The 57,671-nt window shown below is 62.1% G+C and carries 39 protein-coding genes and 2 pseudogenes (2 of these 41 running past the window's edge); 14 read left to right on the top strand and 27 right to left on the bottom strand.

Translation table 11 applies throughout. From position 1 onward, the window contains the following. The 3 genes from NQL71_RS04515 to NQL71_RS04505 form a co-directional block, all read left to right on the top strand. Positions 1 to 507, top strand: partial view of a 2-aminoethylphosphonate--pyruvate transaminase gene (locus tag NQL71_RS04515; RefSeq protein WP_077185931.1) — the 3' end only. The gene continues 603 nt to the left of window position 1, outside the view; 507 of the gene's 1,110 nt are visible here — the last part of the coding sequence; its start codon lies beyond the left edge, outside the window; its stop codon occupies positions 505 to 507. Positions 508 to 563: 56 nt separating this feature from the next. Next, the gene (gene phnX, locus NQL71_RS04510) at positions 564 to 1,391 is read left to right on the top strand and encodes a phosphonoacetaldehyde hydrolase (RefSeq protein WP_046817137.1); all 828 of its coding nucleotides are present in this window, start codon (positions 564 to 566) and stop codon (positions 1,389 to 1,391) included. Between the two features lie 192 nt (positions 1,392 to 1,583). Beyond that, on the top strand, positions 1,584 to 2,150 hold the full coding sequence (locus NQL71_RS04505) for a cytochrome b (protein ID WP_046817136.1): 567 nt from the start codon (positions 1,584 to 1,586) through the stop codon (positions 2,148 to 2,150). A gap of 118 nt (positions 2,151 to 2,268) precedes the next feature. On the opposite strand, the gene NQL71_RS04500 is transcribed toward NQL71_RS04505, so the two are convergent. The 6 genes and pseudogenes from NQL71_RS04500 to NQL71_RS04475 all read right to left on the bottom strand — a co-directional run bounded on the left by NQL71_RS04500 (position 2,269) and on the right by NQL71_RS04475 (position 22,749). Next, positions 2,269 to 3,195, bottom strand: a complete 927-nt coding sequence (locus NQL71_RS04500; protein WP_274642324.1) for a 1-aminocyclopropane-1-carboxylate deaminase/D-cysteine desulfhydrase — start codon at positions 3,193 to 3,195, stop codon at positions 2,269 to 2,271. A gap of 150 nt (positions 3,196 to 3,345) precedes the next feature. After that, positions 3,346 to 5,385, bottom strand: a complete 2,040-nt coding sequence (locus NQL71_RS04495) for an NADPH-dependent 2,4-dienoyl-CoA reductase (RefSeq protein ID WP_077185934.1) — start codon at positions 5,383 to 5,385, stop codon at positions 3,346 to 3,348. A gap of 140 nt (positions 5,386 to 5,525) precedes the next feature. Next, complete coding sequence (locus NQL71_RS04490) at positions 5,526 to 7,262, bottom strand: PAS domain-containing hybrid sensor histidine kinase/response regulator (RefSeq protein ID WP_046817133.1); 1,737 nt, start codon at positions 7,260 to 7,262, stop codon at positions 5,526 to 5,528. Between the two features lie 10 nt (positions 7,263 to 7,272). Then, positions 7,273 to 7,713, bottom strand: a pseudogene (locus tag NQL71_RS04485) (iron-containing alcohol dehydrogenase); the annotation flags it as partial. A gap of 636 nt (positions 7,714 to 8,349) precedes the next feature. Next, positions 8,350 to 11,139, bottom strand: coding sequence for a multicopper oxidase domain-containing protein (locus NQL71_RS04480; protein ID WP_274642323.1), 2,790 nt, complete (start codon positions 11,137 to 11,139; stop codon positions 8,350 to 8,352). A gap of 678 nt (positions 11,140 to 11,817) precedes the next feature. Then, positions 11,818 to 22,749: a peroxidase family protein gene (locus NQL71_RS04475; protein WP_274642322.1), complete on the bottom strand. Its 10,932-nt coding sequence runs from the start codon at positions 22,747 to 22,749 to the stop codon at positions 11,818 to 11,820. A gap of 682 nt (positions 22,750 to 23,431) precedes the next feature. Here NQL71_RS04475 and NQL71_RS04470 point away from each other — a divergent pair. Genes NQL71_RS04470 through NQL71_RS04460 form a run of 3 tightly spaced genes read left to right on the top strand, consistent with a single transcriptional unit; the run spans position 23,432 to position 27,845 of the window. Further along, positions 23,432 to 25,168: a type I secretion system permease/ATPase gene (locus tag NQL71_RS04470; RefSeq protein WP_046817123.1), complete on the top strand. Its 1,737-nt coding sequence runs from the start codon at positions 23,432 to 23,434 to the stop codon at positions 25,166 to 25,168. A gap of 6 nt (positions 25,169 to 25,174) precedes the next feature. Then, the gene (locus NQL71_RS04465; RefSeq protein WP_046817122.1) at positions 25,175 to 26,515 is read left to right on the top strand and encodes an HlyD family type I secretion periplasmic adaptor subunit; all 1,341 of its coding nucleotides are present in this window, start codon (positions 25,175 to 25,177) and stop codon (positions 26,513 to 26,515) included. 1 nt (position 26,516) lies between these two features. Next, positions 26,517 to 27,845: a TolC family outer membrane protein gene (locus NQL71_RS04460; protein WP_077185937.1), complete on the top strand. Its 1,329-nt coding sequence runs from the start codon at positions 26,517 to 26,519 to the stop codon at positions 27,843 to 27,845. Between the two features lie 85 nt (positions 27,846 to 27,930). Here the strand turns inward: NQL71_RS04460 and NQL71_RS04455 are convergent. The 14 genes and pseudogenes from NQL71_RS04455 to pedF all read right to left on the bottom strand — a co-directional run. Next, positions 27,931 to 28,435: pseudogene (locus NQL71_RS04455) on the bottom strand (DUF4113 domain-containing protein); the annotation flags it as partial. Beyond that, the gene (locus tag NQL71_RS04450; RefSeq protein ID WP_274642347.1) at positions 28,387 to 28,593 is read right to left on the bottom strand and encodes a hypothetical protein; all 207 of its coding nucleotides are present in this window, start codon (positions 28,591 to 28,593) and stop codon (positions 28,387 to 28,389) included. The pseudogene NQL71_RS04455 and the gene NQL71_RS04450, both read right to left, overlap by 49 nt. Beyond that, entirely contained in the window at positions 28,577 to 29,740 is a 1,164-nt protein-coding gene (gene ercA / locus NQL71_RS04445) for an alcohol dehydrogenase-like regulatory protein ErcA (protein ID WP_046817120.1), read from the bottom strand. The genes NQL71_RS04450 and ercA overlap by 17 nt, the downstream gene beginning before the upstream one ends. 121 nt (positions 29,741 to 29,861) lie before the next feature. After that, entirely contained in the window at positions 29,862 to 31,004 is a 1,143-nt protein-coding gene (pqqE, locus tag NQL71_RS04440) for a pyrroloquinoline quinone biosynthesis protein PqqE (protein WP_274642321.1), read from the bottom strand. Beyond that, complete coding sequence (gene pqqD, locus NQL71_RS04435) at positions 30,982 to 31,254, bottom strand: pyrroloquinoline quinone biosynthesis peptide chaperone PqqD (protein WP_046817118.1); 273 nt, start codon at positions 31,252 to 31,254, stop codon at positions 30,982 to 30,984. Before pqqD ends, pqqE begins: the two co-directional genes overlap by 23 nt. Next, entirely contained in the window at positions 31,251 to 32,003 is a 753-nt protein-coding gene (gene pqqC, locus NQL71_RS04430; RefSeq protein WP_046817117.1) for a pyrroloquinoline-quinone synthase PqqC, read from the bottom strand. Before pqqC ends, pqqD begins: the two co-directional genes overlap by 4 nt. Positions 32,004 to 32,123: 120 nt before the next feature. Then, a complete protein-coding gene (gene pqqB, locus NQL71_RS04425; RefSeq protein WP_077185939.1) occupies positions 32,124 to 33,038 on the bottom strand; it encodes a pyrroloquinoline quinone biosynthesis protein PqqB in 915 nt (304 codons plus the stop codon). 55 nt (positions 33,039 to 33,093) lie between these two features. Then, on the bottom strand, positions 33,094 to 33,165 hold the full coding sequence (pqqA, locus tag NQL71_RS04420) for a pyrroloquinoline quinone precursor peptide PqqA (protein WP_003253598.1): 72 nt from the start codon (positions 33,163 to 33,165) through the stop codon (positions 33,094 to 33,096). A 249-nt stretch (positions 33,166 to 33,414) separates the two neighbouring features. After that, complete coding sequence (gene exaC, locus NQL71_RS04415; protein ID WP_046817115.1) at positions 33,415 to 34,935, bottom strand: acetaldehyde dehydrogenase ExaC; 1,521 nt, start codon at positions 34,933 to 34,935, stop codon at positions 33,415 to 33,417. A 216-nt stretch (positions 34,936 to 35,151) separates the two neighbouring features. Next, on the bottom strand, positions 35,152 to 36,927 hold the full coding sequence (locus NQL71_RS04410) for a PQQ-dependent methanol/ethanol family dehydrogenase (RefSeq protein ID WP_274642320.1): 1,776 nt from the start codon (positions 36,925 to 36,927) through the stop codon (positions 35,152 to 35,154). Positions 36,928 to 37,183: 256 nt separating this feature from the next. Next, the gene (locus tag NQL71_RS04405) at positions 37,184 to 38,122 is read right to left on the bottom strand and encodes a quinoprotein relay system zinc metallohydrolase 1 (RefSeq protein ID WP_077185941.1); all 939 of its coding nucleotides are present in this window, start codon (positions 38,120 to 38,122) and stop codon (positions 37,184 to 37,186) included. 16 nt (positions 38,123 to 38,138) lie between these two features. Continuing rightward, the gene (locus NQL71_RS04400; protein ID WP_046817112.1) at positions 38,139 to 38,906 is read right to left on the bottom strand and encodes a quinoprotein dehydrogenase-associated SoxYZ-like carrier; all 768 of its coding nucleotides are present in this window, start codon (positions 38,904 to 38,906) and stop codon (positions 38,139 to 38,141) included. A gap of 9 nt (positions 38,907 to 38,915) precedes the next feature. Further along, on the bottom strand, positions 38,916 to 39,791 hold the full coding sequence (locus NQL71_RS04395) for a substrate-binding periplasmic protein (protein WP_046817111.1): 876 nt from the start codon (positions 39,789 to 39,791) through the stop codon (positions 38,916 to 38,918). Positions 39,792 to 39,794: 3 nt separating this feature from the next. Next, the gene (gene pedF, locus NQL71_RS04390) at positions 39,795 to 40,256 is read right to left on the bottom strand and encodes a cytochrome c-550 PedF (protein ID WP_046817110.1); all 462 of its coding nucleotides are present in this window, start codon (positions 40,254 to 40,256) and stop codon (positions 39,795 to 39,797) included. A gap of 254 nt (positions 40,257 to 40,510) precedes the next feature. Here pedF and exaA point away from each other — a divergent pair, with 254 nt between their 5' ends. Together exaA and NQL71_RS04380 are read left to right on the top strand one after the other, a co-directional pair. Beyond that, positions 40,511 to 42,400, top strand: coding sequence for a quinoprotein ethanol dehydrogenase (gene exaA, locus NQL71_RS04385; protein ID WP_274642319.1), 1,890 nt, complete (start codon positions 40,511 to 40,513; stop codon positions 42,398 to 42,400). 116 nt (positions 42,401 to 42,516) lie between these two features. After that, positions 42,517 to 43,158 (top strand): pentapeptide repeat-containing protein, encoded by a 642-nt coding sequence (locus NQL71_RS04380; protein WP_166620306.1) that lies wholly within the window; start codon positions 42,517 to 42,519, stop codon positions 43,156 to 43,158. Positions 43,159 to 43,297: 139 nt separating this feature from the next. Here NQL71_RS04380 and NQL71_RS04375 read toward each other — a convergent pair whose 3' ends face one another. From NQL71_RS04375 to NQL71_RS04365, 3 genes are read right to left on the bottom strand one after another with little or no spacing between them, the layout of a single operon-like run. After that, positions 43,298 to 43,936 (bottom strand): response regulator, encoded by a 639-nt coding sequence (locus NQL71_RS04375; RefSeq protein WP_046817107.1) that lies wholly within the window; start codon positions 43,934 to 43,936, stop codon positions 43,298 to 43,300. Further along, positions 43,933 to 45,195 (bottom strand): HAMP domain-containing sensor histidine kinase, encoded by a 1,263-nt coding sequence (locus NQL71_RS04370; RefSeq protein WP_274642318.1) that lies wholly within the window; start codon positions 45,193 to 45,195, stop codon positions 43,933 to 43,935. The genes NQL71_RS04375 and NQL71_RS04370 overlap by 4 nt, the downstream gene beginning before the upstream one ends. Positions 45,196 to 45,197: 2 nt before the next feature. Beyond that, positions 45,198 to 45,320, bottom strand: coding sequence for a hypothetical protein (locus tag NQL71_RS04365; protein WP_256721671.1), 123 nt, complete (start codon positions 45,318 to 45,320; stop codon positions 45,198 to 45,200). 157 nt (positions 45,321 to 45,477) lie between these two features. Here NQL71_RS04365 and pedA1 point away from each other — a divergent pair, with 157 nt between their 5' ends. The 6 genes from pedA1 to NQL71_RS04335 all read left to right on the top strand — a co-directional run bounded on the left by pedA1 (position 45,478) and on the right by NQL71_RS04335 (position 50,685). After that, positions 45,478 to 46,662 carry a lanthanide ABC transporter ABC transporter substrate-binding protein PedA1 gene (gene pedA1 / locus NQL71_RS04360; protein ID WP_166620304.1) on the top strand — a complete coding sequence of 395 codons (1,185 nt, stop codon included), beginning with the start codon at positions 45,478 to 45,480 and terminating at the stop codon, positions 46,660 to 46,662. A 28-nt stretch (positions 46,663 to 46,690) separates the two neighbouring features. Continuing rightward, on the top strand, positions 46,691 to 47,650 hold the full coding sequence (locus tag NQL71_RS04355) for a YVTN family beta-propeller repeat protein (protein ID WP_166620303.1): 960 nt from the start codon (positions 46,691 to 46,693) through the stop codon (positions 47,648 to 47,650). After that, positions 47,647 to 48,378 carry a lanthanide ABC transporter ATP-binding protein PedB/LutE gene (gene pedB, locus NQL71_RS04350; protein WP_046817103.1) on the top strand — a complete coding sequence of 244 codons (732 nt, stop codon included), beginning with the start codon at positions 47,647 to 47,649 and terminating at the stop codon, positions 48,376 to 48,378. The genes NQL71_RS04355 and pedB overlap by 4 nt, the downstream gene beginning before the upstream one ends. Then, entirely contained in the window at positions 48,375 to 49,166 is a 792-nt protein-coding gene (gene pedC / locus NQL71_RS04345; RefSeq protein WP_077185946.1) for a lanthanide ABC transporter permease protein PedC, read from the top strand. Before pedB ends, pedC begins: the two co-directional genes overlap by 4 nt. Before the next feature lie 239 nt (positions 49,167 to 49,405). Next, a complete protein-coding gene (locus NQL71_RS04340; protein WP_046817101.1) occupies positions 49,406 to 49,963 on the top strand; it encodes a PQQ-dependent catabolism-associated CXXCW motif protein in 558 nt (185 codons plus the stop codon). Between the two features lie 56 nt (positions 49,964 to 50,019). Continuing rightward, complete coding sequence (locus tag NQL71_RS04335) at positions 50,020 to 50,685, top strand: response regulator transcription factor (RefSeq protein ID WP_046817100.1); 666 nt, start codon at positions 50,020 to 50,022, stop codon at positions 50,683 to 50,685. Positions 50,686 to 50,817: 132 nt separating this feature from the next. On the opposite strand, the gene nahK is transcribed toward NQL71_RS04335, so the two are convergent. The 4 genes from nahK to NQL71_RS04315 form a co-directional block, all read right to left on the bottom strand. After that, the gene (nahK, locus tag NQL71_RS04330; protein WP_274642345.1) at positions 50,818 to 53,412 is read right to left on the bottom strand and encodes a hybrid sensor histidine kinase/response regulator NahK/ErcS'; all 2,595 of its coding nucleotides are present in this window, start codon (positions 53,410 to 53,412) and stop codon (positions 50,818 to 50,820) included. Next, a complete protein-coding gene (nosP, locus tag NQL71_RS04325) occupies positions 53,381 to 54,544 on the bottom strand; it encodes a nitric oxide-sensing protein NosP (protein ID WP_046817098.1) in 1,164 nt (387 codons plus the stop codon). The genes nahK and nosP overlap by 32 nt, the downstream gene beginning before the upstream one ends. Positions 54,545 to 54,792: 248 nt before the next feature. Beyond that, a complete protein-coding gene (locus NQL71_RS04320) occupies positions 54,793 to 55,977 on the bottom strand; it encodes a porin (protein ID WP_046817097.1) in 1,185 nt (394 codons plus the stop codon). A 239-nt stretch (positions 55,978 to 56,216) separates the two neighbouring features. Beyond that, positions 56,217 to 57,671, bottom strand: the 3' portion of a protein-coding gene (locus tag NQL71_RS04315; RefSeq protein WP_274642317.1) for a TonB-dependent siderophore receptor. The gene runs 1,026 nt beyond the window's last position; 1,455 of the gene's 2,481 nt are visible here — the last part of the coding sequence; its start codon lies off the right edge, out of view — the gene reads right to left on this strand; the stop codon is at positions 56,217 to 56,219.

Genomic DNA, 57,671 nt, shown 5'->3' with positions numbered 1-57,671 from the left:
GGTTTCGTGTTCGCCCGCAAGGAATCCCTGGCCAACGCCGCCGGCAACTCGCACTCCCTGGCGATGGACCTGCACGACCAGCACAGCTACATGGCCAAGACCGGGCAATGGCGCTTCACCCCGCCAACCCACGTGGTCGCCGCGCTGCACGAAGCCCTGGTGCAATACAACGAAGAAGGCGGCCTGCCCGCCCGGCACCGGCGCTATGCCGCCAACTGCCAAGCCCTGATGGAAGAGATGGCCGGGCTGGGCCTGCGCAGCTTCCTGCCGGCGGCCATCCAGGCACCGATCATCGCCACCTTCCACGCGCCGAAAGATCCGCGTTACCAGTTCAAGGAATTCTACGAGCGGGTCAAGGCCAAGGGTTACATCCTCTACCCCGGCAAGCTGACCCAGGTCGAGACGTTCCGTGTGGGCTGCATTGGCCATGTGCAACCTGCAGAAATGCGCGAAGCCGTCGCGGCCATCGGCGAAGTGTTGCGCGAGATGGAAGTGCTGGAGATCTAACCCGCACCACAGTTGAAGCAGCCCCCAATTAGCCAGTTGCCAAAGGATTTCCAGACATGAACTACACCAACCCAACCCAACTGCAAGCCGCCATCCTCGACTGGGCCGGCACCGTGGTCGACTTCGGCTCGTTCGCACCGACGCAGATTTTCGTCGAGGCCTTCGCCGAATTCGACGTCCAGGTCTCCATCGAAGAAGCCCGTGGCCCGATGGGCATGGGCAAGTGGGACCACATCCGCACCCTGTGCGACCAGCCGCAAGTCGCCGAGCGTTATCGCAAGGTGTTCGGTCGCACGCCGACCGACGATGACGTCACCGCCATCTACCAGCGTTTCATGCCGCTGCAGATCGAGAAAATCGCCGAACACTCGGCGCTGATTCCCGGCGCCCTGGACACCATTGCCGGCTTGCGCGAACAGGGGATCAAGATCGGTTCCTGCTCCGGTTATCCGAAACAGGTCATGGACAAAGTCGTCGAACTGGCCGCCACCAACGGTTATGTGGCCGACCACGTGGTTGCCACCGACGAAGTGCCGAACGGCCGCCCATGGCCGGCCCAGGCATTGGCTAACGTGATCGCGCTGGGCATCGACGACGTCGCCGCGTGTGTGAAGATCGACGACACCGTGCCGGGCATCCTCGAAGGTCGTCGTGCTGGCATGTGGACCGTCGCGCTGATCTGCTCGGGCAACGCGCTGGGCCTGGACTACGAAGGCTACCGCGCCCTGGGCAGCGATCAACTGGCCAGCGAGCGCAAGCGCATCCACGCCCTGTTCGAAGGCTCGCGCCCGCACTACATGATCGACACCATCACCGATCTGCCGCAGGTGATTGCCGACATCAACCAGCGCCTGGCCAAAGGCGAGATGCCGCAAACCAGCTGATCCCAGAATTCGCATACCCCACTGTAGGAGCGAGCTCGCTCCTACAGTGGGGTATGCGTTTTGCTGTCAATTACCTGAACAGAGCAACCAGCGTCATTGAGTCACAGGCAAGTGCGGTGAAACAGGATTACAGTTAAAGCGCGCCGTCGATCAAGAACGGTGGCTTCAAACCGGACCTGTGAGGAACACCGTATGCCGTGGAAAAACTCCGACTCGCGCTACAGCACCGTCTCGATCGCGCTGCACTGGTTGATGCTGGTCCTGCTGGCGCTGGTCTACGCCTGCATCGAACTGCGCGGTCTGTTTCCCAAGGGCAGCGGTGGGCGAACGCTGATCGTCGAATCGCACTTCATGCTCGGCCTGACCGTCTTCGTGCTGGTCTGGCTACGCTTGTTCGCCCGCAGCCTCGGCCCGGCCCCGCAGATCTTTCCGGCCTCGCCCAAGTGGCAAACGGTGCTGGCCAGGTTGATGCACTGGGCGCTGTACATCTTCATGATCACCATGCCGATCCTGGGCTGGCTGGTCACCAGCGCCAAAGGTAACCAGGTGATGTTCTACGGCTTCGACCTGCCCCTGCTCATCGAGCAAGACAAGGACCTGGCCAAGCGGATCCAGGGCTGGCACGAGCTCGGGGGCACTCTCGGCTACTGGCTGATCGGCCTGCACGCCGTCGCCGGGCTGTATCACCACTATGTGGTGGGCGATAACACCTTGCTGCGGATGATGCCCAAGCGGGTGAACCGCAATACCGGAAGCTGACGCAAATCAAATGTGGGAGCGGGCTTGCTCGCGAAGGCCGTGTGTCAGTCAATTAATGATGCGACTGATGCACCGCCTTCGCGAGCAAGCCCGCTCCCACAATGGATTGCGGTGCTTTTCAGGTTTCGGAGCTAAAACCCCGGCGACCCTGCAAACCACCGGTGTGGATAAAGATCAGCCGCGTGCCCGGGGTGAACTTCCCCGCCTCGACCTGCTGTTTCAGCGCCAGCAACGCCTTGCCGGTGTACAGCGGCTCCAGTGGAGTGCCGCTGGCCTGTTCGGTCTGCTCGATGAATTCGAGCAACGTCGAATCGACCTTGGCAAAACCACCGCGGCTGGCGTCGAACAGTTCATAAGACGAATGATTCACCCCCGCCTGCGCCAGGATGCGCTCGACCTGCTGTGCCACACCATGATCATCGGGCACCGCCAGCGCTCCGTAGACCGGGTGCTCACCCGCTTCGGCCATGACCAGGCCGGCCAGGGTCGTGCCGGTCCCGCAGGCCAGCCACCAAGCGTCATAGTCGGTCCAGCCCAGATCATTCAGTTGCCGGCAGGCCAAAGCTTTGAGTTGCACGCAGCCCTTGGCCCCTGGCATACCCCCGCCGCCTTCCGGAACCGCAACCAGATCCGGATACCGCGCCTGCCATGGCTCCCAGAAACCCGCTTCATTACGCGCCCGATAGCCGCCATAACCAAGCCAGTGCAGTTGCATGCCGAACGCCTGCAGATCGTTCACCGTCGGCGTTGGTTGAGGGTGCCCGCGCAACAGGCCGACCGTGGCGAAACCGAAACGCTTGCCGGCAGCGGCCAGGGCGTGCAGGTGATTGGAATGCGCTCCGCCGAGGCTGATGATGCCTTTGGCGCCTGCCTGGTCAGCGGCCTTGAGGTGTTCGGTGAGCTTGAACCATTTGTTGCCGCTGATCAGCGGGTCGATCTGGTCCAGGCGCAGGATGGCGACTTCGATGCCGGCGGTGGTGAGCCAGTCGAGGTGCAGGGGGTCGAGGCGGGCTTGGGGTAGCCAGCTGGAAGCAGAAGAAAACATTGGCGCCTGATAGATCTCATGAGGAGCCAGTATTCTAGTCGCTCATAAGCAGCCATCGCGAGCAGGCTCCCACAGGGGATCTATGACGTTCACAGATCCCTGTAGGAGCTGGCTTGCCAGCGAAGGCCATTGGCACGCGGGGCCTGCGTATTACAACTCAGCTGCCAATCGCGAACCCTGGTTGATCGCGCGCTTGGCATCCAGCTCCGCCGCGACATCCGCGCCGCCGATCAGATGCACGTTCTGCCCCGCCGCCACCAGGCCGTCCTGCAATTCGCGCAGCGGGTCCTGCCCGGCGCAGATCACGATGTTGTCCACCGGCAGCACTTGCGGTTCGCCGGTTTCGCCGATGCGGATGTGCAGGCCTTCGTCGTCGATCTTCAGGTATTCGACGCTGTTGAGCATCTGCACCTTCTTGTTCTTCAGACCGGTACGGTGAATCCAGCCGGTGGTCTTGCCCAGGCCGTCGCCGACCTTGGATTTCTTGCGTTGCAACAGGAACACTTCACGGGCCGGGGCATGGGGCGCCGCCTTGATGCCGGCGACACCGCCACGGGCTTCCAGGTGCGTATCAATGCCCCACTCCTTCCAGAACTCATCACGGTTCAGGCTGGTGGCCTGGCCCTGGTGCACCAGGAATTCCGAGACGTCGAAGCCGATACCGCCGGCGCCGATCACCGCGACACGCTTGCCAACCGGTTTGCGCTCCAGGAGCACGTCCAGATAGCTCAACACCTTGGCATTCTCGACGCCCGGAATCGCTGGCAAGCGCGGCGCGATACCGGTCGCCAGGATGATTTCGTCGTAGCCGCCCTCGACCAGTCTCGCCACATCGACACGAGTATTCAGGCACACCTCGACGTTGGTGGTCTGCAACTTGCGGCCGAAGTAACGCAGGGTCTCGAAGAATTCTTCCTTGCCCGGCACCCGCTTGGCGACATTGAACTGGCCGCCGATTTCGCTGGCCGAATCGAACAGCGTCACCGCATGGCCACGCTCGGCCGCCACGGTCGCGGCGGACAGACCGGCTGGCCCGGCACCGACCACAGCGATTTTCTTGATCTGCTGCACCGGCACATAGTTGAGTTCGGTCTCGTGGCAGGCACGCGGGTTGACCAGGCAGCTGGTCAGCTTGCCGCCGAAGGTGTGGTCCAGGCAGGCCTGGTTGCAACCGATGCAGGTGTTGATTTCATCGGCGCGGCCTTCAGCGGCCTTGTTGACGAAGTCCGGGTCGGCCAGGAACGGCCGCGCCATGGAAACCATGTCGGCATCCCCCTCGGCGAGGATCTGCTCGGCGACTTCCGGGGTGTTGATGCGGTTGGTGGTGATCAGCGGAATGTTCACAGAACCGCGCAGCTTGGCCGTGACCTTGCTGAAGGCCGCGCGCGGCACCTTGGTGGCAATGGTCGGAATCCGCGCTTCGTGCCAGCCGATACCGGTGTTGATGATCGTCGCACCGGCCTGCTCGATGGCCTTGGCCAGCAGCACGATTTCGTCCCAGGTGCTGCCGCCCTCGACCAGGTCGAGCATCGACAGGCGGAAAATGATGATGAAGTTCGGGCCAACCGCCTCCCGCACACGACGGACGATTTCCACCGGCAGGCGCATGCGGTTTTCGTAGCTGCCGCCCCAGCGGTCGGTACGGTGGTTGGTGTGGGCGGCGAGGAACTGGTTAATGAAATAACCTTCGGAGCCCATGATCTCGACGCCGTCGTACTCGGCCTGCTGGGCCAGGGTCGAGCAGGTGACGAAATCGCTGATCTGCTTCTCGATGCCTTCCTCGTCCAGTTCCTTGGGCTTGAACGGGTTGATCGGCGCCTGGATGGCGCTTGGCGCGACCTGTTTCGGGCTGTAGGCATAACGACCGGCGTGGAGGATCTGCATGCAGATCTTGCCGCCCGCCTCGTGCACCGCGCGGGTGACGATGCGGTGCTTGAGCGCTTCTTCCTCGGTGGTCAGCTTGGCCGCGCCGGAATACACGCCGCCCTCGTCGTTCGGGCCAATACCGCCGGTGACCATCAGGCCGACACCGCCACGGGCACGCTCGGCGAAGTACGCCGCCATGCGCTCGAACCCGCCGGGCTTTTCCTCAAGGCCGGTGTGCATCGACCCCATCAGGGTGCGGTTGCGCAACGTGGTGAATCCCAGGTCCAGCGGGGCCAGCAGGTGCGGGTAATGGGCGGCGGTCATCGGTAACTCCACAGCGAGCGATCACGGAAAAAGCGGGCGCTCTACGGCACCCGTCAGTCATGTTCGACAGACTAAGAGTCCAACCGCTGGCGCTCAATGACCGAAACTGACAACTTAATGATCCAAATGCGCAGCGGTATTCAAGCTGGCGTCCCCAACAACTGGCTCAGCACGGCGCGCAACTTGCCGGGTTTAACCGGTTTGTTCAGCAGCGGCGCTTCGAGCCGTTGCAACGAACGCCGGCACTGATCGGTACGGTCCGCGGTGATGATCACCGCAGGAATGGCCTGGTGGTAATGCTCGCGCAAATGCCTGACCACATCACATCCCACCACGCCGTGGTCCAGGTGATAGTCCGCCAGGATCAGTTCCGGGGCCTGGCCGGCCAGGGCCGCCAGCGCCGAGTGTTCATCGGTGGCGGTGACCACGTCGCAACCCCACTGTCCGAGCAACGCGCTCATGCTCTCGAGGATGCTCACTTCATTGTCCAGCACCAGCAAGCGCCGGCCCGGCAACGGATTACCGGTGCCCGGTTGCGGCGCCGCGAGGCTGATGGGCAACGGCACCTCGCGGGAGATCGGCACCTCGATGCTGAACATCGATCCGCGGCCCGGCAGCGAGTGCACCTGGATGCGGTAGTCGAGGATTTTCGCGATGCGCTCGACGATCGCCAGCCCCAGCCCCACGCCCTTGCGGTCGGCGGCGCGGCCCACGTCCAGTTGATTGAATTCGAGGAAGATGGAGTCCAGGCGATCGGCCGGGATGCCGCGTCCGGTGTCCCACACTTCCAGGCGCAGCTTGTCGCCCCGGCGCCTGGCCCCCAGCAGGATGCTGCCATCGTCGGTGTAGCGGCAGGCGTTACTGAGGAAGTTGCGCAGGATCCGGGTCATCAGGCGCAAGTCGGTGCGAATGGCGTAATCGCCCATATGCACGCGCAATCGCAGGCCGGCAGCCTGGGCCACGGACTGGAACTCCGAGACCAGTGGCCCGAGCAGCTCGTCGAGGCGGTACAGCGCGACATCCGGCTTGACCGCCGCTTGATCGAGGCGGGAGATGTCCAGCAAGTCGGTGAGCAGGTCCTCGGCGCCTTCCAGCGCCTGATGCGTGCGTTCGACCAGCACCTGCTCGACCTCGGGCAACTTGCGCTCGCGCAAGGTCGAGATCAGCAACCGCGCGGCGTTGAGCGGTTGCAGCAGGTCATGACTCGCCGCAGCGAGGTATTTGTCCTTGCTGCGGTTGGCGGCTTCTGCGGCGTCCCGGGCATCGCGCAGGGCTTCGGCGATCTGTTTTCGCTGGGTGATCTGCTGTTGCAGGTTGCGGTTGGCTTCCAGCAGTTCATCGGTGCGCGCGGTCACCCGCTGCTCCAGTTCGTCGTTGAGTTGCTGCAGGCGCTCCTGGGCGAGCTTGCGTTCGGTGATGTCGGCGACGAAGCCTTCCACCAGCCCTTCCTGGTCGGGCTTGAGCAGCAGGTTCATCAGCACGTCGAGACTGCTGCCGTCCTTGCGCCGCAACTGGGTTTCATAACCGTGCAGGCTGCCCTGGTGGGTGAGGATTTCGCCGATGTCTTCAAGCTCCCGCGCGCCGCCGACGAACAGATTGCTCGCCAGGTCCGCCAGGGAGAACAGCACCTCCTGCGGGTCCTGATAGCCGAGCATGCGCGCCAGGGCCGGGTTGGCGGCGCGCATGCCATCGTGCAGGCTGGCCTGGAAAATCCCGTGGACCGCGTTTTCGAACAACCATTTGTAGCGATTGCGCTCGGCTTCCAGCTCGTCCAGGCGCGCGGCCAGTTCCGGGTAATGGCTCTTGCGCGCCGAATGACTGCCTAATCCGAGCAGTCCGGCCAGCGCCCGTTGCTGCTCGTCAGAGGGCTTCGCCATAGACGACCTCGACATCGCGCTGGATGGATTCACGCGGGTTGGTGAGGATGCACGGGGCATCCATGGCGGGCACCCGGATGGTGTCTACACCTTCGAACTCGAGAATGCTGCGGCCATGGGCGGCGACAATGCCGATGCCTTTACCGCAATCCATCGGGCTGCCGCCGCCGACGGCGACGATCACATCGCAGTGGTTTTCCCGGTACAGGTCGGCACCGAGCATCACCTCTTCCACACGCGGGTTGGGCGAGACGGCGCTGTACAGGCAGGCTTGCAGGCTGGCTTCGACGTCCGCCACCCAACCGGCGGCAATCACTCCCGGATCGCTGACCACCAGCACCTTGCGCGCGCCACAGGTCTTGGCGTAGTTGCCGACGTTGTGCCGGCAACCGGCACCGAAGATGATTTCCGGCGAAACGAATTTACGCAGCTGGCTGAGACTCTGGCTCATTGGAAAGCCTGTTTTTATTGTTTTGGAAGGTAGGTCCACACTAAAGCATCCGGCTGTGAATGCAATCAGACCAATGGGTAGCGCGGCTCTTTGCAGGAGCAAAGTATGCTCGCGATGGTCGTTAACGCTAACGCGTACTGCGTGGATGAACGCGGCGCCTCCAAAGCCATTGCGAGCAAGCTTTGCTCCTACAGGGAGCGGATCCTTATCCGCGATAGATCAGCCGCGAAGCTTTCTGACTGCGCAGCGGCACTGAACAACCGCACTTCGAAGCATACCTCTTGCTTGGCGATACTTATGGCTCCCCAGCTATCGCTCGAACATCGATGACCGCCGCCTAACATCAGCCGGGTCTTTTACTCGCGGTAGAAAATAAGCGCACCGCCTTTAGTTGAGATGGTGCGCCTTTTCTTTTGCGCCATCACTTCCCCACGTCATCACCAAAGATGCACTTGGGAGCTACTTGGGAGCTGGGGCAAGTTCGAAAGTGAACCCACGCCAAGCGCAACGCAATAGCGGAATATCAATTTATATTTCAATAGCTTACCAACCCAGCCCAGCATCTCCAGTGGCTACGCTACATGACCAGGACGTGGGAGCGCGGCGTGAGCATTTTCATGCCGGCTCCCTCGAGGTTCATGGCTTGACCACCTCGCCAGTGCGGAAGGTTGGCAGCGCGGCAGAGTTGACGTAACGCACACCATCCCAGCTTGGCAGCGGTGTCGGCATCAACTGGAATTGCCCGGGCTTCTCAACGTCCCAGCGCAGCAGCATGGAGTTGTCCTCGTGTTGGGTGTTGTGACAGTGCTCCATGTACGTCCCGGCGAATTCGCGGAAGCTGATCGCTATTTCCACGTTGTCCAGGCCGTCCTTTTCCGGGCCGATACGGTACACGTCCTTGCGTGCCCATTTTTCCCATTCCGGTGGCGCCTTGCCGCCGCGGTTGAGGATGATCCCCTCCTCGAAGTGCACATGCACCGGGTGGCTCCAGCCCTCGCCGCCGAGCTTGATGTTCCACACTTCCAGGGTGCCGAAACCGGTCGCACCGGCATCGGTGGGGCCACTGGCCAACTGGGTTGCCGCGTTCAGGCGGCGTGGGTCCATGTGGAAACCGAAGCCGCCATCGGTCTTGACCGTCCACGGTGCTTCATCGGTGCCGTCGGAACGGCCAAAGGTGAAGGTGCGGTGCCGGGCCTTGGCCAGCAGCGCCATGTCGGCGGCGTTGTCGCGATGGAGCTTGAGCGGGATCATCACCAGGCCTTCAGCCTTGCCCGGCTTGGCCGGTTCATAGGCGGCCGGATCCATGGCCAGGTCCTGACCGGTGTAAGCCTTGACGTTGAGTTGCAACACCTTGCCCACCGCCGGATCACCCTCGTCCCACTTCGGCCCCTTGCTGGTTTGCTTGAGGATCGCCCGGTATTTGTCCGACAGCACGTCAGCCAGGGATACGGGTTCTTCGGGGCCCTTGCCGTCGTCGTGCACCTGCAGGTTGACGAAGAACAGCTTGTCGCCCGGCTTGATCCCGTTTTTGGCGAAGTTGACGATGATGTCAAAACGCTCGGCGATGCCCAGGGTTGGCAGGATCGCGTTATGGTTCTGTTTATCGCCATCGGCATCCAGGTCCATGCTACCGTCGAACGGCACGCTGTGTTCCATGATATTGCCGTCGTTGGCAATCATGTGGAACGGCACGCGGACATAGGACACTCCCGATCCGACAGGCCCCTTGAACTCGCCGGTGGTGCCCTTGATCTCACGCACCAGCGCCAGTTTGAAGTAGCGTGAAACGGAGCCATTGAGCATGCGGAACCGATAGCTGCGGGCGCGCACATCCAGGGCCGGTTTCCACTGCCAGTTGACCAGCACCTGGTCTCCGAGGAAGCCATCGGTATTGAACGGGTTGAACCACAACTGGCCGTTCTTGTCCCACGCCTTGTCGGCAAACAGCAGGTTGACGTCGTAGTCGCGGTTACCCCAGGGCAAGGCGCTGCCACTGGGGAAACGCAGGTTGACGCCGTCGTTCACGGATTCATTGCCACGGTCCAGGGCGCTGTAGTAGTTCATCATCGCCGCGTTGCCCTTGTAGACGTTCTGCGCGGTGAAATCGAGCATGTGGTCGTGAAACCAGTGGGTGCTCATGGTTTCGCGCCAGTCGCCACGGATCTTGATCGTGCCGTTCTCGCAGGTCTTGCGGCCGGGGCTCATGTCGTTGGTCCACAGGGTTTCGCCCGGCGCGCAGGGAAACGCCGCGCGCGGGTCTTCAGCCTTGGTGTTGATGCTGTCGTAGCCGGCCAACTGGATCGGCCAGCGATAGTCGTAGAATTGCCCGGGAAAGAAAAACGCGTTGGCGTAACCGTCGCTTTCCGCCGGGACGTGGCCGTTGTGTTCGTGGGTGCTGATGGTGTGCAAACCGAACCCCATGTTGGCAGACGGGTCGATCGGCAAGCCGTTGTAATGACGCATCAGTACCGGTTGCCCGTAGCGCACCATGAGCAATTTGGGCGGCAAGGTACCATCGAAAGTCCAGACCGAGTTGTGGTGCTGCACCGGCATTTTCGGGTGGAATCGCGCACTGACGCCCTTGGCGGTGCCATCCGTTGCCGGCACACCCGCGACGTTGTGATAGAGGCCACCGGTTCCGAACTCGCCCAAGGCATAACCGTGCATCTGCCGGCTGTCACGCAAGCCACCGTTGAGCCTCGCCCCGGTTTGCACGGTCTTGTAGGCTATTTGCGGGTAAAACTCGTTCCAGCGCTGGTGCGACCAGCCCTTTCCTGGCGGACGGCCTTCAGCCGACGAGCCGATACGGCGATTGAGGAAAAACTCGATCTGCTTCTGCCACGGGTTGCGGTCGACCACGTTGGAATACTGGCTCGGGAACGGGGTCAAGCCCGGTTGACGCAAAAAGGCGTCGAGCGCTGCACTCGGTGGCGCACTGCGGGCCACGCTGGTTGGATCCTGCTGGGGCATCGGGCCGATGGCTGCCGGTGGAAAACCCAACTGCGCCGCCGGTGTGGTGGGGTCGAGTTTTTCCGGGCCGAATTCTTCGAACAACACCAGCTGCTGGGTGAACGGCAGGGCGCCATACAGCGGGCTCGGCCTGCCGTTGGTGGGGTAGTTGAAACTGGTCTGCACCGTCGGCGGCAGGATGTTTTCCACCCGCGTGGTGTCTTTGCTGCCTTTGACGCCACCGGGTAAATCGAAGGAATCCAGGTTGGCATCTGGCATGGTCAGGATGGCGTTCAAGGCCGCCGCTTTGTCAGCCGCTTCATCGTGGTAGGCGGAGGGATCAGTCGGCTCCGGCTGTCGCTCATCGTCGATGGGGCTGGCGCGCAAGGTCCCTGTGCTGAGTGAAATCGTCAAAGCGACGCTCAAGGGCGTCAACAGGCCAAACCGTTTGAAGGGATACCACGCTTTTGTGTCCATCACCAGCCGCCTCGAATATGTGAAGGGGGTAATGGGGGCAGTGCAAGGAGCCAGCCATATTTGTAACCGCTTTATACAATGTTAAATCCTTATAAAACAACTAGTTACCAGCGTAAACCTGACGTTACAGATTAAGCGACTGGGGATTGGCACCCGCTATCGGGGAAAGTTCACACCCATTTCAGGGGAACCCCATTCCAGCTTGAATCCAGCGGTGATTTGCCATGCCTGCGCTGGGAGCGATTCCCCATAAATGGGCGGTATTACCCGCATTCCCTGTCGACTTTTCTTGGAGAACCGGGCCATGGAATCAGGCCGCGTTTGCGCTGGGGGATATCAGGTTGCCGGGGCCTTTGGCACAGAGAATGCTGTGTGTTCACTAACGGCTCCAAGGGCACTCCCTGACAGGCAACCGATGCCTGGATAACACCTGCACCACGGATCAGTTGCCAGCCTGCGAGGAGTCACCGTCATGCGAATCGAGCCGATAATCCTCACGCTAGCACTCATACTGTTCATTTTTGCGATAGGGGTCGCCTGGAGCCTTATCTTCCTGTTCAGCAGTTAAGCGTCCATTTTCGACTCCACCCACGACCAGGTATTTTAGAAAAGAAAAGGGAGGGCATCCATGCCCTCCCCTCAGCTTTTCACGCGTCTGCAACAGTACTGACCAGGACCTCAAGTGGCGAGAATGAAGTCTGCGGCAGTGATGGTTGTTGCATCGGCCACACCGACCAGGCGGATGGAGTCAGCTATTCCTGCGGAGCTGATCAAGGTATCCGCACCGACATCGGTGATGATGACGTTGCCGACAAAGGTCACGGCATTGACGCCGAACGCGGAAATATCGAGCCGGTCCTGGCCTCCCACCGCGTCGGCATCGAAGCCGATGATCTGATCGACCCCGAAGCCCGCTGCGAACATGAAGATATCGTTGCCACTGCTGGCAACCATCACGTCGTCGCCGGCACCGCCAGTGACCGTATTGTTGCCAGTACCGCCATCGATAAAGTCATTGGCGATACCCCCCAACAATGTGTCGTTGGCGTCACCACCGAGCAGCGTGTCGTTGCCTGCTCCGCCATTCAAGACATCCGCCCCGGCACCGCCGGTGAGGGTGTCGTTGCCGCCGCCACCATTGAGGGTGTCATTACCCACCCCGCCGGTGATGACGTTATTCAACGCGTTACCGTTGCCGACGAAGTTGCCGACGCCGGTGTAGGTCAGGTTCTCGACCTCAGCGCCCAGCGTGTAGCTGGCCAGCGAAGTCTGCACGGAGTCCGTACCGCCACCCGCCACCTCGACCACCACGTCTGCGGCTGCATCGACAACGTAGGTATCGTTGCCGCCTCCCCCCACCAACCGGTCAGCACCGGCACCGCCATTGAGGACGTCGTTACCCACCCCGCCGGTGATGGTGTTGGCCAGCGCGTTACCGGTACCGGTGAAGTTACCGGCGCCCGTATAGGTCAGGTTCTCGACGTTGGCACCGAGCAGGTACGTCGTCAGGCTGGTTTGCACCAGATCGGTACCACCACCCGGCGCCTCGGTGACAAGGTCACCGACGTTGTCGACCACAAAGGTGTCGTTGCCGGCACCGCCGCTCATGTTATCCGCGCCGAGCCCTCCGTTGAGGGTGTCGTTGCCGTCCTCGCCATTGAGCAGGTCGTTGTCGTCTCCGCCGTTGAGGATGTCGTTGCCAGTGCCGCCAAACAACTGGTCGATACCGGCCAGGCCATTGAGCGTATCGTTCCCGTCCAGGCCAAGCAGTACATCGTTACCCGCGGTGCCGATGAGGATGTTCGCCAAGGCGTTGCCCTGCAGAACCACGCCCTGAACCACCACCGCCGCCGTCGCTGCAGAGGTCACCGACTCCAGCGTGCCGAAGCCATCGGTGTAGCGCACGATCACTCGCAGTTGCAGATTGACCTGCGCCGCACCAGGGGTGAAGGTCGCTGCCGTCGCGCCGTTGATGTCGGTAAAGGACGCGCCGACACCTTGCTGCCACTGGAAGCTGAAGGTGCCCAGCCCGTCCGGATCGGCAATCGCGGCCGTCAGCGCGGTCAGCACCTGCCCTTGATCCGGTGTCGTATCGCTGATCAGCAACACGCCTGTCGGTGCATCGTTGACGTTGGCCACCGGCCCCAGGACGTTGGACGAAACGCTTTCGGCCGCACCGAAGTCATCCACGTAACCGATCACCACGCGCACTGCCTGGCCGACCTGGGCCTGGCCAAGCGCGAACGTGCTACCGGTAGCGCCGGCGATGTTGACGAAGCCCGGCCCGTTGTTTGCCTGCCATTGGTAGGTGAACTGCGGATTGCTCAGGCCATCAACGTCGATGATGCTCGCCGGGTTAGCCGTCAACACCTGGTTCTGCACGGCAAGCCCGGTGACGGTTGGCCCCTGGGTCGGAGCATCGTTGACGTTGTCCACCGGCCCCAGGATGTTCGACGCAGCGCTTTCGGCCACACCGAAGTCATCCACGTAATCGATCACCACGCGCACTTCCTGGCCGACCTGGGCCTGGCCAAGCGCGAAGGTGCTGGCGGTTGCGCCGGCGATGTTGACGAAGCCGAGCCCGTCGTTCGCCTGCCACTGGTAGGTGAATTGCGTAGTGCTCACGCCATCGGCGTCGATGATGCTCGCCGGGTCAGCGGTCAACAGTTGGTTCTGCACGGCAAGCCCGGTAACGGTCGGCCCTTCGGTCGGTGTACTGTTCCCGGACGAGTCGACGATCTCCAGCGTGCCCTCGGCATCCTGGTACACCGCCCGGACGCGGATGTTCAGGCCCGCCACATCGTCCGTCACCCGGTAGGTGCTGCCGGTCGCCCGCGATGCCTCGCCAGCGGCGACAACAGTGATGTCTTCATAGATGCCCGAACCAGCGATGTTCTCGACCTGCCAGTAGTAAGCCATCCCACCGGTCACCGCACCGGTCGGGTTGGCCACACTCTGGCTGTCCGCGTCACGTACCGCCTGACCGCTGACGCGCAGCAACTGGCCAGCAACCGGCGTTTCGTCACGCAGGCCGGTGGCAGCATCGAGGATTGCCAGATGACCCGACGGGTCGTTGTTTTGGGCGGTGCCCACTCCGGACGACTGCGCCACGTCAGCGAACTGCAGACGCTCGACGCCCGTCAAGCGATCGACGCCATCACGCCCCGCTACCGAGTCGGTCACAATGACTGTGTCGCCTTCGATCTCGATGCCGTATTCCCCCAAATTACCGGAGAAAAACGCAGTATCGAAGCTGTCATCGCCAGTCAGAATCTCCCGCACGATGACCAACTGGCCCGGGTTGTAAGTACCGTTCAGCATAAACGGCACCAGCGGCTCCATGCTGTCGAACGTGGCGATTTCCTCGCCAGTGCCATCGGCATTCTCCCGTACGCTGATACGTACGTTCAGCCACTTGTCACCATCGATGATGTCGTCACCACCGCGACCTTCGATCAGGTCGCTGCCGCTGCCGCCGAGGATGATGTTGCCGCCGTCGAAGAACGTCGCTCCGTCTGCCAAAAGGTCAGCCAGGCCGTTGATCAGGTTGATGTTGGTCAGCACACTGCCGGTGGCACCCGCAGTGGGTAGCGATGTGGCATCTTCGTTATCACCGCGCAGGTAGTCTCCGTGGGCGGAACCCGACAGACCTTCCACGATGTCGAAACGCACCAGCGCCGAAGCACCTGAACCCGGCACCGGTGGAACATCGAAAAAGCGGTCGGTGAAATCTATGGTCACGCCTTGGGCGAGCCCCTTGAAGGTTGCCCAGTCATAGCCGGAGCCGCCGATATAGCGGTCACCCAGGCCAAGACTGCCGACCATGATGTCATCGCCGCCTTCGCCGTTGAACTTATCGTTCTCGTTACCGCCGATGAACACATCGTGGCCGATCACCGGGTCATTGCCAGCCGGGTCGAAGTTGTCGCCAGGCGCACCGTCCGACGTGCCCTTCTCGATCCAGTCGTCGCCTTCGTTGCCCATGTCCTGTTCATTGGCTTTGCTGCCCAGGATGAAGTCGTTGCCCTGGCCACCGATGGCCTCGGAAGCGTCCTCACCGGTCACGATGAAGTCATTGCCGAAGCCGCCAATGATCAGGTTGACGCCGTTGCCACCATGCAGCACGTCGTTGCCGTCGCCACCCTGGATATTATCGTCGCCGCCGCGGTCGGTGATGATGTCGTCGCCAGCGCCACCACGCAGTTGGTCGTTGCCGTCACCGCCTTCGATGCGATCGTTGCCGCCGTCCCCCCAGACCGTGTCGTCGCCTTCACTGGAGATGAGGATGTCTGCGCCGTTGGTACCGCCCAGCACGATGTGCTCCGCACCGGTGTACTTGATGTAGTTGGTGTCCGCCCCCTCGGTCAACGGGTTGTCGCGGAACACCACCTGCTCGCCGTCCTCAAGCGGATCGGCGCTGGCAAGGCCTTCGTTGAACTGCTTGCTCTGGTCCACTTCCAGATAGAACCCTGGATCCGAGAACACCAGGCCCGGCAAGTGCGTGGCCGAGGTGTTGGCCATGATCAGCTTGGCGAACGAGTTGCTTTCCAGTTCGGCGTTCATCGACAGGCCAGCGGTACGCTCCAGGTAGTAGAAACGGTCACCGTCCTGGAGTTTTTCCATCTGGTTCTCGAACACGAAGTTGAAGGTCGAGCCGAGCATGCCGCCGAACGGAGTTTTCTCTTCGGCCAGACCGCCGATCCAGAGGTCGATGGCATCGACGCCAGTGATCGTCACGCCCTTCAGATCGTCGGCGGTCCCCAGCAGCCCATCCTTGCCGGCCCGCGTTACGTTGGCCCAGGTACCGGTGCCGTTGAGGAAGTCCATACGGTCTGACGGCGCATCATCACCACCAAATACCAGCGCCATGGCTGCAGCGCGTTTACCTTCCAGCGTGGTCGCCGCCGTGATCGTGTCATGCGTGCCATAGGCCGCGATGAAGTTGATCAACGACTCCGGATGTTTCAGGTGTTGCACCAGGTCGACCCAGCTGCTGTACGGCTTGAGTTGGGTATCACCGGTTTGGCTGTAGATGTCGCGGCGAATCGCGTTGAGCGAGGGAATCCCCACGTCGCGGCCACGGGCGATGTTGATCGCCGGCAGGTCGAGCGGCAGGCCGAGCAGGTTATTGCGCAGCGCCTCGGTGACGAACTCGTCGATTTCGTTACCGGCCTGGCGAGTCACCCCACGTATGATCGCACTGGTCGCATCCTCTGGCGTCACACCACTGGCGGCGTACGCCAACGGGTTGAGGAACGCCGCGATCAAGCCCATTTGCTGATCAGGATCATCGCTGTTCGGATCGCCAACCACGTTGAAATCAACGTCGAAGCGATCGACGGTCTCGGTCAGCATCGAGTGGCCAAACCGGTACACGGTGTGCGCGAACTCGGCAACGATCGAGGCATCAAGGTCGACGTCATAGACCTGAGTCGGTGCGAAGAACAGATCGACCCTGGGCTGGATGGTCCGCGCAAATTCCTCGAACACCAGGTGCTGATACTGCATCTCGGTGCCGAACTTGGCAGCCTGGAACAAGCGCTCGCCATTCCACACCAGCGCATCGATCTCGGCCTGGTTGGCTGGCAACGTGCTCACCGGAGTGAGCAGCCACTCATTGAGGAAGGCCACGTCACCCGAATCGAGCACGGTGTCCATGGTCTGCGCGACCAGCCGATTGTGCTCGGCGTGGAATATCGCGTGCACCGCAGTCAGGCCGATGTTCTCGTTGACCCGACCGTCGCCAGCGATGTAGTGCGCATCCAACAGTTCGTTGTCGTAGGCCAGGTTGGCCCCGGTCTGCGGATTGGACGGCACCGTATTGCCAATGTCGTCATCCGCATCTGGCATGAGCACGCCACCGCTGAACACCGGCGCTGCATTGTGGGCAATGTCGGCGAGGAACTGGTGACCGGTGCGCACAGCATTGGTCAGGCTGATGGGGGCAAGCGGATTGCCTTCGACCAGGAAGTCATCAGCCGTGCCGCCAAGCCCGTCAGCCCCTTTCATCACGACCATCGGGAAGCCGTTCGGCCCTTTGATGAAATTGCCATAGGCGTCTGTCGCCAACAGCGGACCGTTCTCGACGTCGGCATCGGTCAGGTGGATACCCAGGACATCGTTGGCCTGCGCCTTGACCACTTTCCAAGTGGCCATGCCACCGATTTCGCTATCGTCCGCGGTTCCATACTTGCCATCGGCGCCCAGGTCACGGTTAGTGATCAGCCTGCCGGTCGCTATGGGGCCATTGTCGGTCAGCTCATAACCGCGCAGGAACACCTGGTGCGACGGGTGCGAGCTGTAGGTCTGGTTCTGGTCCACGAACGGCGAGGTGGTGTTGGTGTGCTCATGGATGTCGTCGGCCGTGCCGAGAACGCCATCCGCCCCTGGCTGGTTGGTCGCACGGGTCAGCACCATGAAGTTAGTGTGGCCGCCTGGAACATACAGCGGATCATCCGGTTGCAGCGGGATATAGATAGTGCCCGAACCGCCTTTGGTGACCAAGTCCAGACCATGATCGAAGAACTGCCCGAAGAAGGTCATCCAGGCGTTGAACGGCGCGGACAACCCTGCGTCCGCCGCGGTGTTCTCGAACAGGTACACATCGTGGTCGTCGCCAGTACCGAACTGACCATCCATGCCGGGGCTGGCGACTATCCGTACGCCATCCTTGAGCACGTCGTCGCTATCCTCCGAGCCGAAGTTGAGCACACCGTCGGCGCCCACGTCGTAAGCCGTGGCATAGGCCGCCGGGTTGTTCGACGTCTGGTCGACGATCAGATTACTGATGGTGCGCGGCTGCGAGTCAAACACCGCGCCGCTGGTCTGCTGGTACGACGATCCCGGGATGGCCGGCGAGCCGGGACCAAAGAACCCGGCAGGAGCACCTTCCGCCGGATTGAAGACCGGGTCGCTCACGCGCGGGAAGATGTTATCCGCGGCACCAAACTCGGTGTTGTTGATACCGTTGAGGTTCATCAGGTTGTTGTTCGAGCCGTCGACCGCACGCAAGCCCAACGGCGCGCGGATATTCGGGATCAGCGAGAGGATGTCCTGACCGGCCGCATCAGCTTCGGCAATCTTGATCTGATCAAGAATGAAGTTGAGGTCGGAGCGGACCATGTGCAGGCCCTCGCCACCGGCTGTGGCATCGACTACAGGTGTCGGCGCCGTCGGCACAACCGGCTCGCCAGGTTCCACCACGGCAGTCGGCTGCGAGAACAGCACTTCAGTCGTGCCATGCGCATCCTGGTAGATCGCCTTGACCCGCAGTGCCAACCCGGCGAGATCCGGGGAAACCTTGAAGGTGGTGCCGTCGGCACTTTGGAACCCAAGGTCACCCGCAGGCAACAGGATGATGTCTTCGAACACACCTGTGCCGGGGTCGGCTTCGAATTGCCAATAGTAGGACACCGAGGTGTTGTTGACGAAACCCTGCAGGTTACCCACCGCGATGTTGTTGCCATCGCGCACACCGGCCATGCTCACGGTCAGTGTGTCGCCCACAGTGATCGCGCCGCCGTTGCCATCCGCGACGGTCGGCCTGCCCGTCGGTTGTGCGTTCAGCCCCGGCACCAACACTTGCTGGGTATCGGCGAACTGCAGGCGTTCGATATGCAGCAAGGTATCGGTGCCGTCGCGACCCACTTCGGTATCGGTCACCGTCCAGACATCGTCCGCCACATTGGCCGTGCCGCGGGTATCACGCGTCACCACATACTCGGACTGAAGCCCGGAGAAAATGGCGGTGTCGAAAGCCGCCCCGCCTGTCGAAGTGCCGGGCAGGATTTCCCGCACGGCCTTGAGCTGCCCCGGGTTATAGGTGCCGTCGAGCATGAACGGGATCATATCGACCATGCTGTCGAAGGTGGCGATCTCGGGGCCGGTATGGTTGACGTCACCGACGTCATAGACCGCAATCCTGACGTTGAGCCATTTGTCGCCATCGATCAGATCATCGCCACCGCGCCCCTCGATCAGGTCACTGCCATTGCCACCGAGGATGATGTTGCCCGTGGCAAAGCCGGTGGTCGGCAAACCGGCATCGGCCAGAAACTGCTCCAGTCCGCGGATCAACGCCACATTGGTCAGCGCACTGCCCGTGGTACCACCGTGGTTGATGATAGTGTCCGCATCAACATTATCGCCCATGAGCACATCGGCAAATTGCGAACCGGACAAGCCTTCGACCTCGGCAAAACGGTCGAGAATCGAGGCCGGCGAGGCGCCGACCGGGTTGAACACCCCGTTGTTCTGGTTTGGCGCATTGCCGTGTGGCTGCGCCAGCTCGGCCATGGTCAGGTCAACGGTCACGCCGACCCTGTCATTCTTATGGGTGACCCAGTCAAAACCGGACATGCCGTCCATATTGTCCTGGGCGTCGCTGCCGACAAAGATGTCATCACCACCCTCGCCGATCATTTCGTCGAAGCCACCACCACCGACAAAGATATCGTTGCCGATCGAATCGTCATTGAGCAACGGCGCAGCGTTATCGCCAGGCGCACCGTCCTGGGTGCCCTTCTCGATCCAGTCATCACCTTCGTTGCCGGTAGCTGGCAGGTTGGTCTTGGCGCCGAGGATGAAATCGTCACCCTGGCCGCCGAAGGTGGTGCTGATGTCTTCAGTAGTGATGATGAAGTCCTGGCCATCGCCCCCAAGGATCAGGTTGCCTCCAACCAGCATGCTACCGGCGATGATCACATCGTTACCGGCATTGCCTTCCAGACGGTTGTCGCCAAACGAGTCGGTGATGATGTCATCGCCCGCGCCGCCCAGTACCGCATCGTTCCCGGCGCCGCCTTCGAGGCGATCGTTGCCGCCGTCGCCGTACAGGGTGTCATCGCCGTCACCGGAGATGAGGATGTCATTGCCGGCGGTGCCGCCCAGGACGACATGGTCTTCACCGGTGTATTGCAGATAATTACTGTCCGCGCCCGCGGTGTTGGGGTTGTCGCGGATCACCAGCGGCACGATTTCCACGCCGTTGATCATGAGGCCGCCCGTCGGGTCGTCTTTGCCGTCCACGCCAAGGTTAGTGAACTGATTGGCCTGATTCACTTCGAGGGTGAACGTCGGCGTCAGGAACACGGTGTTCGACAGGTGGGTGACATCGGTGTTGAGCATCATCAGCTTGGCAAAGGAGTTGTTCTCCAACTCGGCGCCGAAGTTCAGGCCCGCGGTACGCGACAGGTAGTAGAAGCGGTCGCCGTCCTGCAACGCCTCCATCTGGGTTTCAAACACGAAGTTGAACGTCGAGCCGAGCATGCCGCCGAACGGCATTTTCTGCTCGGCGAGGCCACCGACCCAGAAGTCGATGTCGTCGAGACCCGTGATCGTCACACCCGTCACGTCGTCGGCAGTACCCAGCAGCCCATCCTTGCCGGCCAGCGTTACGTTGGCATAGGCACCGGTGCTGTTGAGGAAGTCCAGGCGGTCAGCCGGTGAACCAGCACCGCCGAATACCAGCGCCAAGGCAGCAGCGCGTTTGTCTGCCAGGGTGGTCGCCGCCGTAATCGTGTCATGCGTGCCATAGGCCGCGATGAAGTTGACCAACGACTCGGGGTGCTTGAGGTTGTCCGCGAAATCAGCCCAACTGATGTACGGCGTGAGTTGGCTGTCGCCGGTTGATGCGTACATCTCACGGCGCGCTTCATTCAACGTGGGGATGCCAGTCTCGCGGCCACGCGCCAGGTTCAAGGCCGGCAAATCGAGCGGTAGACCGAGCAGATTGTTGCGCAACGCTTCGGTGACGAACTCATCGATCTCATTGCCGAGTTGGCGGGTCACACCGCGAATGATCGCCCCTGCCGCTTCGTCCGCAGTCGCCCCGCTGCCGACAAACGCCAGCGGGTTGAGGAAGGCCGCGATCAGACCCATTTGCGAGTCCGGGTTGTCCGGGTCAGTGAGGAGCGGATTGAACTCGGGGTCGAAGCGATCGACGGTCTCGGTCAACATCGAGTGACCGAAGCGGTACACCACGTGGGCGAACTCGGCGAGGATGGCCGGGTTGATCGAGGTGTCATACCCGTTGGGGGCAAGGAATGCGTCGACCTGCGGCTGAATGGTCCGCGCAAACTCCTCGAACACCAGGTGCTGATACTGCATCTCGGTGCCGAACTTGGCGGCCTGGAACAGGCGTTCGCCGTCCCACACCAACGCTGCGATTTCTGCGGCTGTAGTCGGTAGCGCAGCCACGTCGTCCACCAGCCACTCATTGAGGAAGGCCAGATCGCCGGCGGCAAGGAGGGTGTCCTTGGTTTGCTGGACCAGCCGGTTGTGCTCGGAGTGGAACACATGGTGCACGGTGGTCAGGCCGATGTTCTCGTTCACCCGGCCGTCGCCGGCAATGTAGTGAGCGTCAAGCAGTTCGTTGTCGTAGGTCAGGTTGTTGCCGCCGGCGCCAACCGGCTGCGCATTACCGATATCAGTGTCAGCATCCGCCTGCAGAACCCCACCGACGACGACCGGCGCGGCATTGTGGGCGATGTCGTCGAGGAAACCATGCCCGGCGCTCACGGCGTTGGCCAGGCTGATCGGAGCGGCCCGGTTGCCTTCGACCAGTTGCGTGACGTCATCCGCTGTCCCGGCGATCCCGTCAGCACCGTTGCTGACGCGCATCACCACCTGAGGCATGCCGCTCGAACCGCGGATGAAGTTGCCATACGCATCGGTTGCCAACAGCGGCACGCTGTGCACATCGGCGTCGGTCAGGTTGATGCCAAGAATGTCACGGGCCTGGGCCTTGACCACTGCCCAGGTCGCCATGCCGCCATTTGTGCCGTCGCCATCATCGGCGGTGCCGAACTTGCCATCGGCGCCGAGATCGCGGTTGGTAATCAAGCGCCCCGTTGCAACAGGGTCACCTGCCGCGTTGAGGACATACTCGCGCAGGAACACCTGATGCGAAGGGTGCGAGCTGTAAGTTTGGCTTTGGTCCACGAACGGCGAGGTGGTGTTGGGCTGGCCATCATCGGCAGTGCCGAGTATTCCGTCCGCGCCGGGGGTATGCACAGCCCGTGGCAGCACCATGAAGTTGGTCGGGCTGCCGGGTACGAATAACGGATCGCCCGGCTGCAGTGGAACAAACACAAAGTCGGTACTGCTCTTGGTGACCAGGTCGAGGCCATGGTCGAAGAACTGGCCAAAGAAGGTCATCCACGAGTTGAAACCGGCGGTCAGGCCAGCGTCCGGCGACACGTTGGGAATAAAGAACACTTCCTTGTCGTCATCCGTGCCAAACACGCCATCCAGACCGGGGCTGATCACCGGGTCCGCACCGCCGTTCGCCGCCACCGCGGCCGGGTTGTTGGCGGTCTGGTCGACGATCAGGTTACTGATAATCCGTGGCTGCGGGTCGACCACATTCCCTGACGCGGCATAGGCCGCCCGATACTGGGCATCAAGCAGGCGCAGGAAGGAGTTGTCCGCGGCGCCAAACTCGCTTTGCCCGGCGACCAGGTTGTTGTAGCTGCCATCGACGGTGCGCAGGCCGAATGGCACTTGGCTGTTGGGCAGCAAATCACTGAGGCTGGCGCCGTCGGCATGCGCCTCTGCGATGAAGATTTGCTTGAGTATGAATTCCAGGTCCGACTTGTTGAAATTGGCCATTTTTATTGTCCTCGATCTCTCTGGGGAAAGGCACGGGACGAAACAATCCTCCCACGCCCAGTCAGGTGCTGGCTTGCGAAGTTCGTTGGTTCAGTTGTAGGGCGAGAGCAGGCGTGGGTTAGGCAAAGCCGTCCCCCGGCGCCCGTGACATGCGCGCCTGGAATTCGCGAAATGGATGGGTCGCCGAGCGATCAGGCAGAGCGATCCCGAGCTATGGGTGGGCCATGGAATTGGGACGTCGAAGTGAACTTCCTGAACAACTGCGTCACTGCGCAAAAGATCAAATGGATCGACATGTTTGCTCCCTCGGGAAAATCACCGCCTTGCAATGCCAAAGTTTTGGCTGGCTTCCGGGGGGCGATCTTTGAACATGACTAAAGTTCCATAGCAAAAAACTGTCAATATTACGCCGCAGAAACAGACGACCGGTATTGGAATTGCCAACCTACTGTTATTAAAGGATATATAGGAAATTCTAAGCAATATTAGAGCGAAATGTTATTTAAAACTGTATCGCTAGAGAAACAAACGCCACCTACGCTGCTGCATGTGAATCACCGAAAAAACGACTGCTCAAGCCGACGAGTTACCTGGAGATCTACATCTATCTGATAGTCAATCACATTTACCGGTAGCGGGTGCGCCGCATGGTCAACCTGGCTTTTCGGTGGGGAGGACGCAAATGCAAAAGCAGTCGAGCACCCGCTCAGAACTGTCGGACGCGATTTTTCGCCTGCGCCGCAGCTTTTACTCGCTGGCAGCGTTCAGTGGCGTGATCAACGTCATGATGTTGACGCCAGCTATTTATATGCTGCAGGTTTATGACCGGGCCCTGGTCAGTCGCAACGTCACAACCTTGACGATGTTGACGATTCTGGTAATCGGCCTGTTCTTGCTGATGGCCACGTTGGAAATGTTCCGCACCCGCGTGCTGATCCGGGTCGGCAACTGCCTCGACATGGACCTCAATCGACGCATTTTCACCGCTGCCTTCGAGCGCAACCTGAGCCGCGCGGGAGGTAACCCGTCCCAGGCCCTGCAAGATCTCGCTCAGGTGCGTCAGTTCCTCACCGGCAATGGCCTGTTCGCATTCTTTGACGCGCCATGGACGCCGATCTACCTGCTGGTCGCCTATCTGATCCACCCGCTGCTCGGACTGGTCACGCTGATCGGTTCGCTGATTTTGGTGGGCCTGGCTTATCTCACCGAGAAGGCGACACAAAAACCACTGGCCGAAGCCAACCAGGCTGCCCTCTCCTCCGCCAGCTACGCCAACAACAACCTGCGCAACGCCGAAGTCATCGAGGCCATGGGCATGCTGCCGTCGATCGGCAAGCGCTGGTACCAAAGTCATTTGCGCATTCTGGAGATGCAGACCCTGGCCTCCGACCGTGCCGCCCTGATCAGCAGCATCGGGCGCTTCGTGCGCATCACTTTGCAGTCACTGATCCTCGGCGCCGGCGCCCTGCTGGCGATTGAAGGCAAAATAACCCCCGGGATGATGATTGCTTGCTCAATCCTCACCGGCCGCGCGCTGGGCCCGGTGGAACAAGTCATCGCGTCATGGAAGCAGTTGCTTGGCTGTCGTTCTGCCTGGGGCCGGTTGAACGAAATGTTGAACGATTATCCGCGCCGGCCACCGAGCATGTCGCTGCAGCGGCCGCTAGGCATGCTGACGGTGGAGAACGTATACGCCGGAGCCCCCGCCACCAACAATACGATTGTGCGCGGGGTGAGTTTCAACCTTTCTCCCGGCGAAAGCCTTGGCATTATCGGTCCATCCGCCTCGGGCAAATCCACCCTCGCCCGCCTGTTGGTCGGCGTCTGGCCGGCACAGGCCGGCAAGGTGCGCCTGGACGGCGCGGACATGTTCACCTGGAACAAGGGCGAACTGGGCCCCTGGATCGGTTACCTGCCACAGGACGTGGAACTGTTCGAAGGCACCATCGCCGACAACATTGCGCGCTTTGGCGAAGTGGACAGCGACGCGGTCATTCGCGCCGCCAGGACGACTGGCGTGCACGAGATGATCCTGCGTTTCCCGCAGGGTTATGAAACCCGTCTGGGCACCGATGGCAGCCCGCTTTCCGGTGGCCAGAAGCAACGCATCGCCTTGGCTCGCGCACTGTATGGAGAACCCAATCTGATTGTGCTGGACGAGCCGAACGCCAACCTCGACGACGTCGGTGAAAAGGCCCTGGTCGATGCCCTCGCCCAACTCAAGAACCGCGGCGCCACCGTCATTCTGATTTCCCACCGTCCCAATGTGCTCTGCGCCGTCGATAAGGTGCTGATGCTGCGCGACGGCGGTGTGCAGATGCTCGGCACTCGCGACGAAGTATTCGCAGCGCTGCGCAAGGCCAGTGTGATGCCTGCCGGCGCATCAACTCCACTGGCCTCCGTCAAAGCACGGGAGTGACCGATCATGCAGATGAGCCAACACAGCGACATGATTCTCGCCGATCCCAGGAACGAGGTGGACCTGGACGTCGGTAAACACGTGCGCTGGGGCATGTTGCTGGTACTCGCCGGCTTCGGCGGTTTCCTCCTGTGGTCCTGGCTGGCGCCGCTGGATGCTGGCGTGGTGGCGACAGGCACGGTCAAAGTCACCAGCAACCGCAAAGCCGTGCAGCATTTGAGCGGCGGCACCGTGGAGGCCATTCTCGTTCGCGAAGGCGATACCGTGAAAAAAGGCCAGGAGGTAGTCCGCCTCGACTCGCTGCGCGCCCTTGCCGAACAGGGTGCGGTTGGCGCCCAGTACATCGTCAGCAAGACGGTGGAAAACCGACTGGAAGCGGAACGTGACGCGCGCAGTGTGGTGACCTTCGATCCCGAACTGCTCAAACGCTTCGGCAATGACCACCGCCTGGTAGCCGCCATGGATCTGCAACAGCGTCTTCTGGACACCCGGCGCGCCGGTCTGGCGGGCGAAATCAGCATCCTGGAGGAAAACCTGGCGGCGTCGCAGGTGCAGCTCAAGGGTCTGCAGCAGGTCTATGGCGCCCGCGCCTCGCAAATCAACTTCCTCAACCAGGAACTGCAAGGCACCCGAGTTCTGGCGGCCGAAGGCTATGTGCCGCGCAACCGCTTGCTTGAGCTGGAACGCAGCAACGCCGACCTCTCGGCCGGCCAGGCGGAGAACCTCAACAACATCGCTCGCGTGCGTAGCCAGACTACCGAAATCAAGTTGCGCATCCTGCAGCGCCAGCACGATTACCTGAAGGAAGTCGAATCACAGCTGACTGAAACCGCCAAGGAAAACACCACCCTGGCCGACCGCTTGCGCGCGCTGGACTATGAAGTGACCCACACGGTGATACGGTCGCCCATCGACGGCATGGTCCAGTCCCTGAGCATTGCCACCGTCGGGGGAGTCATTCAGCCCGGCTTCAAGATCATGGAAATCGTCCCGGTCAACGAGCCGCTGCAGGTCGACGCAATGATTCCCGTGCAGGCCATCGACAAGATGGTCCCCGGCCTGCCCGTGGACATCGCGTTCCCGGCCTTCAACCATGCGCAGACGCCAAACATTCCCGGCCGCGTGAAGACCATCTCCGCTGACCGCCTGCTCGACGAGGAAAGCAAGCAACCGTTCTATCTGGCTCAGGTGGAAGTCACACCCGATGGCATGAGGCTGCTTGGCAGCAATCACATTCGCCCTGGCATGCCCGCCAGCGTCACCATCAAGACCGGTGAGCGCAACTTGATGAGCTATCTGCTCAAACCGATGCTCGAACGTGTGGACAGCTCCTTTAAGGAACAATGAAATGGACCGTCATTGCATATTCTTCTGCCTGCTGGGGTTGTCCCTGCCGGCCAGCGCCATGGACCTCAAACAAGCCTGGGATCTGTTGCAGTACCAAGGTCCCGTCTACCGTGCCGCCGTGCATGAAAAAGCCGCCGGCGAGGAAAACCGCGCCATCGGCAAGGCCGGCCTGCTGCCGCAGGTCAATGCCTCGGCCTACGACAACAAGGTCAATGGCACCCAGCGTCAGAACGGCATCGACAGGGATCTCGACTACGACTCCAAGGGCGCGAACGTGCGCCTGCGCCAGCCGCTGTTCAACAAACAGAAGATGGCCGAGTACCGCCAGGGCAAGCAGCGTGCCGACTACAGCGTCGCAGTGTTCGATGCCAAGAGTCAGGACGCCGCGGTGCGCTTGGCCGAAAGCTATTTCGACGTGCTCCTGGCCAGCGAAACCATCACCCTTGCCCAGTCCAAGCTGAGCGCTTTCGAAGAGCAACTCGCCTCGGCGAAACGGCGCATGGAGTTGGGGGCCGGCACCGTCACCGACATCGACGAGTCGGCCGCTCGTCGCGACCTCGCCGAGGTTGAGCTGATCGAAGCCCAGGACAACCTGGTCAACGCGCGCCGCAAGCTTGAGGAATATATCGGTGAAACCCCCGAATCGCTGACCACCTTGCGTCCGACCTTTGATACACCACCACTGCTACCAAGCGACCTGCAAGACTGGTTGGTCAAAGCCCAGACCGACAGCCCGCTGATCCATGCGCGCCGTCATGGCAGCGACCTCGCCGAAGAAGAAGTGAAGCGCGCCAAGGCCGGCCACTGGCCAACGCTGGATTTCGTCGCCGGATATACTGCGGGCGATAGCCAATCAATCTCCGAGTTGAACCAGCGCAACCGCTACGGTTCAATCGGGCTGGAAGTAAACATCCCGTTGTACAGCGGTGGCGGCACCAGCGCTTTGGCACGCCAGGCCAGCGCCAATAGCTACAAGGCCCTGGACGAACTCGACGCCACGCGCCAGGAAGTCATCACCGGTACCACCCGTGAGTATCGCGGCGTACAGAGCGGCGCCCAGCGTATTCGCGCCCTGGAGAAAGCAGTGGTGTCCAACGAACGCTCACTGGCTTCGACCCGCAAGGGCTTCAAGGAAGGAGGTACCAGCACCAACTCGGACGTCCTCAATGCCGAAGAACTGCTCTTCGTTGCGCGCCACGACCTGTTCGAAGCCAAGCTGCGCTACTTGATGTCGCGCCTGCGCCTGGCCTCCTCGGTGGGTAGCCTGGGCGACGACGATATCGACCACATCAACGACTATCTCGGACCGGAACTGTTGGTCACCAACTGACGTTCACCTGCAGCTGACAAGCCGGGAGTTGTTCGAGAGGACAACGCTCCACAGTTTTGAGGGGTCGTTTTCGCAGATCCCCCGATCAAACACACGACACGCTCCAAAGCTGATCCAGCTTCCTGGTGTAGCTCTGGCTCATCATCTCCCGGCGCATGCCCCAATCGGGATTGCCCGGCACACTGGCCGCGCGAAGTGTCCCCTTCCCCACCGGCCATTGATCTGATCCAGCACCGCCATGACGCGGCTCGCCTCGGCCGGTTGCGAAGTGGAGAACAAATCATCGGTATACTCGCCGGGCTGGCACAGGTTCAGCAGCATGACTTCCGCCTTGCTGTAGGCGAAGCCGGGGCGGAATACCCGATCCAGCGCGTCGACGGCGGTCTGGTCAGCAGGCGCAGGTCAACCGTAGGATACGGCAGGTCCACCACGACACCGTTGGCGTATTTGGCTTCCTCGGGGCTGAACATGCCGGTGCGTATGCTGACCCGGATCTTCTTGCACAGCGAATTCTGTGCCCTGATTTTTTCCGAGGCGCGCATCATGTAGGTGGCGACGGCCTCCTTGATCGGTGCAAGCTCCTTGCGCCGCAACTGGTTTCGAACAACCATTTGTAGCGATTGCGCTCGGCTTCCAGCTCGTCCAGGCGCGCGGCCAGTTCCGGGTAATGGCTCTTGCGCGCCGAATGACTGCCTAGTCCGAGCAGTCCGGCCAGCGCCCGTTGTTGCTCGTCAGAGGGCTTCACCATAGACGACCTCGACATCGCGCTGGCTGGATTCACGCGGGTTGGTGAGGATGCACGGGTCGTCCATGGCGTGTTGCGACAGGAATGGAATGTCCGAGGTCCTGACCCCATGCAAGCCGAGGGTTTCGTGGAAACCGATCGCATGCTTGAGAGCGATCAGGTGTTCGACCAGGCGCCCGCAGATCTGCCGGTGATTGAGGCCACGGCAGTCGATGCCGAACGTCTCGGCGATGACCTTGAAGCGGTCCGGTGCCGAGTCGTAGTTGAACGCCACGACGTGTTCCACCAGCACCGCGTTGCACAGGCCATGGGGCAGGTCGAGAAAGCCGCCGAGGCTGTGGGACATGGCATGCACCGCGCCGAGGATCGCGTTGGAGAACGCCAGGCCGGCCTGCATGCTGCCGAGCATGATTTTCTCGCGCAGGGCGATGTCGGTCGGGTTGGCGATCATCTGCACCAGGTTGCCGTTGATCAGGCGCATGGCTTCCAGCGCATGGGGATCGGTCAGCGGCCCGTGCCCGGTGGACACGAAGGCTTCGATGGCGTGCACCAGCGCGTCGATGCCCGTACAGGCCGACAGGAACGGGTCCATGCTCAGGGTGGTTTCCGGGTCGATCAGCGACACGTCCGGCACCACCGCCTTGCTGACGATGGAGAACTTCATGCGTTCCTGCTGATTGGAAATGATCACGAACTGCGACACGTCGGCGGAGGTGCCGGCGGTGGTCGGGATCAGGATCAGCGGTGGACTGGGCACGCGGATGGTGTCCACGCCTTCGAACTCGAGGATGCTGCGGCCATGGGCAACGACAATGCCGATACCTTTACCGCAATCCATCGGGCTGCCGCCGCCGACGGCGACGATCACATCGCAGTGGTTTTCCCGGTACAGCTCGGCACCGAGCATCACCTCTTCCACACGCGGGTTGGGCGAGACGGCGCTGTACAGGCAATATTCGATGCCCAGGGCTTGCAGGCTGGCTTCGACATCCGCCACCCAACCGGCGGCAATCACTCCCGGATCGCTGACCACCAGCACCTTGCGCGCACCAAAGGTCTTGGCGTAGTTGCCGACGTTGTGCCGGCAACCGGCACCGAAGATGATTTCCGGCGAAACGAATTTACGCAGCTGGCTGAGACTCTGGCTCATTGGAAAGCCTGTTTTTATTGTTTTGGAAGGTAAGGCCCACACTAACGCATCCGGCTGCGAATGCAATCAGACCAATGGCTGGGTTCACCACAGGTCCCACATTGGAATTGTGTTGCCGGGGTCATCCGCGGTAGATCAGCTGCGAAGCCTTCGCATTGCGCAACGTCAGGTGTTCCATGCCCTGTCCCGGCACTTCTGCTTCCTCGCGAGCCTTGAGGATGACGCCATGGTGAGGCGACTTGCTGCACACCGGGTCGGCATTGGCGGCTTCGCCGGTGAGCATGAACGCCTGGCAGCGGCAGCCACCCAGGTCCTTGTGTTTTTCATCGCAGGAACGACACGGCTCCTTCATCCAGTCATCGCCACGGAAACGGTTGAAACCCAAAGATTGGTTCCAGATGTGCTCGATGCTGTGCTCGCGCACGTTGGGAAACTGCACAGGCAGTTGCCGGGCGCTGTGACAAGGCAAGGCCGTGCCGTCCGGGGTGATGTCGAGAAACAGGTTGGCCCAGCCGTTCATGCAGGTCTTGGGTCGTTCTTCGTAGTAGTCCGGGGTGACGAATATCAGCTTGCACGGATGACCCTGCGCTTCGAGTCGCTCGCGGTATTCATTGGTGATGCGCTCGGCCCGTTGCAATTGCTCCCGGGTCGGCAACAGGCCGACGCGGTTGAGCTCGGCCCAGCCATAGAACTGGCAGGTGGCCAACTCGACGAAATCCGCCTCCAGCTCCAGGCACAGATCAATGATCTTCGCGATGTCATCGATGTTGTGCCGATGGGTGACGAAGTTCAGCACCATCGGATAACCCTGGGCTTTCACCGCCCGGGCCATCGCCAGCTTCTGCGCGAAAGCCCTGCGCGAGCCGGCGAGCATGTTGTTCACCGCTTCGTCGGCGGCCTGGAAACTGATCTGGATGTGATCGAGCCCGGCGACCTTGAAGTCGCGCACCTTCTGCTCGGTCAGGCCGATGCCGGAGGTGATCAGGTTGGTGTAGTAGCCCATGTCCCGCGCGGCCTTGATCAACTCGGCCAGGTCTTGCCGCACCAGGGGCTCGCCACCGGAAAAGCCCAACTGTGCGGCGCCCATGTCCCGCGCCTCACGAAAGACGCGAATCCATTCCTCGGTACTCAGTTCCTCGCCATGCCGGGCGAAATCCAGGGGATTGGAGCAATACGGACACTGCAGCGGACAGCGATAGGTCAGCTCCGCCAGCAGCCACAACGGCGGCCCCGGCAGCGCCTCACTCGATCCAGAATTGCGCATGGGCCACCTCCAGGAATGCCAGCACGTCCTCGTCGATGCCCGGCACGTCGGGAAAACTCGCCGTCAGCCGATCGATGATCGCCGCGACGCTGCGCTGGCCGTCCACCAGATCGAGAATCTGACCGGCACTGGTGTTGAGCTTGATCATGCCTTCGGGGTACAGCAGCACATGGCAGTCCTGGCGCGGTTCCCATTGCAGGCGAAATCCCCGGCGCAACGACGGTGACTGCTCGCGACTGATCAGGCTCACAGTTCAATCCCCCGATGCCAGACGTTGTCCCCGGTGACGGTGTGATACGGCGGGCGTTCCAGCTCATAGGCCATACTCATCGCGTCGAGCATGCACCACAGCACGTCGAGCTTGAACTGCAGGATCTGCAGCATGCGTTGCTGGGCCTCGAGGGTAACGTAGTGCGCAAGCGTGATGCGCAAGCCGTGTTCGACATCCCGTCGGGCCTGACTCAGGCGCGTGCGAAAGTAGTCGTAGCCGGCGACGTCGATCCATGGGTAATGGGTCGGCCAGGCATCGAGTCGCGACTGATGGATCTGCGGCGCGAACAGTTCGGTCAGCGAGCTGCTGGCCGCCTCCTGCCAGCAGGCACGGCGGGCGAAATTGACGTAGGCATCCACGGCGAAACGCACGCCGGGGAGCACCAGTTCCTGAGAGAGGATCTGCTCGCGGTCGAGCCCCACCGCCTCGCCCAGGCGTAGCCAGGCTTCGATACCGCCCTCGCTGCCCGGTGCACCGTCATGATCGATGATCCGTTGCAGCCATTCCCGGCGCACTTCGCGGTCCGGGCAGTTGGCCAGGATCGCGGCATCCTTGAGCGGGATGTTGAGCTGGTAATAGAAGCGATTGGCGACCCAGCCCTGGATCTGTGCGCGGCTGGCGCGGCCGGCGTACATGGCTTGGTGGAAGGGGTGATGGATGTGGTAGTAGGCGCCCTTGGCGCGCAGGGCGGCTTCGAATTCGCTGGGGGTCATGGGGGTGTCGGTCATTGCGGGTCTCCGAATTTGGCGGTGTCTGAACTGACGCCTTCGCGGGCAAGCCCGCTGCTACAGGGGCTGCGGTGTTCACAAAACCTGTGGGAGCGGGCTTGCTCGCGAAGGGGTCGTCGGCTACAGCTCAATACTCATGCCGTCATAAGCCACTTCGATCCCCCGCCGCTCCAGCAAGGCCCGCTCGGCCGAGTCTTCATCGAGGATCGGATTGGTGTTGTTGATGTGGATCAGCACCTTGCGCTGGCGGGGAAAAGCTTCCAGCACTTCCAGCATGCCGCCGGGCCCGCTTTGCGCCAGGTGGCCCATCTCGCTGCCCAGGCTCTGTCCGACTTCGCACAGACGCATCTCGTCGTCGCGCCACAGGGTGCCGTCCAGCAACAGGCAATCGGCGCGCGCCATCCAGGCCAGCACCTCATCGTCGATCTGCCCAAGGCCCGGTGCGTAGAACAGCGAGGCGCCGCTGTGCTGGTCTTCGACGAACAAACCAATGGTGTCGCCCGGTTGCGGGTTGCCGCGATGGGGTGAGTACGGCGGCGCGTTACTGACCAATGGAATCGCCCGCAACTGCAACTGCGGGCAAGCCGCGATCTGGAAGGGCTCGCGGTCCAGTTCGATCGGTTGCCACTGCAGGCCGCCGTTCCAGTGACCGAGCATGGTGAACAAGGGGAAGCCGCTGCTGAGGTCCTGGTGAACCCGCTCGGTGCACCACACCTCATGCGGGCAGCCTTCGCGCAGGCTCAGCAGCCCGGTGCAGTGATCGATCTGGCTGTCCAGCAGCACCACGCCGGCGATGGCGCTGTCACGCAAGCGTCGCGCCGGTTGCAGCGGCGCAAAACTCTCGAGTTGCGCGCGAATGTCCGGTGAAGCATTGCACAGCACCCAGTCCACACCGTTGTCGCTCAGGGCGATCGACGACTGTGTGCGACGCTGCGCCCGCACACTGCCATTGCGCACACCGGCGCACTGGCGACAGTTGCAGTTCCACTGCGGAAAACCACCGCCGGCGGCGGAACCGAGAACGCGGATGTGCATGGGCAATGCTCCAGAAGGCAGGTCCGGCCAACGCCACGGCTGGCCGGGTGATCAATCAACGGTTGGCGAAATACATCGTCACTTCGAAGCCAATGCGCAGATCGGTAAACGCGGGTTTAGTCCACATGGGTCATTCCTCTTCTTGTGCCGGGCGATTCCGGTAGAGCCATTAATGCACGGTGGGCCGGGGGGTCGAATGCTACTTTCGAAGGAGGTTTGGGGGTGATTTGGTAGGGGGGTGTCAGGGGATACACAAAACCAATGTGGGAGCGAGCCTGCTCGCGATGGCGGCATAACATTCAACATGGATGCTGGATGTAATGGCCTCATCGCGAGCAGGCTCGCTCCCACAGGGTACTGTGGTGATCCTACGGGATCAGAAGAAACCCAGCGGATTGATGTCGTAGCTCACCAGCAGGTTCTTGGTCTGCTGGTAATGGTCGAGCATCATCTTGTGGTTCTCCCGGCCGACGCCGGACTTCTTGTAGCCGCCGAACGCCGCATGCGCCGGGTACAGGTGGTAGCAGTTGGTCCACACGCGCCCGGCCTTGATCGCCCGGCCCATGCGGTAGGCGCGGTTGATGTCGCGGGTCCACAGGCCGGCACCGAGGCCGAACTCGCTGTCGTTGGCGATGGCCAGTGCCTCGGCTTCGTCCTTGAAGGTGGTGATACCCACCACCGGGCCGAAGATTTCTTCCTGGAATACACGCATTTTGTTGTGGCCCTTGAGCAGGGTCGGCTGGATGTAATAGCCGCTGGACAGGTCGCCTTCCAGACGCTCGGCCGCACCGCCGGTGAGCAGTTCGGCGCCCTCCTCCTGGGCAATGGCCAGGTACGAGAGGATCTTGTCGTATTGCTGTTCGGAGGCCTGGGCACCGACCATGGTCTCGGTGTCCAGCGGGTTGCCGCGCTTGATCTTGACGATCTTCTTCATCACCTCGGCCATGAACGGTTCGTAGATCGACTCCTGCACCAGGGCTCGGGATGGACAAGTGCACACTTCGCCCTGGTTGAAGAACGCCAGCACCAGGCCCTCGGCGGCTTTTTCGATGAACGCAGGTTCCGCGTTCATGATGTCTTCGAAGAAAATGTTCGGCGACTTGCCGCCCAGCTCGACAGTGCTCGGAATGATGTTCTCGGCGGCGCAATGCATGATGTGCGCGCCGACCGGAGTCGAGCCGGTGAAGGCGATCTTGGCGATGCGCTTGCTGGTGGCCAGGGCTTCGCCGGCTTCGCGACCGAAACCCTGGACGATGTTCAGCACGCCGGCCGGCAGCAGGTCGGCAATCAGTTCAGCGAAGACCATGATCGACAGCGGCGTCTGCTCAGCGGGCTTGAGTACGATGCAGTTACCCGCGGCCAGCGCCGGGGCGAGTTTCCAGGCGGCCATCAGCAGCGGGAAGTTCCATGGAATGATCTGCCCCACCACCCCCAGGGGTTCGTGGAAGTGATAGGCGGTGGTCAGCTCGTTGATCTCGGCGGCGCCGCCCTCCTGGGCGCGGATGCAGCCGGCGAAGTAGCGGAAATGGTCAGCGGCCAGGGGCACGTCGGCGTTGAGGGTTTCGCGCACGGCCTTGCCGTTGTCCCAGGTTTCGGTGACGGCCAGGACTTCGAGATTTTGCTCGATGCGGTCAGCGATTTTCAACAGTACCAGGGAGCGGTCCTGGGCCGAGGTCTTGCCCCAGGCATCGGCGGCGGCATGGGCGGCGTCCAGGGCCTTGTCGATGTCGGCGGCGCTGGAGCGCGGGAATTCGGCGATCACTTCACCGTTGACCGGCGAGGTGTTGGTGAAGTACTCGCCATTGACCGGCGCGACGAATTCGCCGCCGATGAAGTTGCCGTAGCGTGGCTTGAACGTCACGACGGCGCCGGGTGTTCCGGGTTGGGCATAGATCATGGTGGGCCTCTGTCTGGGTCGATGCCTGCCGTGCCGACAGGCGATGAACCGATACTAGAGAGCCCCGCACGCCAGACGAATGCATCGTTGGCAGGAGGGACTCTCGTTATTTGGTAGTAGGAGCCGGCTTGCCGGCGAAGGCGTTTTCATTGGCGATGCATGCCCGAAGGGACTCTTCGCTGGCAAGCCAGCTCCTACAGGTTCTGATGCCTGCAGTCAGTGCCTGGCGACGAGGTCCTTGGGCAGCTTGAAGGTCCAGAGCATGCCCCCCTGGTTGAAGTCCTTGACCCGCTTGGCCACTTCACCGCCCCACAGTGGCACGGCGCCGCCCCAGCCGGAGAGCACCGAGACATACTGTTCGCCATCCATCTCCCAGGTTACGGGCGAGCCCAGCACGCCGGAGCCGGTCTGGAATTCCCAGACCTTCTCGCCGGTCTTGGCATTGAACGCCTGCAGGAAACCTTCCGGGGTGCCGGTGAACACCAGGTTGCCCTTGGTGGTCAGCACACCGCCCCACAGCGGCGCGAAGTTCTTGTGCCGCCAGACTTCCTTGCCGGTTTTCGGATCGATTGCCCGCAGCACGCCGATGTAGTCTTCATTCAACGGCTTGATGGTGAAACCGGCGCCGAGGAACGCCGCGCCTTTCTTGTAGGCGATGCCTTCGTTCCAGATGTCCATGCCCCATTCGTTGGACGGCACGTAGAACAACCCGGTGTCGCGGTTGTAGGCCATCGGCATCCAGTTTTTCGCGCCGAGGAATGCCGGCGCTACGAACACCGAGCTGCCTTTGGCTTCGGTGCCCGGCGCGCCAGGACGGCTGGCTTCGTTGTAGATCGGTCGACCGCTCTTATCCAGGCCGGTGGCCCAGGTGATCTTGTCCACGAACGGGAAGCCGCGGATGAATTTGCCGTTGGTGCGATCCAGCACGTAGAAGAAACCGTTACGGTCAGCGGTGGCCGCCGCCTTGATTTCCTTGCCGCCCTCGGTGTAGTTGAACGACACCAGCTCGTTGACGCCGTCATAGTCCCAACCGTCGTGGGGCGTGCTCTGGAAGTGCCACTTGATGGTGCCGTCGTCCGGGTTGAGCGCCAGGCGCGACGACGAATAGAGGTTGTCGCCAGGGCGCAGGTGCGAGTTCCAGGGCGCCGGGTTGCCGGTGCCGAACAACAGCAGGTTGGTTTCCGGGTCGTAGTAGCCGCCCAGCCATGGCGCGGCGCCGCCGGTCTTCCACAGGTCGCCCGGCCAGGTCTTGCCCGCCTCGCCGCCGGAGATGCCGTTTTCCACGGCCTTGCCGTCCTTGTAGACGTAACCCATGTGGCCCTCAACCGTTGGCCGGGTCCACAACAGGTTGCCGTTCTTCGGGTCGTAGGCTTCGATCTTGCCGACCACGCCAAATTCGCCACCGGCCACGCCAGTGATTAGTTTGCCGTTGATCACCAGCGGTGCGGCGCTGATCGAGTAGCCTTCCTTGTGGTCGGCGACTTTCTTGCTCCAGACCACCTTGCCGGTGTCCTTGTTCAGCGCCACGAGCTTGGCGTCGAGGGTGCCGAAGATCACCAGGTCACCGTACAGCGCGACGCCGCGGTTGATCACGTCGCAGCAGGGGCGAATGTCATCCGGCAGGCGCGCATCGTACTGCCAGAGCTTCTTGCCGGTGCGCGCATCCACGGCGAACACCCGCGAGTAGGAGCCGGTCATGTACATCACGCCGTCCTTGACCATCGGCTGCGCCTGCTGGCCGCGCTGCTTTTCGCCGCCGAAGGAGAAGGCCCACACCGGTCGCAGCTCCTTGACGTTGTCGACGTTGAGGATGTCCAGCGGGCTGTAGCGCTGACCCTGCACGCCCAGGCCATTGGTGACGATCTGCTCGGGGTTCTTGGGGTCCTGGAGAATGTCCTGGTCGGAAACCCCGGCCAATGCCTGGCCAGACAACAGCATGGCACTGAGCAACAGGCTCAAGACGAAGGGCTGGCGACGTGCGGGTTGAGTCATGACGGCTTCCTCTGCAGTTTTTGTTATTTCCGGGAAATTTTCCCGGTCTGGTGCAGATTCTTGGGCGCCGCCGCCCTCACAACAATTGCCCGCAATGTGGAGTTTCCTAGTTCCTTGGTACAGGGTCGGATGCCGACCAACACCGATCTCCTGTGGGAGCGGGCTTGCTCGCGAAGAGGCCTTTACATTCAACATATGTATTGCCTGACACACCGCTTTCGCGAGCAAGCCCGCTCCCACAGGGGATTTGGGTGGGTCAGTTGTTTGAGTTGGAGTCGACTCGGGTCATCTGCGCTCGCTCGTAACGCGGGTACAAATGACTGACGCTGCGGATCAATTCGTAGCGGCTGAGATTGATCCCGGCAAACCGCTCGGGAATGGGACTGCGGATCATCTCGCTCATGTCGCTGCCGTTGGCCGCACCGTCGCGCATCAATTGATCGAGCCAGCCCAGGTAGTCGCGCATCTGCGCGAAGGGCTGCGGGTCGCTGGCGACCGGGCCGTGGCCGGGCACGATGAGTGTCCAGGGCAGTGCCTGCAGGGTCGCCATGTCGGCCAGCCACACCGCCAGCCCCGGACTGTTGGGCGTGGTCAGTGCCCGCTGATAAAACACCAGGTCCCCGGCAAACAGCACGCCGGTTCGCTGGTCGAGAATAGCCAGATCCGCACCCGTATGCCCACCCAGGCTCAGCAGGCGCAAATCGTGGTTCCCAAAACTTTCCACACCGGGGGTCAGCGTCCGGGTCGGCAACACCACTTCGGTGCCTCGCATCCAGTCGCCCACCAGCCGGTACATGTTCTCGGCCATGGCATCGCCCTGCTTTTGCAGCAGCTCGCTGGTGCCGGCCAGGGCGCCAATCGGCACATCGCTGAACGCCTGGTTGCCCAGCACATGGTCGGGGTGATGATGGGTCAGCAGGACCTGGATCACCGGTTTGTCGGTGGTCGCCGCGATGGCCCGGCGCATGGCCTCGCCATAACGCCTGGACGGCCCGGTATCGATCACCACCACGCCGCGCTCGGTGACGATGAACGCCGTATTGACGATGTTGCCACCGTTGGCCTTGGCGAAATTATCGGTGCTGCCTTCGAGCAGCCAGGTGTCTTCGGCGATCTGCCTGGGCGTGAGCAAGTAGTCGAGATCGGCCATGGCTGGCAGGCCCAGGCCGATGAACAACAGCAGCATCCAACGCATGACAGGCTCCTTGAATTCAGGGGATCGACGCTTCGAATTGATTGCCGCTGTTATCGCGCAACAACAGGCGCGTCGACCCTGCCCGTTCGATATCAAAGGCCAGGCTGGGATTTTCGCTGACGGCGGGGAACAGTTCGAGACGAGCGAGCAACTGATCATGCTGATCGCGCAGCTGCGCATGGTTGAGGAAAAATTCCGGGATACCGCTGACCATGCCGTTGTCCATCGGATGCGCCACCTGCAAGCGCACGCGGCTGAAGGCCTCCCGCGGGTAACGGCCGCCCAGCACTTCGCCGATGTGTTCCTCCCAGCCAGCCTGGGTGCGCACGACACTGGGCGCGGTGCAACCGCCACCGGCCGCGTCGATCAGGGTCGAACCGACATGCCACACCCCGTCACGGGTCAGCACCGCCGCACGCAAGGGTGTGGCCTGTTCGACTCGGATGCGGATCGCCAGCCACGGCAACACGCCGGTCAGCGGCTCGAAATCGACGATTTTCGGCAAGGGGTTGAGTTCCGCCCAGGCGAGGATTCTCACCACTTCGCCGTCGAAGGCACGGGCGTCGATTTCCAGCGGCACTTGCCGGGCATCTTCGGCGAACGGCGGCGCCAGCAGCTTGACCCGCTCATCGAACACGAACGGCGCCGAGCCGAGCATCTGTTTGTGATAGAAAGCCCACATAACCGACGGCACCGGGTCCTTGCCCGGATCGATGTCCACCGCGTGTGTGGCCGGGCTCAAGATCAACCATGCGGCCAACAGACAACTCCCTCGCCAGATCATCACTTGCTCCTATTGGTACATCTCGGGCACGTCGTAGCGCAGGCCGTAACGGCCATAGATGGTTTTCACCGAGCCCTCGCGGATCATCCCTTCCAGCGCCTCCTCCACGGCATAGGCCAGTTGCCGATTGCTTTCGTGCACCGCCATGCCGATTTCCCAAAGCTGCTTGCCCATGTTCGGATAGGCGTTTTGCGCCAGTGCAAGCTGCGGGTCGGCCGCTTCATGCACTTGCCAGTCGATCTCGCCGCGCATGGCCATGACCGCGTCGACCTCACCGGCCTTCATCGCTGCAAACGCCTGGGGCACGCCCGGGTAGTGGCGGGTCTTGCCGGCGAGCATGCCGTTGAATACCGAGGTCAGGTAGAACGACGGCACGCTGTCGACTTCGACGCCGATCGGGTGCTGCTCGAACACCGCGACGCTGGCCACCTTGTCCAGGCGTCGACGGTCGTAGGCGACCTGCCATTGTTCATTTTGGTAAGGGCCGAACATCACCACATGGCCGTTTTCCATTTCGCCGAATTCGTTGCGTTTCTGCGCGTAATCGCGGTCGTACGGCACCCGCATCATCAGGTCGGCCAGTTGCTGGTTGTGCAGCGGGCTGGCACGCCAGATGTAATCGCGCAGGTCGTCGTCGAGCTTTTCCCCGGCAGGCGCCCAGATCAGCGTCAGGCGCACGCCCAGCGCCTTGGCCAGCGCCTGGGCGAGTTCGACATCGACCCCCCGGGGCTGACCGGCGTCTTCAAAACTGTAGGGAGCAAAGTCCTTGTAGACCGCCACTTTCAGCTCCCCGGCGGCGATCATTTCGTCGTAATTGCGAACCTGCGCCTGCACCGACTGGCAGCACAGCCACACAGCGCTGATCAACACCGCGAGCAGGCGCATGGGTCACTCCTCGACGTGGACGCTGTCCAGGTAGCTGCGCACCGCCCACAAGGCTTCCTGGCTCAGGTAGTCGGCCATCTTCGGCATGTACACGCGGCCGTCACGCACGGCGCCATTGCGTACCCGTTCGACAAACCATTCATCACCCGCTTCGCCGACATCGAGCATGCGCAAGTCCGGGGCGATACCACCGGACTTGGCTTCCAGGCCATGACAGGCCGCGCAATTCTGGTTGTAGGCCGATGAACCGATTTCCACCGCCTTGTCGTGCTCGGGGGTGCTGCGGTAAGGGTTCACGGCGGCCCAGCCATCGCCGTCCACCTGAACGCCGGCGTCCTTGATCGGGGTCAGCCCTTGGGTCTCGACGGCTTGTGGCACCACATTGCCGTGGGCCCATACGGAACCTGCACTGATAAAGCCGGCCAGCAGTCCGGCTACGAGCAAGGCGTTGCGTTTTGTTGTCATTGTTATGCCCTCTGGATTGCACGCAAGACCTCTTGGCAGAGGCTATGGCAACCATCTTAGGAACCCCCGCGCACTGGCCCCATGCTGCTTTGGTGGCCGCCGTCTAATCCCTTGGTAGTAAGGCCTTCGATGGACTGCCAAATTAGGTGGCCCATGGGAAATTTTCCCGGCAACGGCGGGACATTTTCCGTATCCGGCCACCCGCCGGGCGCCCCACCCTGTGCAGGCCAAAACCTCCACTGGGAACTGCAACCATGACAATAAGATCGCTACCCGCCCTTTCCCCCTTGACCGTCGCCGTACAGGCTCTTTTGCTGGTCGGCGGCCTGTCCCTGAGCGCTGTTGGTCATGCCGAAACCGCACCGGCCACTGCTACCCGTAATGTGAGTTGGGAAGACATTGCCAACGACCACTTGACCACCAAGGACGTGCTGCAATACGGCATGGGCACCAACGCCCAGCGCTGGAGTCCGCTGGCCCAGGTCAACGACAGGAATGTGTTCAAGCTGACCCCGGCCTGGTCCTATTCCTTCGGTGACGAGAAGCAGCGCGGCCAGGAATCGCAGGCCATCGTCAGCGACGGCGTGGTCTACGTCACCGGCTCGTATTCGCGGGTATTCGCCCTGGATGCCAAGACCGGCAAGCGCCTGTGGACCTACAACCATCGCTTGCCGGACAACATTCGCCCGTGCTGCGACGTGGTCAACCGCGGCGCGGCGATCTATGGCGACAAGATCTACTTCGGCACCCTCGATGCGCGGCTGATCGCCCTGGACAAGAACACCGGCAAGGTGGTGTGGAACAAGAAGTTCGGCGACCACGCCGCAGGCTACACCATGACCGGCGCCCCAGTGCTGATCAAGGACAAGACCAGCGGCAAGGTGCTGCTGATCCATGGCAGTTCAGGCGATGAGTTCGGCGTGGTCGGCCAGCTCTACGCCCGCGATCCGGACACCGGCGAAGAAGTCTGGATGCGCCCTTTCGTCGAAGGCCACATGGGCCGCCTGAACGGCAAGGACAGTACCCCCACCGGCGATGTGAAGGCGCCGTCGTGGCCGAACGATCCGACCACCGAAACCGGCAAGGTCGAGGCCTGGAGCCACGGCGGTGGCGCGCCCTGGCAGAGCGCCAGCTTCGATGCCGACACCAACACCATCATCGTCGGCGCCGGCAACCCGGGCCCCTGGAACACCTGGGCGCGCACCTCGAAGGACGGCAACCCGCACGATTACGACAGCCTCTACACCTCGGGCCAGGTGGGCGTCGACCCGAGCACCGGCGAGGTCAAATGGTTCTACCAGCACACGCCGAACGATGCCTGGGACTTCTCCGGCAACAACGAGCTTGTGCTGTTCGACTACAAGGACAAGGACGGCAAGACGGTCAAGGCCACCGGCCACGCCGACCGCAACGGGTTCTTCTACGTGGTCGACCGCAACAACGGCAAATTGCAGAACGCCTTCCCCTTTGTCGACAACATCACGTGGGCCAGCCACATCGACCTCAAGACCGGCCGCCCGGTGGAGAACGAAGGCCAGCGTCCGGCCAAGCCGTTGCCGGGCGAAACCAAGGGCAAGCCGGTAGAAGTCTCGCCGCCGTTCCTGGGCGGCAAGAACTGGAACCCCATGGCCTACAGCCAGGACACCGGGCTGTTCTACATTCCGGGCAACCAGTGGAAAGAGGAATACTGGACCGAAGAGGTCAACTACAAGAAAGGCTCGGCCTACCTGGGCATGGGTTTTCGTATCAAGCGCATGTACGACGATCACGTCGGCACCCTGCGGGCGATGAACCCGACCACCGGCAAAGTGGTCTGGGAGCACAAGGAACACCTGCCACTGTGGGCCGGCGTACTGGCGACCAAGGGCAACCTGGTGTTCACCGGCACCGGCGACGGTTTCTTCAAGGCCTTCGATGCGAAAACCGGCAAGGAGTTGTGGAAGTTCCAGACCGGCAGCGGCATCGTCTCCCCGCCGATCACCTGGGAGCAGGACGGCGAGCAGTACATCGGCGTGACCGTCGGCTACGGCGGCGCGGTGCCGTTGTGGGGCGGCGACATGGCGGAACTGACCAAACCGGTGGCTCAGGGCGGGTCGTTCTGGGTGTTCAAGATTCCGAGCTGGGATAACCAGACCGCGCTGTAGGAGCGAGCTTGCTCGCGATGGTCGTCAACGATGACGTGGGGTGTCTGGTGCCCCGCGGTGTTCTTGAGACCATCGCGAGCAAGCTCGCTCCTACAGGGGCATCCGGAGACCTTCCCATGAATTATCTGCCTCTAATGCTTTTATTGAGCGTTGCTACAGCGTACGCCGACGACGACACCCCCCTGATCATCAACGGCTGCACCATCGCCGAACACAGCCAGTGCCCCGGCGCCAATCTCAAGGGCGCCGACCTGAGCAACCAGGACCTGCGCAACATGAACCTCAGCGGTGCCGACCTTCGCCAAGCCGATCTGCGTCACGCCCGCCTCGACCTCGCCAATCTGGAAAAGGCCCGGCTACAGGGCGCGAACCTGACCCGCGCGAGCCTGCAACAGAGCAATGCGCGCCTGGCTGATTTCACCGGCGCCACGCTGGTGGCGATCCAGGGCTGGGGGATGTTCGCCCAGGGCGCGCAGTTCGCCAACGCCGACCTTAGCGGCGCCTACCTGCAATTCGCCCGTCTCTCCGGGGCCAGGCTGCACAACAGCAACCTGCGCGCCGCCGACCTGGAGATGACCTGGCTAAGCAAGGCCGACCTCAAGGACGCCAACCTCAGCGACGCCAACCTGCAGGAGGCCAAGTTGGGTGAAAGCAACCTGGAGCACGCCAACCTCAACGGCTCGCGCCAGCACTATGCGAACTTTCAGGATGCGAACATGGAGGGCTGTACGGGGTGCCCGACGACTTGGGACAAATGACCTGAATGCAACACACCCCCCCTGTGGGAGCGGGCTTGCTCGCGAAAGCGGAGTGTCATTGAGCATTTTCGTGACTGACACACCGTCTTCGCGAGCAAGCCCGCTCCCACAGGGGATGGGTGTTGAATGGACGAGCGAGTCATCCCGCCTTGCGCACCACCCCCATATCAATCCCCAGATGCACCAATTCGGCATGGGAGCTCACCTGCAACTTGCTCTTGAGCAACGTCAGGTGATTGGAAACCGTCTTGCTGCTGATGCTCAGTTGCTCGGCAATCTGTCGCGCGGGGGTGCCCTTGGCGAGCATCACGAAAATCTCCAGCTCGCGCTGGGTCATGCTCTGCAGGCGCGGGTCGCTGGCGTCCTGTTGCGCATGGCAAGCCAGTTGCGTGGCCAGGGGCTGTTCGATGTAGGCGTGCCCGGCGAGCACACGCCGCACCGCTTCGATCAGCACTGGCGGCGCCGAGCTTTTGGTCAGGTAACCCGCCGCCCCGGCGTCCAGTGCCTGGCGCACCAGCGGCAGTTCATCGTGCATGCTGAAAAACAGCACCCGCAGTTGCGGCAAACGCTGGCGCAAGCGCCGGGTGGTTTCCAGGCCGCTGATGCCGGGCAGGCCGAAATCCATGATCACCAGCTGTGGCACGCTCTCCTGAACCCGCAGCAGCGCCTCCTCGCCCGTTGCCGCCTCACGCACCTGCAGCGCCGGTAACAGGGCGCGCAAAAGGCTCGCGTAGCCCTGGCGGACTACCGCATGGTCATCGACCAGCAAAATACTCATGAAACCTCCAGGGGCATGCTCAAGGTCAGCGCCCAACCGGCGCCAGGGTGGCTGATGATGCGCAACTCGCCACCCAGGCTACGGGCGCGCTCGCGCATCGAATACAACCCGACGCCAGGACGCTGCAGTTGCGCGGCGCCGCGACCGTTATCGCGCACCAGCAGGCGCAGGTGTGCGCCATGATATTGCAGGCGAACATGAACCTGGCTGGCGTCGGCATGCCGGGCGATGTTGGTCAGGGCTTCCTGCAGCAAGCGGTACAGATGGGTCTTGTCGGGCGCCGACAACCTTGGCAACTGCGCACTGAGCCGCAGGCGACAAGCGATGCCCTGGCGGCCCTGCCATTGCTCCACCAGCAAGCGGATGGCTTCGCCCAGCGGCAGGTGCTGCAGGACCACCGGATAAAGGTTGTGCACCAGCGCCCGAAAGCCCTGTTGCAGGTGTTCGCAGTTGTGCTCCAGCTCCAGCATCGTGCGCTCGACGGTCTGCGGTTGATCGGCCACCAGGCGCAACAGACACGCCTGGGCACGGATCCCGGCCAGGTACTGACCGAGATCGTCGTGCAGGGTCTGGGCCAGTTGGGTACGCTCCTGTTCCTGCACGGCCAGCAAGGCCTGGGTCAGCCGGGCGTTGTCGCTGCCGGCCTGTTCCAGCGCCGCGGTCATGCGGTTGAAATGCTCCGCCAGTTGCCGCGCCTCGGGTACCCCTTCGGCGCGCAGGCGCACCTTGAGCTGCCCGGCGCACACCTGCTGCAACGCCCGCAGTAGCTCATCGAGCAGGCCCATGCCGCGGCGCACGGCCCAGCGAATGGCCAGCAGACTGACCACCAGGGCCATCGCACACAGGCTGAGCAACTGTTGCAGGGAGTCCCAGACTTCGTCGATTTCATCCCGCGGATCGACTGCAATCTGCACCCGTCGGCCATCCGCCAGTTCGAGGACGCTTGCGCCGTGACGGGCCTCAGTGAACAGCAGGCGTCCGAGCCAGGCGTCGAGTCCGTCCGGCACGGCTGGCCGAGGCTGTTCATCCGCCGCCAGCCACTGCACGCGGACGTGGCGCAGGCCTTGGGTCAGCCGTGGTTGCAGGTCGACCGGGTCACGGGCGGCGGTTTCGCTCAGGTACTCGACCACCGCTTCGGCCGATTGCAGTTCACGTTCCACATCCTCCAGCGCCTGATGCACCAGCAACGCCATGCACGCCAAGGTGATCAGTGCGAAAAAGCCACAGACCCACAGGTTGATCCGCCACAGGGCCGACATGCCTAGCGCCCCGGTGTCGCGGGCATGACCTGCACCGGTGCGGGGCGCGGGCCGTGGAGCCGGTCGACGCCGATCAGCGTGAGGATCAGCAGGAGCGGCAACAGCAGTGCCTTGACGATACGCATGCCCAGTCCCCTCCAGAGTGGTGGCCGTTAATGCCCATGCTAAAACCGCGCCGCCCGGCGCGGGCTACTACCTTGGTACTGGCTGGTTGGTACTTTCTGCATATTTCCACACCTGCCCGGGCTTCCTATGCTGGCGCTACCTGTAATGGAGAGCCCTATGCGCCAGCTTGCCCCTTACGCCTTGATCTACCTGCTGGCGATTGCCTGCGCCGCCGGGCTGGTCTCCCAGAGCCAGGCGGCGGACGCGCCCTTGCAGGTGCGCATCGGCTACCTGGGGTATCGCCCGGACCCTGGCCCGCTGCTGTCGAACGTCATTCCCGAACCCGCCGACGCCGGCCTGCGCGGCGCCGAACTGGCGATCACCGACAGCAACAGCACCGGGCGCTTTCTCAATCACACCTACAGCCTGGCCAGCGCCAGCGTCGACAGCCCCGAAGCCTTGCTCACAGCGGCAAAATCGCAGCATGAGCAAGGCCTGCGCCTGTTCGTGGTGAATGCACCGGCCAGCAGCCTGCGCCAACTCAGTGCAGCGCTGCCCGACAGCCTGTTGTTCAACGCCGGCAGCCCCGACGACAGCCTGCGCACTACCGATTGCCTGCCCAACGTGCTGCACAGCCTGCCGAGCCGGGCGATGCTGGCCGACGCGCTGGCGCAATTTCTGGTAGTGCGCAAATGGCAACGGGCGTTGCTGATCGTCGGCCCCACGGCGGACGATCAAGCCTACGCCGCCGCCCTGCGTCGCGCGGCCAAACGCTTCGGCCTGCAACTGGTGGCGGAGAAAGCCTGGCGCTTCGATAACGATCAACGGCGCAGTGCCCAGGCCGACATGCCACTGTTCACCCAGACCGCCGAATACGACGTGGTGCTGGTGGCCGATGAGCGCGGCGATTTCGGCGAATACGTGCCGTACCAGACCTGGTACCCGCGCCCGGTGGCGGGGACTCAGGGCCTGACCCCGGTGGGTTGGCACAAGACCGTGGAAACCTACGGCGCCGCCCAGTTGCAGAAGCGCTTCGAAGCCCTCGCCGGACGCTGGATGAACGACCGCGATTTCGCCGCATGGATCGCCGTGCGCAGCATCGCCAGCGCCGTGAGCAAATCCCGGCAGACCGAACCGATGGCGATCCGCGACCTGGAAATCAGCGACCAGTTGCCGCTGGACGGTTTCAAGGGCCGCAAGCTCAGCTACCGCCCGTGGAACGGCCAACTGCGCCAACCGATTCCCATCGTGCAGCCTCGGGCGCTGGTCAGCACCTCGCCCCAGGACGGCTTCCTGCACCCGTTCAACGAGATGGACAGCCTGGGTTACGACAAGCCCGAGGTCAGCTGCCGCTTTCCCTGAATACAACAACTACAACAAGGAAACTGCCATGCGCCGCACCCTGATTTCTTGCGCCCTGTTGCTCGCCGCAGGACACGCCGCAGCCAGCACCGCCTGGGTCTCCAATGAAAAGGACAACAGCCTGAGCCTGATCGACATGCAGACCCTGCAAGTCACCGACACCCTGCCCGTCGGCCAGCGCCCCCGTGGCCTGCTGCTGTCCCATGACAACAAATTGCTGTACATCTGCGCCAGCGACTCGGACCGGGTCCAGGTGATGGACGTGGCCACGCGCAAGATCATCAAGGAACTGCCCTCGGGCAAGGACCCCGAGCAATTCGCCCTGCACCCCAACAATCGCTGGCTGTATGTCTCCAACGAAGACGATGCGCTGGTCACGGTGATCGACACCGAGACGTCCAAGGTCCTCGGTCAGATCAACGTCGGTGTCGAGCCCGAAGGCATGGCCGTCAGCCCTGACGGCAAGTGGGCGGTGAACACCAGCGAAACCACCAACATGCTGCACTGGATCGACACCAGCACCCAGACCCTGGCCGACAGCACGCCGGTGGATCAGCGCCCGCGCTTCGTCGAGTTCTCGCCGGACGGTTCACAGCTCTGGGCTTCAGCGGAAATCGGTGGCACGGTGACCATCCTCGACGTTGCCAGCCGCAAGATCCTCAAGACCCTGAACTTCCAGATCAAGGGCGTGCATCCGGACAAGGTCCAACCCGTGGGTGTCAAGCTCAGTGCCGACGGCAAGTATGGCTTCGTCGCGCTCGGCCCCGCGAACCATGTAGCGGTGATCGATGCCAAAACCTTCGAGATTCTCGATTACCTGTTGGTGGGTCGCCGGGTCTGGCAGATGGCATTCACCCCGGATCAAAAGCAACTGCTGGCCACCAACGGCGTCAGCGGTGACGTCTCGGTGATCGATGTCGACAGCCTCAAGGTCAGCAAATCGGTAAAGGTCGGGCGCTATCCCTGGGGCGTGGTGGTGACCCCATGAACGCCCTGGAAGTCAGCGACCTGAACTTTGCCTACGGTCCTCGGGAGGCCCTGCGCCAGGTAAACTTCAGCCTGGCGCCTGGACGCTTCGCCGCGCTGCTGGGGCCCAACGGCGCCGGCAAGTCAACCCTGATCGCGCTGCTGACAAGGCTCTATGACCTGCAGCACGGGGACATCCGGGTCGGCGGCTGTTCATTGCGCAGCGCCCCGCGCCCGGCACTCAAACAACTGGGTGTGGTGTTCCAGCAAAGCACCCTGGACCTGGACCTCAGCGTCGAGCAGAACCTGCGTTATCACGCCGCGCTGCATGGCATGTCACGCCGCCAGACGCGCTTGCGAGTCGATGCGGAACTGACTCGCCAGGGCCTGGGCGAGCGCCGCGGCGAACGGGTGCGCGAACTCAATGGCGGCCATCGCCGGCGAGTGGAAATCGCCCGTGCCCTGCTGCATGAACCGCGTCTGCTGCTGCTCGATGAAGCCAGCGCCGGCCTCGACCCGGCCAGTCGCCTGGCGCTCAACCAGCACATTCGCAAGCTGTGCCACGAGCAGCGTATCAGCGTGCTCTGGACCACCCACCTGCTGGACGAAGTACAGGCCAGCGATGACCTGTTGATCCTCCATCAGGGCCGCCTGGTGGCCAGCGGTCAGGCCGATGCACTGAGCCTGGCGCACGGCGGCGACCTGGACTCGGCCTTCACTCGCCTGACCACTTCAGGAGCTTCCCGATGAACGCGTACTGGCAATGCTTGCGCGGTATCGTGCTGCGCGAATGGCTGCGTTTCGTGCTGCAACGCACACGGTTTCTCAGCGCCCTGGTGCGGCCGCTGCTATGGCTGTTGGTGTTCGCCGCAGGTTTTCGCGCCGCGCTGGGCATCGCCATCATCGAACCCTACGACACCTACATCCCGTACGAGGTCTACATCATCCCTGGGCTGGCCTGCATGATCCTGCTGTTCAACGGCATGCAGGGCTCACTGTCGATGGTCTACGACCGCGAGATGGGTAGCATGCGCGTATTGCTCACCAGTCCCCTGCCCCGCACCTTCCTGTTGTGCAGCAAGCTGTTGGCCACCTCACTGATTTCGCTGCTGCAGGTGTACGCCTTCCTGGCGATTGCCTGGTTCTACGGCGTGCAGCCGCCGGCCATGGGTTTGCTGCTGGCCCTGCCGGCGCTGTTGCTGGTGGCCTTGATGCTCAGCGCCCTGGGCCTGTTGCTGTCGAACGCGATCCGCCAGCTGGAGAACTTCGCCGGGGTGATGAACTTCGTGATCTTCCCGCTGTTTTTCCTGTCATCGGCGCTCTATCCGCTGTGGAAAATGCGCGAGGCCAGCGAATGGCTGTACTGGTTGTGCGCGCTGAACCCGTTCTCCCATGCGGTCGAACTGGTGCGTTTTGCCTTGTATGAGCGGTTCAATCCGCTGGCGCTGGCGGTGTGTTCGGGCCTGACGCTGCTGTTCGCACTGCTCGCCGTACTCACCTTCAACCCCCAACATGCCGCCCTGCGCAAATCCACCTGACCACAAAAATCCCCTGTGGAAGCGGGCTTGCTCCGGGCGGCGTTCCGACGAAGCCGGTGTGTCATTGAGCAGTCATGTGGAATGTGAAGGCCCTTTCGCGAGCAAGCCCGCTCTCACAGTTGATCTTCATTGAGCATGGAAAACTAATACTTTAGTACTGGTTCCACCTGTCTATCGTCGCATTCCCAACGCACCGCGACTGGCATGTAATGGGTGCATAACTATAAGGATCGAACCCCATGCCGCGTGCCCGACGTCACCTGTTGCGTCCCACACTCGCTGCGCTGTCGCTGAGCCTGTGGCTGGGCGGTGCACAGGCGCAAACCCCGCTGTTTTCCCCTGACGGCTATCGCATCGACCTGTACCGCAGCCCGACGCCGGAGCAACTTCCAGGCGCGACCATCGTCGACACCCCTGCCCTGCAATCGCTACTTGCGCAAACACCGCGCCCGCTGCTGATCGATGTCTACCGTCGCCAATGGCTACAAGGCCGCTTCATCGAAGACCAGCCCCACGAAAACCTGCCCGGCAGTCATTGGCTGGCGAACACCGGCGACGGCGAGCTGACCACGCAATGGCAGGCTTACTTCGCCGACAACCTGAAAAGGCTGACCGCCGGTGACCTGGCGCAACCGCTGGTCTTTTACTGTCGGTCCGACTGCTGGTTGAGCTGGAATGCGGTCAAGCGTGCGGCCACGCTGGGCTATAAGACAGTGTATTGGTATCGCGATGGCCTGGACGCCTGGCAAGCCGCCAACCTGCCGGTCACGCAAGCTTTACCCGAACCCTTTCCCTGAGCTTTACGCGTGCGTGTTGTTGCCACACCATAATCAAAATAATGAGGTGAAAGGCTATGTACAAAATTCTGATTGCCGACGATCACCCGCTGTTTCGCGAAGCCATACACAACGTCATCAGCGATGGTTTCGCCGGTAGCGAGGTCATGGAAACCGCCGACCTGGACAGCGCCCTGGCGTTGACCCAGGAACACGATGACCTGGACTTGATCCTGCTCGACCTGAACATGCCCGGCATGCACGGGCTCAATGGCCTGATCAACCTGCGCAACGAAGCACCGACCATCCCCGTGGTCATCGTCTCCGCCGAGCAGGACAAGCAGATCGTCCTCCAGGCCATCACCTACGGCGCCGTGGGTTTCATCACCAAGTCCTCGCCCCGCGCCCAGATGACCGAGGCCATCCAGCAGATTCTCAATGGCAATGTCTATCTGCCCCCGGACATTATCCGCACCACCAAAAGCAGCACCCACCGGCGCATGAACGATGCCCCGAGCTTCCCCCCGGAACTGCTCCAGGCCCTGACCCGCAAGCAGTTGCAGGTGCTGGAACGGATGACCAAGGGCGAATCGAACAAGCAGATCGCCTACACCCTGGAAATCGCCGAAACCACGGTCAAGGCGCACGTGTCGGCGATCCTGCGCAAGCTCAACGTGCACAACCGGGTGCAGGCGATCCTGAGTGCCGGGGATATTGATTTCGGGTCTTATCTGCGGCGCTGAATTCGTCGGCAACCGGAAAACCGTGTCGGCCCCTTCGCGAGCAAGCCCGCTCCCACAGGGGATTTGTGAACGACACGGATCCCTGCAGGAGCTGGCTTGCCAGCGAAGAGGCCCTCACAAACAGCAAAAACCTCAAGGCCTGGCGAGCAAATGACTCATCGCCGTCTTCAGCTTCATCGGCCGCACCGGCTTGTGCATCAGGGTATGCCCCAGTTCGCGGATCTGCTGCTTGAGCTCGTTGCTGTAGTTGGCGGTGATCATCATGGCCGGGATCGCACAGGCCCGCCGGGCATTGATCCGCGCGACCGCATCGACGCCGTTCTGGTCGTTGTCCAGGTGATAATCGGCAATCAACAGGTCGGCGCCGGCATGGTAGTTGTCCACTTGCCGCGCCAGGTCTTCTTCCGACAGCGCCGTCACCACCAGGCAGCCCCATCCCTCGAGCAACGTGCGCATCCCGGCGCAAATGGTCGCATCGTTGTCCAGCACCCAGACCCGCGCTCCGCGCAGCCGTTCGAGCATCGGTTCACTCATCAGCAGGTTCGGCAATGCCTTGGGTGCGGTGGCGCTGATCGGCACTTCTACAGAAAACATCGAGCCCCTGCCAGGCCACGAACGCACATGAATGCGGTGCCCAAGGATGCCGGCTATTTTCTCGACGATCGCCAGGCCCAGGCCCAATCCACGATCCTGATCCGGACGTTGCACGTCGCCGCGCTTGAACTCCTGGAAGATTTCTTCCAAACGATCTTGCGCAATGCCCATCCCGCTGTCCCAGACCTGGATCGACAGACTTTGCCGATGCCGCCGACAACCCAGCACCACACGACCGTTGTAGGTGTAGCGAATGGCGTTGCTCAACAGGTTGCGCAGGATGCGCGCCAGCAACTGGATGTCGCTGCGCACCAGCGCCGAGCACGGGATGAAATGCAGTTGCAGACCTTCGCTGCGCGCCACCTCGGTGTATTCGGCGGCGAGGTTTTCCAGCAGTTCGCTCAGGGCGAACGGGGCGATATCGGCCTTGATCACCCCGGCATCGAGCTTGGAAATATCCACCAGCGTACCCAACAGACTCTCCACGTCCTCCAGGGAGTTGCTGACATTGCGCACCAGATGCTCGTTGGCGATCGGCTCGCGGCGCTCCAACAGGGCACTGGTGAACAACCGCGCGGCGTTCAGCGGTTGCAGCAGGTCGTGACTGACCGCGGCGAGGAACTTGGTTTTCGACAAGTTGGCCTGTTCCGCCTCCAGCTTGGCTTCGCGCAAGCGTGACTCGACCCGGCGACGCTCGTCGATTTCGCGCAGCAACTGATCATTGAGCTGGGTCAATTCGGCGGTGCGTTCGCGCACCCGCCGTTCGAGGTTCTGATAGGCCTGGTGCAGCGCCTCGGCGGTACGTCGGCGTTCGGTGATGTCACGGATCAACACGAAGATCCCTACCACCTCTCCGCTGGCCAGGCGATTGGGCACGTAGGAGCGCAACATGTAGCGCTCCTGGTTGTTGACGTTGGTCTCGGCGAATTCGAAGGTCACGCTCTCCCCGGCCAGCGCCCTGGCCACGTAGGGTTCCAGCCGCTGGTAATGCTGTTCGCTGTGCACTTCGCGCAGGCTCTGGCCGAGCATCACGCCGCGCGGCCAGCAGTACCATTGCTCATAGACCTTGTTGGTGAACTCGTAGACCAGGTCTGCATTGAGGTAGGCGATCAATGCAGGCACATGATCGGTGATCAGGCGAATCCAGCGCTCGCTTTCACTCAGGGCCTGGGCGTGCTGATAGCGTTCCGTGATGTCGGTGAAGGTGTTGACGAAACCGCCGGCAGGCAATGGATGGGTGCGGATTTCCAGGACCCGGCCATCGTACAGGCGCTGCTCGCATTCTTGCACGGGGCGCCCCTTTGGGCCGCGACTGGCCGGGGTCAGCAGGGTCAATTCGCTGTCGGCGATGACTTCGGCAAAGGGCCGATGGGCAGCCACCGGTGCCAGGCCGCTGAGTTCCAGGAACCGCCGGTTCCACAGTTCCAGGATGCCCTCGGCGTTGACCATGGCCACCCCTTGGGACAGGTTGTCCACCGCCCGTTGCAGCAAGTGCGACTTCTGCGCCACCGCCTGCTCGCGGCGCATGGTTTCGCTGTGTTTGACGTCGGTGATGTCGGTGAACAGGATCACTCGTCCACCCTCCTGGGTCGGCCGTTCGCTGACCTGCAGCCAACGTCCGTCCTGCAAGCGATACAACAGGTTCTCGTCGGCGTGCCCGCGCGGCTCCTCGGTAAACAGTCCGTTGCTGAGCATCAGGCGCTTGACCTCGGTCAGGCGCATACCCGCGTTGATCCGCACCCGGCTGTTCGTCCAGAACGCCTTGAAGCGGCTGTTGAACAGGACAATCCGTTGCTCGGCATCGAACAGCACGAAGGCGTCGGAAATACTCTCGATGGCATCGATCAGGTGCTGATGAGCCGTTTCCGCGCGCAGGCGGGCCTCGCTGAGCAAATGATTACCCGCCTTGAGTTCGGCCATGGCCTGGTTCAAGGCATCGGTGCGCTCACGCACCTGCTCGGCCAGCACCACCGAATGCTGGAATGCGGCATACGGATCGTTACCGCGAGTGATGCCGGACTCGATGCGTTCGATCAACGCCGCGTTGATGCGCTGCAGTTTCTGGTTATCGTGCTGCAGGATGGCGATTTGCGCCTGCAGTTCAGCGCTGTCCAAGGGAGCGGCCGCGGGCAATGGCAACGCCGGTGAAGGTCTGGTTGATGTGCATGCCATTGAACTGTTCTCCGTAGGTGTTGAACCCCATCACCCGTTGCTCGCGCAAAAAACTGCCGATCTGCTCCAGGTCGCCGTTGTCCTCCAGCTCCAGGCGCCTGAGGAAACAGTCGCAACCGATGGTCAGCAACAGATCGCCGAGCCGTTCCTGCAAGCCGTCGAACAGGCGTTGCAGATTCGGCAGCATCGGGCCAGGCGTCATGGCGGTGAGGACGATGCCGTTCTCTACGGCGCAGTAAAAACTCAGGCTCAGGTCAGGGTGAACCTGCTGGATGGCGCGCACGTAATACTGCTCGTTGATCCGCACCGCCAGGGGGTGTGCGGCGAAGATCCGGTGGTCGAGCTCGCCAACCGGCACGCCGATGTGCCGGGCGTACTCGGCGGCGGCCGGCTCGGCGTTGAGTTCGAAGACGCGCCGCGAGGCGCTGTCGGCACCGGTGACCACCAGTTTGTCCGCGCGCGGCAGAATGTGATGGGTGGTGAACACTTCGAAGTCCAGCCAGGTATTGACCAGCACCACCACCGCTGCGCCGCTGCGAAAACCGCCGTCGAAGTAGACATGGGTGTGGGTCAGGTAGTTGTCGTCACCGGCCGAGCCGCCGAAGTGCGGAATATCGCCCAGCGCCGCGCTCAAGGCGGCGAGGACCATTTCCTCGCGGCTGGACAGGCCATCGAGCAGGGTCAGGGCAAAGCTGTTGCCCTTGATCGGGGCCAGGGTGTTGCTGCGACAACCGTTGACCAGGCGCTCGACCATCTGCTGCGCGTCGATCAGGCTGAAGTGCTCCATCTCGTCGATCAGTTCCAGGGCAATGGAAAAGTACCGATGATCGAAGCCCACCGCCGTCACGCAGTTGCGCCCATAACCTTGCGGCGTGATTTCCCCGGCGCTGGTGCAACCCGCCAGGCGTATGCCGCCGAATCCCTGTTGCAAGGCGCCACCGAGGGCCTGCAAGTCGTATTCGGCAGAGCAGAAGAACAACACGAAACCCAGATGCGGGTGCAGCAACTGCCGCGCCAGCTCCTGCGCCACCTGCTGGGGATCGGTGGCCTGGGACATCGCGCTGACGATCCCTTCGTTCTGGACCTGCTGCATGGTCGCCCCCCGCAGGTGCGTGTGTATGAGGCACGAGTGTACGAAGCGCGAGAGGTGCCACGAATGCTACTTGGGTAGCAGGTAGGCGCTTCAATGGGATGAGAGATGTGCCGCAGATCCAGCAGATAGCTGAATACCTGTGGGAGCGAGCCTGCTCGCGAAGGCGGCGGGTCAGCCAACAAAGATGCTGGATTTGCCGGGCCCCTTCGCGAGCAGGCTCGCTCCCACAGTGGATAGTCACGAAGCCATTACCAGGTCAACACCGCCCCCAGCGCAACGGTATCGGTGTCTTCGTTCTGCGCACTGCCGTCATGGCCGTTGATTTCGAACTGGTTGTACTCGGCCACCAGCTTGAGGTTGTCGTTCACATCGTGGAACAGCGCGATGCCGCGGGTCTCGTAGTCGGCGCCACTGCCGACCACGCCGTTGCCATCGTCATTGGTCTTGCCGTAGGACAGGGCCAGGCGGTTCTTGCCCAGCTTGTAGGAGCCCTGCAACAGGTAGCCGTCGCTGTCGACGTTGCGCAGGGTCGGCTCGCCGGCGTTGTTGGTGAAAAAGGGATTGATGCCCTTGGCCTGAAAGCCCGAGCCGGTCAGGGACAAGCCGCCCATCTTGGCCTGGACGCCATAACCGACGCCTTTTGACGTGACGGTGTCGACGGTGGAATCGGTATTGTCCGAGGTCTGGTAGCTGCCGTTGACCCAGCTGTAGATCTGCGCTCCGGCGAGATCGAACTGGTAGGTGATCTCGCTCTCAGTGCGCGGATTTTCCTGATAGGCCTTGCCTGTGGGGCTGCTGTCATTGGTGTCCACCGGGTCCATGATCCCCACCGCCACGCGCAAACCGTCCATCACCGGCGTGCGGTAGGTGATCTGCGAGGTCGGGAATGGATAGGGGTAACCGGTGCCGATGTTGCCGAACGACACCCCGCCACCATCCACCAGCCCCAGGGTATCGCTGACCTGACCATAACCGGCGAGCATCTCATCGAGCAGGATGTTGGAGCGGGCAAACAGGCCAAAGTCCTTGCCGATCAGCACTTCGCCCCACTGCGCATTGGCCACGGTGCCGTAGAACTGCCGCACATCGATGGCGGTGTCGGTGCCATTGGTTTCACTGTCGTTGATGGTGACCCAGAACGAGGCGCGGGCACCGAGCTTGAGGTCATCGACCTGCTTGCCCATGTTGAAGCCCAGGTAGTTGGGCAGGAACCCCATCTTCACCCGCGATTGACGGCGGTCATACTGGTCGCCGGCACGGTCGACATCGCTGTTGACGTAGAAGGCATTGATGTAGCCGTCGGTGGAGAACGTGGTCTGGTCTTTGTCGTACAGCATGATCTCGGCCTCGGCCATCGAACTCAGGCCGAAGGTAGACAGGCTGGCAATCAAGGCAGGCAAAAAACGCTGCGTGAAGTTCTTATTGTTGTGCATGGCGCGCTCCGCGACTGGGACGAGTTGTCGGAGGCGATTATCGAAAGCTCAAGGGCGGCGCCATACGCTGCCTTGGGGGTGGAATCGAGGTGCTTTGGCATGGCCGCAAGAGCGCGACAACTGTGGCGTAAGACCGTCTGTCGGCAAGGCTCACCACTTAGGGTGTAGGCCTGTAGGCCCATGAACAATGCCCGAGTCTTGCGACCCGGGCATTTGGTTCCTCGACTGTGCTATTGGCGTTAGAAACTCGCCTTGACCGACAGCATGAAGTTGCGTGGATCACCGTAGTAGTTACCGAAGGATTCGGTACCGATGGTGGTGTAGTAGCGCTTGTCGAACAGGTTGTTGCCGTTGAGCGCAACCGACCAGGTGTCGTCGATGCGGTAGCCGATGCGGCCGTTCCAGATCGCATAACCCGACTGGCTGATTTTCTCGCCGCTGAGGGGCGAAACCCGGAAGTTATCGCTTTGCGCGTTGACGCCGGCACCAACAGTGAATCGCTCGAGTGACCCGCCCAGGGCGTAATCGCCCCACACGCGCAACAGATGCCGCGGCACATAACTGTTGAACGCCGCGCCATTGAGGCTGCTGTCGATGTCGTCGAGGGTCTTGGTCTGGGTGTAGGTATATCCCGCCAGCAGTTGCAGGCGTTCGATGACTTCACCGCTGATCTCGGCCTCGAAACCCTGGGCGCGAACTTTGCCGGCGTTGACGTAGCAGTAACCGTCGGAGGACGGACAGGACGAGTTGAAGTCCGTCTGCGCCTGGTCTTTCTGGATCGTACGGAACAGGTTGAACGAGCTGTTCAGTCGACCGTCGAACCAGGCGCCCTTGATCCCCAGCTCATAGCTCTGGCCCACCAGGGGCTTGAGCGCCGAACCGTCTTCGGAGCGGTAATTGCCTTGCGGGGTGAAGATTTCCGCGTAGCTGGTATAAACCGTCAGGTTCTCGTTGAGGTCCAGCAGCAGGCCGGCAAACGGCGTCACCTGCCCGGTCTCCGTGGTGCTGGAATGTTCCGAGGTGCCGGTGTTGATGAAGTCGGAGTCGGTATCGGAGTCGTACCAGCTCACCCGACTGCCGACGACGAATGTCAGCGGCTCCGCCAATTTCAAGCGCAGCGTCGAGTAAATGCCCTTCTGCTTGGTCACCGAATTGACCGGCCCGCCGCGGGATGAGTTATCGATGAAGTAGCTGTCATCCGGCTCGGGGATATGCTTGTCGGGATTGAACACATTCTGCCGCTGCGGCAGGAATGCCACCGAGTAGAAGTCGTCTTTTTTCGAACGGCTGGCGTTGAAGCCCACCACCAGTTCATGGCGCTGACCGAACGCGTCGAACATGCCATCGACGTAGGCGTCCAGGCCGTAGTCGACCTGGTCGTAGTCATACATGCTGCCCAGCATGCCGGTGGTATTGGTGCCGGGTGTCACGGCGCCGGAAGCGAAGGCGTACTTGATGTCCTGGGTGTTTTTTGTATAAACGCTGGCGACCTTCAACGCCCAGTCGTCGTTGAGTTGATGGGTCAGGTCGCTGAACACGGTGGTGCGCTGGCTGCGCCAGGTGTTCCACGAGGGATCGAGACAGGTCGAGCGGCTGAGCTTCAAGTCGCTGCCGTCCCGATAACGCGGCAGGCCGCCCCAGCAAGGGTTGGCATCCACGTCTTCATAGGCGACGCCCAGGCCGAGGGTCGTGTC

The organism is Pseudomonas serbica (assembly GCF_028823535.1).
In the GTDB taxonomy this organism is placed as follows: domain Bacteria; phylum Pseudomonadota; class Gammaproteobacteria; order Pseudomonadales; family Pseudomonadaceae; genus Aquipseudomonas; species Aquipseudomonas serbica.
Note: the sequence above shows the minus strand (reverse complement) of the source record. Positions and strands in the feature narration are given on the sequence as shown.

What these genes read in the sequence shown, in the direction of transcription:
- NQL71_RS04395 (WP_046817111.1), bottom strand. Translation starts at nt 39,791, where the DNA reads ATGCGCCTGCTCGCGGTGTTGATCAGCGCTGTGTGGCTGTGCTGCCAG.
- NQL71_RS04365 (WP_256721671.1), bottom strand. Translation starts at nt 45,320, where the DNA reads ATGCGTATCGTCAAGGCACTGCTGTTGCCGCTCCTGCTGATCCTCACG.
- NQL71_RS04450 (WP_274642347.1), bottom strand. Translation starts at nt 28,593, where the DNA reads ATGGTGAAGCCCTCTGACGAGCAACAACGGGCGCTGGCCGGACTGCTC.
- pedB (WP_046817103.1), top strand. Translation starts at nt 47,647, where the DNA reads ATGAACGCCCTGGAAGTCAGCGACCTGAACTTTGCCTACGGTCCTCGG.
- NQL71_RS04320 (WP_046817097.1), bottom strand. Translation starts at nt 55,977, where the DNA reads ATGCACAACAATAAGAACTTCACGCAGCGTTTTTTGCCTGCCTTGATT.
- NQL71_RS04460 (WP_077185937.1), top strand. Translation starts at nt 26,517, where the DNA reads ATGGACCGTCATTGCATATTCTTCTGCCTGCTGGGGTTGTCCCTGCCG.
- NQL71_RS04475 (WP_274642322.1), bottom strand. Translation starts at nt 22,749, where the DNA reads ATGGCCAATTTCAACAAGTCGGACCTGGAATTCATACTCAAGCAAATC.
- NQL71_RS04490 (WP_046817133.1), bottom strand. Translation starts at nt 7,262, where the DNA reads ATGGCGAAGCCCTCTGACGAGCAGCAACGGGCGCTGGCCGGACTGCTC.
- pqqC (WP_046817117.1), bottom strand. Translation starts at nt 32,003, where the DNA reads ATGACCGACACCCCCATGACCCCCAGCGAATTCGAAGCCGCCCTGCGC.
- NQL71_RS04355 (WP_166620303.1), top strand. Translation starts at nt 46,691, where the DNA reads ATGCGCCGCACCCTGATTTCTTGCGCCCTGTTGCTCGCCGCAGGACAC.
- NQL71_RS04405 (WP_077185941.1), bottom strand. Translation starts at nt 38,122, where the DNA reads ATGCGTTGGATGCTGCTGTTGTTCATCGGCCTGGGCCTGCCAGCCATG.
- NQL71_RS04400 (WP_046817112.1), bottom strand. Translation starts at nt 38,906, where the DNA reads ATGATCTGGCGAGGGAGTTGTCTGTTGGCCGCATGGTTGATCTTGAGC.
- NQL71_RS04480 (WP_274642323.1), bottom strand. Translation starts at nt 11,139, where the DNA reads ATGGACACAAAAGCGTGGTATCCCTTCAAACGGTTTGGCCTGTTGACG.
- pedA1 (WP_166620304.1), top strand. Translation starts at nt 45,478, where the DNA reads ATGCGCCAGCTTGCCCCTTACGCCTTGATCTACCTGCTGGCGATTGCC.
- pqqE (WP_274642321.1), bottom strand. Translation starts at nt 31,004, where the DNA reads ATGCGCAATTCTGGATCGAGTGAGGCGCTGCCGGGGCCGCCGTTGTGG.
- NQL71_RS04380 (WP_166620306.1), top strand. Translation starts at nt 42,517, where the DNA reads ATGAATTATCTGCCTCTAATGCTTTTATTGAGCGTTGCTACAGCGTAC.
- NQL71_RS04470 (WP_046817123.1), top strand. Translation starts at nt 23,432, where the DNA reads ATGCAAAAGCAGTCGAGCACCCGCTCAGAACTGTCGGACGCGATTTTT.
- NQL71_RS04505 (WP_046817136.1), top strand. Translation starts at nt 1,584, where the DNA reads ATGCCGTGGAAAAACTCCGACTCGCGCTACAGCACCGTCTCGATCGCG.
- ercA (WP_046817120.1), bottom strand. Translation starts at nt 29,740, where the DNA reads ATGAGCCAGAGTCTCAGCCAGCTGCGTAAATTCGTTTCGCCGGAAATC.
- NQL71_RS04375 (WP_046817107.1), bottom strand. Translation starts at nt 43,936, where the DNA reads ATGAGTATTTTGCTGGTCGATGACCATGCGGTAGTCCGCCAGGGCTAC.
- phnX (WP_046817137.1), top strand. Translation starts at nt 564, where the DNA reads ATGAACTACACCAACCCAACCCAACTGCAAGCCGCCATCCTCGACTGG.
- pqqB (WP_077185939.1), bottom strand. Translation starts at nt 33,038, where the DNA reads ATGCACATCCGCGTTCTCGGTTCCGCCGCCGGCGGTGGTTTTCCGCAG.
- pedC (WP_077185946.1), top strand. Translation starts at nt 48,375, where the DNA reads ATGAACGCGTACTGGCAATGCTTGCGCGGTATCGTGCTGCGCGAATGG.
- nosP (WP_046817098.1), bottom strand. Translation starts at nt 54,544, where the DNA reads ATGCAGCAGGTCCAGAACGAAGGGATCGTCAGCGCGATGTCCCAGGCC.
- NQL71_RS04410 (WP_274642320.1), bottom strand. Translation starts at nt 36,927, where the DNA reads ATGACTCAACCCGCACGTCGCCAGCCCTTCGTCTTGAGCCTGTTGCTC.
- exaC (WP_046817115.1), bottom strand. Translation starts at nt 34,935, where the DNA reads ATGATCTATGCCCAACCCGGAACACCCGGCGCCGTCGTGACGTTCAAG.
- NQL71_RS04465 (WP_046817122.1), top strand. Translation starts at nt 25,175, where the DNA reads ATGCAGATGAGCCAACACAGCGACATGATTCTCGCCGATCCCAGGAAC.
- NQL71_RS04495 (WP_077185934.1), bottom strand. Translation starts at nt 5,385, where the DNA reads ATGACCGCCGCCCATTACCCGCACCTGCTGGCCCCGCTGGACCTGGGA.
- NQL71_RS04500 (WP_274642324.1), bottom strand. Translation starts at nt 3,195, where the DNA reads ATGTTTTCTTCTGCTTCCAGCTGGCTACCCCAAGCCCGCCTCGACCCC.
- NQL71_RS04370 (WP_274642318.1), bottom strand. Translation starts at nt 45,195, where the DNA reads ATGTCGGCCCTGTGGCGGATCAACCTGTGGGTCTGTGGCTTTTTCGCA.
- exaA (WP_274642319.1), top strand. Translation starts at nt 40,511, where the DNA reads ATGACAATAAGATCGCTACCCGCCCTTTCCCCCTTGACCGTCGCCGTA.
- pedF (WP_046817110.1), bottom strand. Translation starts at nt 40,256, where the DNA reads ATGACAACAAAACGCAACGCCTTGCTCGTAGCCGGACTGCTGGCCGGC.
- NQL71_RS04340 (WP_046817101.1), top strand. Translation starts at nt 49,406, where the DNA reads ATGCCGCGTGCCCGACGTCACCTGTTGCGTCCCACACTCGCTGCGCTG.
- NQL71_RS04335 (WP_046817100.1), top strand. Translation starts at nt 50,020, where the DNA reads ATGTACAAAATTCTGATTGCCGACGATCACCCGCTGTTTCGCGAAGCC.